Source organism: Mycobacterium sp. E136 (genome assembly GCF_001666865.1).
In the GTDB taxonomy this organism is placed as follows: domain Bacteria; phylum Actinomycetota; class Actinomycetes; order Mycobacteriales; family Mycobacteriaceae; genus Mycobacterium.
Genome location: NZ_LZJE01000212.1, coordinates 1 through 41,108, shown reverse-complemented (window position 1 = coordinate 41,108; position 41,108 = coordinate 1). Strand labels below are relative to the sequence as shown.

The 41,108-nt window shown below is 68.5% G+C and carries 38 protein-coding genes and 1 pseudogene; 15 read left to right on the top strand and 24 right to left on the bottom strand.

What is annotated here, in order from left to right; genetic code table 11:
- A pseudogene (locus A5698_RS27990) lies at nt 1–153 on the bottom strand (ribonuclease P protein component); the annotation flags it as partial.
- Nucleotides 154–243: 90 nt separating this feature from the next.
- On the opposite strand from A5698_RS27990, the gene yidD reads away from it, so the two are divergent.
- From yidD to A5698_RS13855, 7 genes are all read left to right on the top strand, one after another.
- Nucleotides 244–612 carry a membrane protein insertion efficiency factor YidD gene (gene yidD / locus A5698_RS13885; protein ID WP_068297661.1) on the top strand — a complete coding sequence of 123 codons (369 nt, stop codon included), beginning with the start codon at nt 244–246 and terminating at the stop codon, nt 610–612.
- Nucleotides 613–655: 43 nt separating this feature from the next.
- A complete protein-coding gene (gene yidC, locus A5698_RS13880) occupies nt 656–1,717 on the top strand; it encodes a membrane protein insertase YidC (RefSeq protein WP_231967402.1) in 1,062 nt (353 codons plus the stop codon).
- Nucleotides 1,718–1,751: 34 nt separating this feature from the next.
- Complete coding sequence (locus A5698_RS13875; RefSeq protein ID WP_068297654.1) at nt 1,752–2,285, top strand: Jag family protein; 534 nt, start codon at nt 1,752–1,754, stop codon at nt 2,283–2,285.
- Nucleotides 2,286–2,344: 59 nt separating this feature from the next.
- The gene (gene rsmG, locus A5698_RS13870) at nt 2,345–3,034 is read left to right on the top strand and encodes a 16S rRNA (guanine(527)-N(7))-methyltransferase RsmG (protein ID WP_068297651.1); all 690 of its coding nucleotides are present in this window, start codon (nt 2,345–2,347) and stop codon (nt 3,032–3,034) included.
- Complete coding sequence (locus tag A5698_RS13865; RefSeq protein WP_068297645.1) at nt 3,031–4,065, top strand: ParA family protein; 1,035 nt, start codon at nt 3,031–3,033, stop codon at nt 4,063–4,065. The genes rsmG and A5698_RS13865 overlap by 4 nt, the downstream gene beginning before the upstream one ends.
- Nucleotides 4,066–4,138: 73 nt before the next feature.
- Nucleotides 4,139–5,125, top strand: coding sequence for a ParB/RepB/Spo0J family partition protein (locus tag A5698_RS13860; protein WP_068297643.1), 987 nt, complete (start codon nt 4,139–4,141; stop codon nt 5,123–5,125).
- Between the two features lie 207 nt (nt 5,126–5,332).
- On the top strand, nt 5,333–6,130 hold the full coding sequence (locus A5698_RS13855; protein ID WP_068297641.1) for an acetyltransferase: 798 nt from the start codon (nt 5,333–5,335) through the stop codon (nt 6,128–6,130).
- On the opposite strand, the gene A5698_RS13850 is transcribed toward A5698_RS13855, so the two are convergent.
- The 8 genes from A5698_RS13850 to A5698_RS13815 all read right to left on the bottom strand — a co-directional run bounded on the left by A5698_RS13850 (nt 6,127) and on the right by A5698_RS13815 (nt 17,164).
- On the bottom strand, nt 6,127–7,326 hold the full coding sequence (locus A5698_RS13850) for an N-acetylmuramoyl-L-alanine amidase (protein ID WP_067087574.1): 1,200 nt from the start codon (nt 7,324–7,326) through the stop codon (nt 6,127–6,129). The two genes, A5698_RS13855 and A5698_RS13850, sit on opposite strands and share 4 nt — an antisense overlap.
- Nucleotides 7,327–7,469: 143 nt before the next feature.
- Nucleotides 7,470–7,805: a thioredoxin gene (trxA, locus tag A5698_RS13845; protein WP_068297637.1), complete on the bottom strand. Its 336-nt coding sequence runs from the start codon at nt 7,803–7,805 to the stop codon at nt 7,470–7,472.
- A 14-nt stretch (nt 7,806–7,819) separates the two neighbouring features.
- Nucleotides 7,820–8,791, bottom strand: a complete 972-nt coding sequence (gene trxB, locus A5698_RS13840) for a thioredoxin-disulfide reductase (protein ID WP_068297633.1) — start codon at nt 8,789–8,791, stop codon at nt 7,820–7,822.
- A 93-nt stretch (nt 8,792–8,884) separates the two neighbouring features.
- The gene (locus A5698_RS13835) at nt 8,885–9,493 is read right to left on the bottom strand and encodes an RsmA family anti-sigma factor (RefSeq protein ID WP_084792433.1); all 609 of its coding nucleotides are present in this window, start codon (nt 9,491–9,493) and stop codon (nt 8,885–8,887) included.
- A 56-nt stretch (nt 9,494–9,549) separates the two neighbouring features.
- On the bottom strand, nt 9,550–10,125 hold the full coding sequence (gene sigM, locus A5698_RS13830) for an RNA polymerase sigma factor SigM (protein ID WP_068297630.1): 576 nt from the start codon (nt 10,123–10,125) through the stop codon (nt 9,550–9,552).
- Nucleotides 10,126–10,191: 66 nt separating this feature from the next.
- Entirely contained in the window at nt 10,192–13,908 is a 3,717-nt protein-coding gene (gene murJ, locus A5698_RS13825) for a murein biosynthesis integral membrane protein MurJ (RefSeq protein WP_084792432.1), read from the bottom strand.
- Entirely contained in the window at nt 13,905–16,313 is a 2,409-nt protein-coding gene (locus tag A5698_RS13820; RefSeq protein ID WP_231967400.1) for a hypothetical protein, read from the bottom strand. Before A5698_RS13820 ends, murJ begins: the two co-directional genes overlap by 4 nt.
- Complete coding sequence (locus A5698_RS13815; RefSeq protein WP_068297627.1) at nt 16,310–17,164, bottom strand: NUDIX hydrolase; 855 nt, start codon at nt 17,162–17,164, stop codon at nt 16,310–16,312. The genes A5698_RS13820 and A5698_RS13815 overlap by 4 nt, the downstream gene beginning before the upstream one ends.
- A 245-nt stretch (nt 17,165–17,409) precedes the next feature.
- Between A5698_RS13815 and A5698_RS13810 the strand changes: the two genes are divergently transcribed.
- Both A5698_RS13810 and A5698_RS13805 read left to right on the top strand, forming a co-directional pair.
- The gene (locus A5698_RS13810; RefSeq protein WP_068297621.1) at nt 17,410–18,849 is read left to right on the top strand and encodes a CCA tRNA nucleotidyltransferase; all 1,440 of its coding nucleotides are present in this window, start codon (nt 17,410–17,412) and stop codon (nt 18,847–18,849) included.
- 42 nt (nt 18,850–18,891) lie between these two features.
- Nucleotides 18,892–19,374, top strand: a complete 483-nt coding sequence (locus A5698_RS13805; RefSeq protein WP_068297616.1) for a pullulanase — start codon at nt 18,892–18,894, stop codon at nt 19,372–19,374.
- 6 nt (nt 19,375–19,380) lie between these two features.
- Here the strand turns inward: A5698_RS13805 and A5698_RS13800 are convergent, their stop codons facing one another.
- Complete coding sequence (locus tag A5698_RS13800) at nt 19,381–20,157, bottom strand: TIGR03084 family metal-binding protein (protein WP_068297666.1); 777 nt, start codon at nt 20,155–20,157, stop codon at nt 19,381–19,383.
- Between the two features lie 10 nt (nt 20,158–20,167).
- Nucleotides 20,168–21,451, bottom strand: a complete 1,284-nt coding sequence (locus A5698_RS13795) for an MFS transporter (RefSeq protein WP_068297613.1) — start codon at nt 21,449–21,451, stop codon at nt 20,168–20,170.
- Nucleotides 21,452–21,564: 113 nt separating this feature from the next.
- Here A5698_RS13795 and A5698_RS13790 point away from each other — a divergent pair, with 113 nt between their 5' ends.
- Complete coding sequence (locus A5698_RS13790) at nt 21,565–22,170, top strand: YqgE/AlgH family protein (RefSeq protein ID WP_067084826.1); 606 nt, start codon at nt 21,565–21,567, stop codon at nt 22,168–22,170.
- 3 nt (nt 22,171–22,173) lie between these two features.
- On the opposite strand, the gene A5698_RS13785 is transcribed toward A5698_RS13790, so the two are convergent.
- On the bottom strand, nt 22,174–22,524 hold the full coding sequence (locus tag A5698_RS13785) for a hypothetical protein (RefSeq protein WP_068297610.1): 351 nt from the start codon (nt 22,522–22,524) through the stop codon (nt 22,174–22,176).
- Between the two features lie 81 nt (nt 22,525–22,605).
- Nucleotides 22,606–23,694, bottom strand: coding sequence for an LpqN/LpqT family lipoprotein (locus A5698_RS13780; RefSeq protein WP_068297607.1), 1,089 nt, complete (start codon nt 23,692–23,694; stop codon nt 22,606–22,608).
- Nucleotides 23,695–23,870: 176 nt separating this feature from the next.
- Here A5698_RS13780 and leuS point away from each other — a divergent pair, with 176 nt between their 5' ends.
- Together leuS and A5698_RS13770 are read left to right on the top strand one after the other, a co-directional pair.
- Nucleotides 23,871–26,714, top strand: coding sequence for a leucine--tRNA ligase (leuS, locus tag A5698_RS13775; RefSeq protein WP_068297604.1), 2,844 nt, complete (start codon nt 23,871–23,873; stop codon nt 26,712–26,714).
- Nucleotides 26,715–26,812: 98 nt separating this feature from the next.
- Nucleotides 26,813–27,682, top strand: coding sequence for a type IV toxin-antitoxin system AbiEi family antitoxin domain-containing protein (locus A5698_RS13770; RefSeq protein WP_068297599.1), 870 nt, complete (start codon nt 26,813–26,815; stop codon nt 27,680–27,682).
- A gap of 24 nt (nt 27,683–27,706) precedes the next feature.
- On the opposite strand, the gene A5698_RS13765 is transcribed toward A5698_RS13770, so the two are convergent.
- Nucleotides 27,707–28,375 (bottom strand): SDR family oxidoreductase, encoded by a 669-nt coding sequence (locus tag A5698_RS13765; protein WP_068297596.1) that lies wholly within the window; start codon nt 28,373–28,375, stop codon nt 27,707–27,709.
- A gap of 53 nt (nt 28,376–28,428) precedes the next feature.
- Between A5698_RS13765 and ggh the strand changes: the two genes are divergently transcribed.
- Nucleotides 28,429–29,769 (top strand): glucosylglycerate hydrolase, encoded by a 1,341-nt coding sequence (gene ggh, locus A5698_RS13760; RefSeq protein WP_068297665.1) that lies wholly within the window; start codon nt 28,429–28,431, stop codon nt 29,767–29,769.
- Nucleotides 29,770–29,774: 5 nt separating this feature from the next.
- On the opposite strand, the gene A5698_RS13755 is transcribed toward ggh, so the two are convergent.
- The 10 genes from A5698_RS13755 to A5698_RS13710 form a co-directional block, all read right to left on the bottom strand.
- Nucleotides 29,775–30,221, bottom strand: coding sequence for a MarR family winged helix-turn-helix transcriptional regulator (locus tag A5698_RS13755; protein ID WP_068297594.1), 447 nt, complete (start codon nt 30,219–30,221; stop codon nt 29,775–29,777).
- Nucleotides 30,222–30,291: 70 nt separating this feature from the next.
- Nucleotides 30,292–31,035 carry an amino acid ABC transporter ATP-binding protein gene (locus A5698_RS13750; RefSeq protein WP_068297592.1) on the bottom strand — a complete coding sequence of 248 codons (744 nt, stop codon included), beginning with the start codon at nt 31,033–31,035 and terminating at the stop codon, nt 30,292–30,294.
- Nucleotides 31,035–32,759: an ABC transporter substrate-binding protein/permease gene (locus A5698_RS13745; RefSeq protein WP_502688923.1), complete on the bottom strand. Its 1,725-nt coding sequence runs from the start codon at nt 32,757–32,759 to the stop codon at nt 31,035–31,037. The genes A5698_RS13750 and A5698_RS13745 overlap by 1 nt, the downstream gene beginning before the upstream one ends.
- A gap of 105 nt (nt 32,760–32,864) precedes the next feature.
- Entirely contained in the window at nt 32,865–33,542 is a 678-nt protein-coding gene (locus A5698_RS13740) for a GntR family transcriptional regulator (RefSeq protein ID WP_068297589.1), read from the bottom strand.
- Between the two features lie 52 nt (nt 33,543–33,594).
- Nucleotides 33,595–34,413 (bottom strand): LLM class F420-dependent oxidoreductase, encoded by an 819-nt coding sequence (locus A5698_RS13735; protein ID WP_502688922.1) that lies wholly within the window; start codon nt 34,411–34,413, stop codon nt 33,595–33,597.
- Between the two features lie 45 nt (nt 34,414–34,458).
- Nucleotides 34,459–35,358 carry an Rv0045c family esterase gene (locus A5698_RS13730; protein ID WP_068297578.1) on the bottom strand — a complete coding sequence of 300 codons (900 nt, stop codon included), beginning with the start codon at nt 35,356–35,358 and terminating at the stop codon, nt 34,459–34,461.
- 69 nt (nt 35,359–35,427) lie between these two features.
- A complete protein-coding gene (locus A5698_RS13725; RefSeq protein ID WP_067293161.1) occupies nt 35,428–36,504 on the bottom strand; it encodes an inositol-3-phosphate synthase in 1,077 nt (358 codons plus the stop codon).
- A gap of 47 nt (nt 36,505–36,551) precedes the next feature.
- A complete protein-coding gene (locus tag A5698_RS13720; RefSeq protein ID WP_064346166.1) occupies nt 36,552–37,106 on the bottom strand; it encodes a PadR family transcriptional regulator in 555 nt (184 codons plus the stop codon).
- 121 nt (nt 37,107–37,227) lie between these two features.
- Nucleotides 37,228–38,082, bottom strand: coding sequence for a DUF1707 SHOCT-like domain-containing protein (locus tag A5698_RS13715; RefSeq protein WP_068297571.1), 855 nt, complete (start codon nt 38,080–38,082; stop codon nt 37,228–37,230).
- A gap of 34 nt (nt 38,083–38,116) precedes the next feature.
- Nucleotides 38,117–38,953 (bottom strand): thioesterase family protein, encoded by an 837-nt coding sequence (locus A5698_RS13710; RefSeq protein WP_068297568.1) that lies wholly within the window; start codon nt 38,951–38,953, stop codon nt 38,117–38,119.
- 126 nt (nt 38,954–39,079) lie between these two features.
- On the opposite strand from A5698_RS13710, the gene A5698_RS13705 reads away from it, so the two are divergent.
- Together A5698_RS13705 and A5698_RS13700 are read left to right on the top strand one after the other, a co-directional pair.
- The gene (locus A5698_RS13705) at nt 39,080–39,505 is read left to right on the top strand and encodes a DUF5318 domain-containing protein (RefSeq protein WP_064421324.1); all 426 of its coding nucleotides are present in this window, start codon (nt 39,080–39,082) and stop codon (nt 39,503–39,505) included.
- 58 nt (nt 39,506–39,563) lie between these two features.
- Nucleotides 39,564–41,108 (top strand): transglycosylase domain-containing protein (locus A5698_RS13700; RefSeq protein WP_197506765.1); only part of this gene is annotated, 1,545 nt, incomplete at its 3' end.

Here is a 41,108-nt window from a genome sequence, read left to right as displayed (position 1 = left end):
CGCGACTTTGGGCTTGGCCCGGCGCAGCGCGGTCCGCAATTCTTGTTCGAGTCGTGCCGAGATGGCGTGACGGCTGCTGGGCAGAGCACGGATCACCACGCGGTCGGCGGGATCGAGTTCGTGGAGAAGATTGCGTGCGACATGGCGCAGCCGTCACGCCATCTCGGCACGACTCGAACAAGAATTGCGGACCGCGCTGCGCCGGGCCAAGCCCAAAGTCGAGGCCTCGCGGTGAGAGCGTCGATGCGTGCGGCCGGGGCGTGGACGGCCCGCGCCGTGATCTATGCGATCCAGCTGTACCGGCACACGATTTCGCCGCTGCGGCTGCCGACTTGCCGATTCACCCCGACCTGCAGCCAGTACGCGGTCGACGCGCTGACCGAGTACGGGTTGGTGCGCGGCGGCTGGCTCGCGACGGTACGGCTGCTGAAGTGCGGACCGTGGCATAAGGGAGGATGGGACCCGATACCGGATCGTCCCGCACCCGACGGGCAAGACGACGCGCATGCGTCGGGTGCTCCCGCGGGCGAGTCCTCGGAGGATCGGGGCACCGCTGCCGACGTCAGTGGTGGCCACCGAGCATTGCGAGCAGGAAGCGAGACGCGTGTTTAACTGGTTCAGCCTGGACATCATCTACTACCCGGTGTCGGCGATCATGTGGGTCTGGTACAAGCTGTTCGCCTTCCTGCTGGGGCCCTCCAACTTCTTCGCGTGGGCGCTTTCGGTGATGTTCCTCGTGTTCACCCTCCGCGCGATCCTCTACAAGCCGTTCGTCAAGCAGATCCGGACGACGCGCCAGATGCAGGAGCTGCAGCCGCAGATCAAGGCGCTGCAGAAGAAGTACGGCAAGGACCGCCAGCGGATGGCGCTCGAGATGCAGAAGCTCCAGCGCGAGCACGGGTTCAACCCAATCCTCGGCTGTCTGCCGATGCTGGCCCAGGTGCCGGTGTTCCTCGGGCTGTTCCATGTGCTGCGCTCGTTCAACCGGACGCAGGGCGGGTTCGGCCAGATCCATCTGTCGGTCGAGCAGAACCGGGCCACCGGCAACTACGTGTTCAGCCCGTCGGATGTGGCCAACTTTCTCGACGCCCACCTGTTCGGAGCGCCGTTGGGCGCGACCATGATTCAGAAGACCGGTCTCGACGCCTTCACCGAGTTCAACCGGGCGTCGGTGATCGCGGTCGGTGTGCCGATCATGATCTTGGCCGGCGTCGCGACCTACTTCAACAGCCGTGCGTCGGTGGCACGGCAGAGTCCCGAGGCCGCCGCCAATCCGCAGACGGCGATGATGAACAAGCTGGCGCTCTACGTCTTCCCGCTCGGCGTCGTCGTCGGCGGACCGTTCCTGCCGCTGGCGATCATCATGTACTGGCTGGCGAACAACATCTGGACCTTCGGCCAGCAGCACTACGTGTTCGGCAAGATCGAGAAGGAAGAAGAGGCCAAGAAGCTCGAGGCTCAGGAGCGGCAGTCCAAGAACGCACCGCCGCCGGGGGCCAAGCCGAAACGTGACCGCAAGACTCAGGCGACGAAGACCGCCGAGGCAGCCCCGAGCGACGAAAGCGACGACGGCGAGGTGCCGTCGGACAACGGCGCGGCGGGGAAGAAGCCGACGGGCAGCAGCCCCCGCAAGGCCGCCAGCGCAGCGGCCAATCGCACACCGCGGCCCGGCGCGAGCCCGCGCCCCGGGGCGCGGCCCAAGAAACGTAAACGGTGACCGGGCGACCCCCGGCGGGATGAGGAGAGACGACATGACTGACGCCGATACGACCGAACGCGACGAACTGCTCGAGGGCTCCGCGCCGGCAGCGGAGGACGACCTCGAGGAGAAGTTGGTCGCCGAGGGCGAGATCGCGGGCGACTACCTCGAAGAGCTTCTGGACCTGCTCGACTTCGACGGCGACATCGATCTCGACGTCGAGGGTGACCGCGCGGTGGTGAGCATCGACGGCGGCGCCGATCTGAACAAGTTGGTCGGGCGCAAGGGCGAGGTGCTCGACGCGCTGCAGGAGCTGACGCGGCTGGCCGTGCATCAGAAGACCGGTGAGCGCAGCCGCCTGATGCTCGACATCGCGCGCTGGCGCCGCCGGCGGCGTGACGAGTTGGCCGCCCTCGGTGACAAGGTGGCCCGGCGAGTGCTGGAGACGGGGGAGCGCGAGGAGCTGGCCCCGATGACTCCGTTCGAACGCAAGATCGTGCACGACGCGGTGGCCGCCATCGACGGCGTGCACAGCGAGAGCGAGGGCGTCGAGCCGTCGCGCCGCGTGGTCGTTCTCGCCGACTGACCCAGAGTTACAGCCGTGTAGTTCATAGGCGTCGTCGGTCCGACGCGACGATCCGGAGGATGTTTCACGTGAAACATGGGGAGGTGTCGGCGCCGCCGGAAGCGGCCGCCTCCTTGTTCGGGGTGCGGCTCGAGCGGACGGAGCGATACGCCGGGGTGCTCGCCGGCGCGGGCGTCGAGCGCGGGCTGATCGGACCCCGTGAGGTCGATCGACTGTGGGAACGCCACATTCTCAACAGCGCCGCTCTGGCTGAGCTGATCGAACCGCGGCGTCACATCGCCGACATCGGCAGCGGCGCGGGTCTGCCCGGGATACCGTTGGCGTTGGCCCGACCGGATGTCCGGGTGACGCTCATCGAACCGCTTCTACGCCGCAGCGAGTTCCTGCGCGAGGTGGTCGATGAACTCGGCATCGACGTGACGGTCATTCGGGGGCGGGCCGAGGAGCCGGGGGTGAGGAAGCTAGTGGGGGAGACCGACGTGGTGGTGTCCAGGGCGGTGGCCTCCTTGGACAAGCTGACCCGATGGAGCATGCCGCTCCTTCGCGTGGATGGCCACATGCTCGCCCTCAAGGGGGAGCGTGCCGAAGAGGAGATCCGTGACCACCGGCGTGTGATGGCGTCGCTCGGTGCGGCCGATGTAAAGGTGATGAGGTGTGGCGCGAACTACTTGGATCCACCCGCGACCGTCGTCGTGGCACGGCGGGAGAAGACGGTAGCGCACCGGTCGACGGGCAGGAGACGAGGATGACGTCACCGCGGAACGGGGCGGGTTCCCCGTCGGACGGGTCGGGCAGGGAACGCCCGGATGTTTCACGTGAAACCGAAGCACCCGTTGTTTCACGTGAAACGAAGCCCGAAACCGGCGGCGCGCCCAGTGAGGCATGGACCCAGAAGAGCGATCCGGGCGCGTGGAACGACCCCGCCGGGATCGACACTCCGATCGGGGCCGAGGCCGAACGCGCGGTGCGCTTGCTTCACGCCGCATCGAAGGGCAGCCTGCCGCGCCCGGACCGCCAGCGGGTGTTCACGATCGCCAATCAGAAGGGCGGCGTCGGCAAGACGACGACGGCCGTCAACGTCGCGGCGGCGCTCGCGCTGCAGGGGTTGCAGACGCTCGTCATCGACCTCGATCCCCAGGGCAATGCAAGCACCGCGCTGGGCATCGAACACCGCCCGGGCACCCCGTCGTCATACGAAGTGTTGATCGGCGAGATCCCGCTGCGCGACGCGCTGCAACGCAGCCCGCACAACGACCGTCTTTACTGCGTACCCGCGACCATCGACCTGGCCGGCGCCGAGATCGAGTTGGTCAGCATGGTCGCGCGTGAGGGACGGCTGCGCACCGCGCTGGCGTCGCTCACGGACTTCAACTTCGACTACGTGTTCATCGACTGCCCGCCGTCGCTGGGGCTGCTGACGATCAACGCGTTCGTCGCGGCACCCGAAGTGCTGATCCCGATCCAGTGCGAGTACTACGCGCTCGAAGGTGTCGGCCAGTTGATGCGAACCATCGAGATGGTCAAGGCGCACCTCAATCCTCAACTCGATGTCACAACGGTGATCCTGACGATGTACGACGGACGGACGAAGCTCGCGGACCAGGTGGCCTCCGATGTGCGGGCCCACTTCGGCGACAAGGTCCTTCGCACCGTCATCCCGCGCAGCGTCAAGGTGTCCGAGGCCCCCGGTTACGGGATGACGATCCTCGGATATGACCCGGGGTCGCGGGGGGCGATGAGCTATCTGGATGCGAGCCGTGAGATCGCGGAGCGCCGATGAGCGCTTGCGCGAAGAGCATCGAACCCGGTCAGAATCGAAACAACCGATAAGCGTTTGCGCTAAGGAGAAGAACATGAGTCAACCCACCCGCAAGCGCAGCGGCCTCGGCCGGGGCCTGGCGTCGCTGATCCCGACGGGGCCCGCCGACGGGGAGAACACCGGGTTCGGTCCGCGGATGGGAGACGCGGCGGCCGACGTCGTGATCGGCGGCCCCTCCAACGGCAGCCCGACCAACGAGGTCGGCGCGGTGTACCGCGAGATCGACCCGTCGGCGATCGAGCCGAATCCCCGCCAGCCGCGCCAGGTGTTCGACGAAGAGGCGCTCGGCGAGCTCGTTCACTCCATCCGTGAGTTCGGCCTCATGCAGCCGATCGTCGTGCGCGAATTGCCGGCGGCCGAAGCGGGCGCCCCGCGCTTCCAACTCGTGATGGGGGAGCGGCGCTGGCGAGCCGCGCAGGAGGCCGGTCTCGCCACCATCCCCGCGATCGTCCGCGAGACCACCGACGACAGCATGCTGCGCGACGCGCTGTTGGAGAACATCCACCGCGTGCAGCTGAACCCGTTGGAAGAGGCCGCCGCCTACCAACAGCTGCTGGACGAGTTCGAGGTCACCCACGATGAACTCGCGTCCCGGATCGGGCGGTCCCGGCCGGTGATCACCAACATGATCCGGCTGCTGCGCCTGCCGATCGCCGTGCAGCGCCGCGTCGCCGCCGGCGTGCTGTCGGCCGGCCATGCGCGCGCGCTCCTGTCGCTCGAAGGGGGACCGGAGAAGCAGGAGGAGCTCGCCGCGCGGATCGTGGCCGAGGGCCTGTCGGTGCGAGCCACCGAGGAAGCGGTCACCCTCGCCAACAGCGCGGGCGCACCGCCGCCGGCCGCGCCGAAGCGCAAGCCGATCAACATGCCGGGGCTTCAGGACGTTGCTGAACGGCTGTCGACGGCGTTCGATACGCGGGTGACGGTCAGCTTGGGCAAACGTAAGGGCAAGATCGTGGTCGAATTCGGCTCGGTGGACGACCTGCAACGCATAGTCGAACTGATGAGCGCATCAGAGCGGTGACCCACCACACCGGGTAATTACGTCACTGTGACACAACCCGGGCCGATTCGGCGTGAATGCCGTCCTTCGAAGGAAACCACCTGTGACACAACACGTTTCGTCCCCCGCCCCGAGAGGCCCCCAAAACGGAGCGTCGACCCGGCCATGGGCTTCTATCCTGGACTGGAAGCTGTACAACGCGGCATCGCGTAGGACTCGGGAAGTTTAGTGTCGGCACGCATCACGCCTCTTCGGCTCGAAGCCTTCGAGCAGTTGCCGAAGCATGCCCGCCGCTGTGTGTACTGGGAGGTCGATCCCCTCACCCTCGGGCGCGACGCCGCGGGCGCCGCGGTGCCGGGGGTCGACGATCACCTGTCGGACCCCGAGTTCGAGAAGGAAGCGTGGCTGTCGATGGTCATGCTCGAGTGGGGGTCGTGCGGTCAGGTCGCGGTGCAGTGCACGGACGAACAATCCGACGACGGCCTGCCCCCATTGCGCGGAGACGAGGCCTGCCTCGGCTACGCCTTCTACGCGCCGCCCGGATCCGTTCCGCGGGCACGACGATTTCCGACCGCGCCCGTGAGCGCCGACGCGGTTCTGCTCACGTCGCTCGGCATCGAGTCGGGGGAGGACACCGAGGGAATCTCGCGAGCGCTGATCGCCGCGGTCGTCGGCGACCTGGTTCGCCGCGGTGCCCGCGCGCTCGAGGCCTTCGCACACACCGCCGCGGTCAGCGAGCTCGCCGAACCGGGCGCTGTGACGCCGGCGCTGCGCCCGGTCGTCGAGGTTCTCGGTGACTGCTCGGTCGAACAGTGTGTGCTCGACTCCGACGTCCTCCTCGATGCGGGTTTCGTCGTCGTATCCCAACACCGGTATTTCCCGCGGCTGCGGCTCGAGCTGGAGCAGGGGTTGGGCTGGAAGGCCGATGTGGAGGCGGCACTGGAGCGATTGTTCGAGTTCGCCCAGATTCGGCAACCGGTCGGGGCAGGCGTTGGCTCGGTCGGATTGACCGCGGCCGAACGCTAGGAGGGGCTGACGCGCCCTGCGGCCTGCTCGACCGAGAGCTCATGGGCCAGCAGCTCGGCGAAGGTGAAAGTGCCTGTGGGACGGTCGTTCTTGCCGAGCAGGTAGAGCCGCTTGACGGCGGCGAGCATACCCTCGGCGATCGCGTCGCGGGCCTGGGTGGACACCAGCGTGGCCCGGTCGTGCGGGTTGGTGATGTAACCGACGTCGACCTGCACGGTGGGCATCCGCGTCAGACGCAACAGGTCCCACGTCCGCCCATGGGTACGGCAGTCACGTAATCCAGTGCGGGCCACCACTTCTCGCTGAATGAAATCGGCGAGGTTGCGTCCGATGGTCGACACCGAGCCGTGCGAATTACCGAAGTGGAACGAGGCGACGCCGTTGGCGGACGGGGTGGGCTGCGTGGCGCAGCGCAGGCTGATCATCAGGTCGGCGCCGACGGCGTTGGCGGTCGCGGCGCGTTCGGCATCCGACGGGGCGCGGTTGGCCGGCCGCGACAGGAAGGTCTCCATGCCGATGGCGGTCATCCGGCCTTCGAGACGACTTGCCAAGTCCCACAGGATGTCCGACTCGCTGATCGGGCCGTTCGGGCCCTGCATGATCTGACCATGGTCGTCGCCGCCACGGCCCGGGTCGATGATGATCCGCTTGCCGGACAGGCGCGGACCGGAGCTGCGGACCAGCTCCTCCTCGCGGATCGCGTGCGGAGAGCCGCCGGTGACGCGGGATCCCAGAAAGTACAAGGACCGCAACGTTTCCGGGCCGCAGATGCCGTCGGGGTACAGCCCGTACTCGCGCTGGTAAGACATCAGCGCGTTGTGTGTTGTCAGCCCGAAATGCCCGTCGACCAGCCCGGTGTAGAAGCCGAGATCCTGAAGGCGCGCTTGGAGTGTCGCGACGTCGTCACCGAACATCGGCGCGCCGAACTGGTGACTGAGCGTGCGCGCACCGAGCCGGTACGACGCCTCCTTCAGCGCGCGGTACGTCGCCTCGCCGACGATCCCGTCGACCAGAAGTCCGCGATGCTGTTGGAAGGCCCGCACGGCCTGGTCGAGTTCGCCGTCGAAAACGTCGAGTGCGACATGTCTACCGGTGGTGATCTCCTCGTCGGAGTTCTCGAGCATGCCCAGCGCCGTCAACGCAGCCCGGATCTCGGTGACCGCGGACCCGCGGTCACCGCGACGCAGACTGGACATATGCGGCCTTTCAGTCACGGTTGTCAGCTGCGCAAAGGCGCCGACCAAGTTGACGGGCTAGGCACGATTGTCGCAGACACACCGCCGATTCAAGAAAACCCCAGGCCGGTGTCCGCGTCCCGGATTACCGATCCAGCCGGGTATCAGAGCACGTCAGCGAGCTCGCGCAGCAGCGCAGCCTTACCTTTTGCGCCGACGATCCGCTTCACCGGGGCGCCGTCCTTGAAAACTATGAGCGTCGGAATCGACACCACCTGAAAATTGCGGGCCGTGGCCGGGTTCGCGTCGACATCGAGTTTCGCGACCGTCAGCGCGCCGGCCTTCTCGGTGGCGATCTCCTCCAGCACCGGGGCGATCATCTTGCACGGACCGCACCAGGTCGCCCAGAAGTCCACCAGCACCGGTGTGCTGCTGGACAACACGTCCGCAGAGAACGTGTCGTCGGTCACCGCAACGGTGGTTCCAGTGGTCTCGGCCATCAGTGATGCTCCTATCAAACGGGGGTTTCGGTGGTCTCATCGCTTGGGCCAGAACCGATTTCGGCGAGCCAGCGTTCTGCGTCGATGGACGCCGAACAGCCGGTGCCCGCGGCGGTGATGGCCTGGCGGTAAGTGCGGTCGACGAGATCGCCTGCGGCGAAGACGCCTTCGACCGAGGTGCTGGTCGAACCACGTTGCGTCACCACGTAACCGTCCTCGTCGAGGTCGACCTGGCCGCGGACCAGATCCGAACGGGGATCGTGGCCGATCGCGACGAACACACCGGTGACGGCGAGTTTGGACTCTTCGCCGGTCGCGGTGTTACGCAACCGGACTCCGCTGACCTTCGGGCTGCCTTCGATCTCGACGACCTCGGTGTTGGTCAGGAACGTGATCTTCTCATTCGCGCGGGCGCGGTCCTGCATGATCCGCGAGGCGCGGAACTCGTCGCGGCGGTGCACCAGCGTGACGTTGCGGGCGAACTTGGTCAGGAAGATGGCCTCCTCCATCGCCGAGTCGCCGCCGCCGACCACGATGATGTCCTCGTCGCGGAAGAAGAACCCGTCGCACGTCGCGCACGTGCTCACGCCCATGCCGAGCAGGGCCTCTTCACCGGGGACGCCGAGGTGCCGCGCGGCGGCGCCCATCGCGAGGATGACCGCACGTGCCTGGTACGTGTCGTCACCGACGGTCACGGTCTTGACCGGGCCGTCGAGTGAGACCTCGTCGACGTCCTCCATGCGCAGGTCCGCACCGAAGCGCAGCGCCTGTTCACGCATCTCGTCCATCAGTTCGGGACCGGTGATTCCGTTGCGGAAACCGGGATAGTTCTCCACCTCGGTGGTGGTCATCAAAGCGCCGCCGAATTGGACGCCTTCGAACACCAAGGGCTTGACCTGCGCGCGCGCCGCGTAGATGGCGGCGGTGTAACCGGCCGGGCCGGATCCGATGATGATCAGCTCGTGGACCGTGGATGTGGTGGTCATTTGCGCCTTTCTGCCGCATTCCTGCGACACCGGTGTAAACACCAGCGTAGGCGGTGGTGTTCCCCGGACTTTCCGAACAACCTCGGGGACAGACTACGGTCGTTTGACCACTGTTTCGGCCAGCAGCCCACTGTGAGCCGCGTGGCACCCCGCGTCGACGACCACCGCCACCACCTCGGTCGCGGCGTGCGCGGGTAGGAGCAACACGACCGCCGGCCGCCCGCCCACGTCGACGGTCCGGGCTCCGAGGACGGGCGTGTTCGCCGGGCGGCCGAGTCCTTCGAGACAGGCCGCGCGGCGCCCGGGGTCCGCCAGCGGGCCGTATTCGGCAGGCGCCGACAGCAGACCGGCGAGCTGGGGGGCGGTCAGCGGCACGGTCGGCGGCGGGCGCGACACCGTGATGCGCTCGGCGGTCGGTCCGGGCTGGGAGAACCGGGGCGCGGGGTCGCGGACCAGCATCGACGTCCCGATGACGACGCCTGTCACAACGGCGGCGAGGCCGATGACGAGCCCGAAAACGTGGATTGGGCGCAGCCGGGGCCGTTCGACGGCGTGCGTGGGCTCACCCGCGGCCCGCAGTGCCGCGCAGACGCGTTCGGCGACACCGGCAGGCACGTCGGGCGCGGAGGCCTCGTCGTGCGCCAACCGGGCCAGGCCGCGGCGCACCCGCTCGGCCGCCGGATCCGAGCCGTCGTCCTGCATCTCAGCCAGTCTCCACCACGACAGGTAAGACGCGGCGGATATGCCGACGGTTCCGCTCAGTCGGTGCGCGCGGTGGCCTGCGCGTCGAAGCAGTCGAGCGCCTCGGCCAGCTTGGACCTGGCGCGGGCACACCGGCTCTTGACGGTGCCCTCGGGGACACCGAGCATGCGAGCGGTCTCGGCCACCGAATACCCCTGCATGTCGACGGCGACCACGGCGGCACGCTGTTCGACGGGCAACCGCATCAGGGCCCGCTCGACGACGATCGCGGTGTCGACGTGCGAGGTCGGGTCGCCGACGTGTGCGATGTCGTCGGACAACGTTTCGGCCGCTCGGATCTTGTTGCGCCGCAATCGGTCCAGGCAGGCGTTGACCACGATGCGGTGCAACCAGCTGTTGACTGCGGAGTCGTACCGGAAGGCGGGGGCCCGCCGGTGCGCCTTGAGCATGGCGTCCTGCAGTGCGTCGGCGGCGTCGTCGGGGTTGCGGCTGGTGATGCGTGCGATCCGGTACAGCTGGCGGTGGTGTCGGTAGAACAACTCCTCGAACGCATACCGGTCGCCTGCAACGTGTGCGGCGAGCAGTTCCGCGTCACTGCGTTGCCGACCGGACTGCCCCCCGAACGTCCCCACAGCCGAACACTAAACGGGCCGGCGGGTGCCTCCCGACACATCTTTGCCGGGCTGGGGATGAACGGGTCAGGAGGCGGACTTGACGGTGATCTCGGCGATGTTGGAACGGCTCTGGCCGTTGACCTGACCGAGGGTCGACACCCAGACCAGCAGGTTCGACGTCGGCGACGCGTCCTCCACCTTGATGGTGTTGGACCCCGGCTTGAGCTGGGTGGCCGGCGTCAGCACCGTGGTGTCGGACAGCGACGACGGATTCGGCGACGGCGCGGAGCGGATCTCCACGGCAGTGCCGGTGCTGTCGAGGTCGATGTCGACCTCGCCCACCTTGGTGGCCTGCGGCAGCTGCAACATCAGCCCGACGCCGTTCTTGAAGTTGGGGAAGGGCACCGGGTCGGTGTAGGTGTCGATCGGCCACGCCGTGGACTTGTCGCCGTCGATCGCCTTACCCGCCTCGGACGGCGCGTCGGCTTCGCCCTCCGGCGAAAAGACCGTCACTGCAGTGGGTTTGACGACATTACCGCTACCGCCACCGCCTCCATCGGCCGACTCGGAGGTGGTCGGGTCGTTGAGGCCGAGCCGGTCGCCCCCGAGGCCGTCGCCGACGTCGCCGAAGATCCGGCTCAGCACCGTCGCCAACACCACGAGCGCGACCACGACGATCGCGCCGCCCACACCCAGCCCGATCATCAGGGCCTTGCGTCGCCGCGCCTCGGTCGCCGGATCGGTGGCGGCCCCGACTCCCGGTGCGCCGGAGCGGTCGGGTTCGTCGACGGGGGAGATCAGCTCGGTGCGATCGGCGATCGCCGTCGCCTGCTGCAGCAGGTTCAACAGGGTGGGCGCGCTGCGGATGCCGCCGCCCTCCTGGACGGCACGTGCCGCCGCCGCGGAGATCTGGAACGGGATCTGGCGGTCGATGGCGCGCGGTTCGATCGGCTGCCCGGCCGAGTCGAGGTCGGCGGGGGACAGGCCGCTGCGGACGCCGTGCTCGGGCAGCGGCCACCGGTTGACCAGCAGCGCGTACAGCGCCGCCCCGATTCCGCGGATGTCGTCCTCGGGTGTCGCGTCGGGCAGCGTCGCGGGGAAGGCCAGCGCGACGTCGCCCTCGATGCTGACGCGGACGCGGCCCGGGTGGTCGATCGACAGGGCGACCCCGGCGCGGTGCGCGGCCTCGGCGGCCGCGGCGAGCGACTGCATGGCCCTGGCCCCGCCGATCGGGGAGGGAGAGGTGTCGGCCACCTCGACCAGCGAGCCGCCCCGGATCCACTCCGCGACCACCAGACCGCCGGACCCGGTGTTGACGACGTCGAGCACCCGGGCCACGCCGGGCATGTCGAGGCTGCTCAGCTTGCGGGTGCGGGTCAGGATCTCGCGCAGCGTCTCGTCTGACAGCGTGTTGTCCGGATCGACGAACGTGAGCGCCACCTGGCGGTCGAGCGCGGTGTCGAGCGCCTGCCAGAACTGCAGCGTGGGCGGGCCACCGTGAAACACCAGCAGCCGGTATCGGCCGCCGCCGACCATGGCCCCGGGGATGAGATGGACATCCTCGTCGGAGGTCGCGGCTTCGATAGCCGGTTCGCGCGGCGCGTCGAAGGCGAGGGGCTCCCGAGAGGGGTCGCCGCCGTAATCGGACGGCGGCCGGCCCGACACGGGAAGTCGCGTCGTGCCGTTCTCGGTGGCCAACTCGGTGGTCTCGCCGGGGTCGGGCACGTCGGGCCGCAGGTCGTCGGCGACGACGTCGGGCTGACCGCTCGGAAGCTTGGCGGTGGCGGTGCTGTCGGGTGTGGGCGCGGAGCCGCCTGCGGATTCGTCGCTCACCGCTGGTCCTTTCCGCATCCGGTCCCTGGCAACTAGGTCGGGTGGTCCGCGCCGGACCGCCGGCGGGCTGTGCCGACGCCCCGACAGGGACGAATTCCTCTGATCAGAGTACGTGAGTGAGGTGCGCGTCCGTGGCCTGTCGGCGGCTGCGGTGGCCGACGCGGCTACTGACCCGCCCGCCGGGACGGGGCGGGACCGAGCGCCGAGGCGGCGGCGGACGGCCTCGAGTGCGGCCTGGGCTTCCGGAACACGTGCACCCAGCAGAACCCCGACGATGACCGGCACCATGATCAGACCGAGCGCGAGCAGCCGCAGCAGCGAGCCGCCACCGCCCCAATTTCGGGTCAGCGCCTCCAGCCCGAACAACTGGTCGGCGACCTGGCCGACCATTGCGGCCAGCAGTGAGGCGGCGATGGTGACCAGCACCGTGCGCACCACCTGCAGGTCGAGCAGGCGGCCGCCGGGCGGGTCGAGGTTGGCCCGCAACAGGAAGTAGCCGACCACCGCGCCGGCCAGGAAGCCCAGCCCGTTGGCCGTACCGAGATAACCGGCGACGAGATCGGGGTCGTTGGTGAGGTGCGGCGCGATCAGCGAAGCGATGATCTTCATGGTCGTTATGACGACGATCAGCAGGATCGGCGTCCACGCCTGCTGGCGGGCGTAGAACACCCGAAGTTGAAGCAGCACAAGCGCGTAGGGGATCAGCGTGAACGCCGACAGGGTGATCGCCATACCGAGGTAGTTGGCGTCGACCTCGCCGAAGTTGCCGTAGGCGAACAGCGCGCTGCCGATCGCTGGGCCGCCGACCGTCATCAGCGCCACGATCGGGATGAGCGTCACCATCGTCAGCCGCGTCGCCAGCGAGAGGTCGTTGAGCACCGCGCGCTGGTCGTTGGAAGCGGCGTTACGGCTCAGCCGCGGCATGACGACCGTCAGCACCGTCACGCCGATCATGCCGAACGGCAGCTGGAGCACCAGCCAGGTGTAGTTGTAGATCGCGGGGCCGGAAGCCGCGGCGCCGCTGGCGATTCGGTTTCCGACGATCAGGCCGACCTGGCTGATCAGGACGTACAGCACCATCGCCGACGCCATGGCGCCGAACTGCTTCATCCGGTCGTCGACACCCCACATCGGGCGCAGGCTTATGCGTTCGCGGCGGATCGCCACCAGCAGAACCAGGACCTGGGTGACCGTGCCGAGCGTCATGCCGATGCCCAGCACGAGCAGTTTGGCGTTGCCCATCTTCACCGGGTCGACCGAGAGTTCGCCGGGGACAATCAGATACACGCCGAGCGTCACGATGGCGACGACGTTGTTGCACACCGGTGCCCACGCGGGAGGCCCGAACACGTTGCGGGTGTTGAGGATCGCCATGAACACTGACGACAAGCCGTAGAACAGCACCTGGGGCAGCAGCAGGTAGGCGAACGCGGTGGTGAGATCGCGGTTGACCTCCGGATCGCCGCCGAGCATGAGGTTGACGAGCATCGGCGCCGATGCGATCGACAACGCGGTGATGATCAACAGCAAGGTCGTCGCAAGCGTCACCAAGCGGCGGATGAAGGCCGTGCCGTTGTCAGGGTCGTCGCGCTCGGCGCGCGCCAGCACCGGCACGAAGATCGCGGTGAAGGTCGCCTCGAGGACGAGCGCCGCGATCAGGTTCGGCAACTGGTAGGCGACCGAGAAGGCGCTGGTGAGCGCGGCGCCCAGGATGGTCGCGAGCAGGACGATGCGGGCGAACCCGGTGAGCCGGCTGACCAGCGTCGCCACCGCCATGCCCCACGACCGCGACACCACCGCCGCGTCGGACAGCTCTTCGCGGCCGGCACGGCGCCGGGGCGCGGGGCCGCGGCTCAGGCGGGGCGGAGGCTCGCGCCGCGGGCGGCGCGGCGGGGGAGCGACATGTCCGACCGGTGGTGGCCGCCGCGGTGGCGGCGCCGCTGGGTGTGGCGGCCCGGGGGCGTTCATCCGCCACCGTCCCGGTCACCGGTGCTCCTGCGTCCGGTCCGGCTCAGGGGTGCGTCGGCAGGGTCGTCGTCGTAGTGCAGGGCGACTTCGAGCGGATCGGGCCGGTCGAGGTCGGCGGGATCCGGTTGACCGCGGAACCGGTGCCACAGCCGACGGCCGGCGAGCAGAACCAGGACCGCACCCGCCGAGAGCGTGATGAAGAACAGCACCTTGCCGTAGGCGTTGGAGTGCACGGACAACCGAACGGGTTCGCCGAGCGGCAGGCCGTCGGCGGTGCGTAGCGCGACGTCCACGGCGAACCGCTGGGTGAAGTGCACCTCGATCGGCACCCGCAACGGGAGGTAGCCCGGCGGGAGGACGATCTCGCCCATGTCGGTGACCGTCATCCCCGGTGGCGCGTCGACGTCGAGGCGGACCCGGATCGGCACCGGCAGGTCGTTGCGCAGGGCGAGCGGCAGCGGGCTGCGCTCGGTCGCCAGCGTGTAGGCGCCGCCGGGGTTGACGATGGTGACCGCCCCGAAGATGTCGTCGACGGTGTGGCCGACCGTCGTAAGCCGTTGTTGCGCAGAGCCGTTGCGGGTGTCGGGGGGTACCGACTGGCTCAGCGCGCGCAGCATGTCCTCGCGAAGCGGCGCGGTGTAGCCGTATCCGGTCAGCCCGGTGCGTTCGTCGGTGGTCAGCGCCGCGGTCAGTCCCCACAGCCGACCGGTGACCCCGGCGATACCGGTGACGACGGCGTCGTCGAACCGGGCGTCCGGATCGCCGAGCTCGTCGTCGGGCATCGGGGCCATGTCGTCGGGCGGGACCGCGCTGGCCTCGCCGATCACCGCGGGGAGCGGACGTGGCTGCGCCAGCCCGGCGTTGATCGCGGTGGACACGGCGCGGAACACGGCGCCGGCGTCGTCGGGTCCGAGGCTCCACGCCAGCGGCGGCATCAGGATCTGGGTCCGCGGCGCGACGTCGGGGTTGAGGCCGCGCCACAGCACGGCACCGAGCGCGTCCTGGCGGCGGGCCACCGCCGAATCGTGCTGTAGCGGGATGTCGAGCGACGGGTCCAGGTATCCGGGGGTCACGGGCTCGGTGCCCGCGCCGGCGAGCGCGGCGCCGACGGACGGGTCGAAGGGTGCCGCGACGACTTGCGGTGTGAACCGCACCGGTGCGGTGTCCGGGCCTCCGGTGCCGGTGCCGTCGTCCGACCCGGATTCGGCGGGTGCGATAGCGATGGTCTGCCCGCCTTGATCGGACAGCAGGCTCACCGCGGGACCGGTCAGCGGGCCGTCCCCGACCAGGCTGGCACCGCGAACCGAGGTGATCCCGAGTATCTGGTCGACGATGTCGCCCGCGGAGGTGGTCGCGATCCGGCTGAGCCCGGCGTCGCCGACGCGGCGCAGAGCGTCGAGGTCGGCCTGCGCGTAGGTGGTGGAGGCGACGCACATGCCCTTCGCCAGTTCCCTGAGCCGGGTCAGCCACGCCACCGCGGCGTCCTGCCCGGCGCCGGGCCGGGTGGGGGTGCCGGGTCCGGCGTCGGGACCGGTGTTGACGACGTATCCGCCCGTCATCGCGTTGACGGTGACCAGGAGGTCTGGGTCGATCGCGAGGCAGGTCGCCGCGCGGACCCGCCCGTCGGGATCGACCTGCGGGCTGGTGGCGAATTCGACGGCCGACAACAGCGTGTCCAGGCGGCCGCCCGCGGCCAGCGAGGTGGCCAGGTCGTCGTCGATCAGGCGGACCGGAGTGGTGCCGCCCGGTGCGCCGGCGGCCAGACGCGGCCGGTCGGCGATCGGCCACAGCAGGGTCGTCTGGACCGGTTTGGACGTGTCGGGTGCGGCGACCGCCGTCACCGCGTCGCCCGCGGATTCGGCGCCCGGATCGGGTGGCACGCCGAGGACCGGCAGCAGGAAGCGGGCGCCGTCGAGGCGGGCGGGCTCGCCGTAGTCGGGTGTGCCGTTGACGTTGACCATCACCGGGTAGACGCCGGGTTGGTCGATGCTCAGCGATGGTCGGTCGGTCGACCGCAACGGATAGGACAACGTGAACGGAACATCTTGTCCGCGAGGGAGTTCCGGCGAGAGCTGGACGAAATCACCCACCGGCTCGAACTGGTCGACGTCGCCGGTGAGGTTGGTCCGCAGGCCGGTGGACGTGGTCACCGCGGCGGCGTCCTCCAGCCGCACGACCACATCGCGCACCGCCCGGTCGCCGACGTTCTGGACGACACCGGTCACGGTGACCATGGGTTCGCTGGTGGTGGTCACCACGTCGGGGCTGACGTGGTCGACGCGCACCCGCAGGAACGGTGTCGACTCGGTCTGGCCCGACGCGGGCCCGGCCACGATGACGGGCAGGGCGCTCAGCGCGAGCACGATGAGCGCGGCCAGCGCGCGCGGCAGCGCTGCGGCGGTCACGAGCCCTGTCCGCAACCGTTCGTCCGTCGGCCGGGCTGCGTGCCCCACTCGTCCCGGTCGGCTCCCGGGGTGCGTTCATCGGGACGGCGGTTGCGGGTGTGCGAATGCGTCTGAGGGCGGCGTCGCGGTGACGACCGCGGGATCGGTGGCAGCGCGGAGGGGCCGTGGGCGTGCAGCTTGTCGATCAGCTCGCCGGCGACCTCGGCGAGGCGGCGTTCGTCGGCGTAGGCCAGCCGCGACGGCAGCTCCTTGAGCGGCACCCACGCGACCTCGGTGACCTCGACGTCCTCGTCGGAGAGTTCGCCGCCGAGAAAACGCATCAGGTAGTGGTGCACGGTCTTGTGCACACGGCGGCCCTCGGTGACGAACCAGTAGTCGATGCTGCCCAACGCGGCGAGCACGCTGCCCTGCACGCCTGTCTCCTCGGCGACCTCACGGACCGCGGTCTGCTCGGCCGTCTCGCCCATCTCGATGTGGCCCTTGGGCAGCGACCACAACATGCGGCCACGCCGGTCGATACGGCCGATCAGCGCCGCGACCTGACTCTCCTTGGGGCCGTCGATACCGTCGATGACCAGGCCGCCCGCCGACGTCTCGTGCACGGTGCGCAGGCGATCCGGCGGCCGGCGGGGGCGCGACTTCTTGGACTGGCCGCCCTTGTTTCCGTTGACGGCGGTGGCGTCGTTCTTAACGGTGGAGTTGTTGGCGTGGCCGCCCGGACGGGGCTGTGGAACGGGGCGGTTGAGCGGTTGCGCCGATTGCTCGGGTGCGGTCTCTGGAGGACCTGCCGCGCGTCGGCCGCGACGTCGCCCCCGGCGCCGTCGTGGTTTGGCCTGTTCGCCGTCCGACACCCAAGCGATAGTAGCTGCCACGCATTTTCGTCCCGGCCGCACTCACCGGTCGTGATAGAGCCGTTGCACATTTGTGTGAGTCCGCGGCCCGGGGGCCGCTTGATCGTCGCCTGACTAGGCTGAATCGTCAGCCTCCTCATCGCGGCCTGGGGGCCGCTTGATCGTCGCCTGACTAGGTTGAATCGTCAGCCTCCTCATCGCGGCCTGGGGGCCGCTTGATTGTCGCCTGACTAGGCTGTCCGAACGTGCCGCCCTCCACCGACGCCGAACTGCTTGCCACCGCGCAAGTGGAACTGAACCGCCACGGCGAGGTGCTGCGCGAACTCGGCCGGCTGTTCGCCGACGCCGGCCACGAGTTGTATCTCGTCGGCGGCAGTGTCCGCGACGCGCTCCTTGGTCGTGCGCTGACCGATCTCGACTTCACCACCGACGCCCGCCCCGAGCAGATGCAGAAGTTGCTGCGGCCGTGGGCCGACGCGCTGTGGGACACCGGCATCGAGTTCGGCACCCTCGGCGTCGGCAAGAGCGACGAGCGCCTGGAGATCACCACCTACCGCGCCGACACCTACGACCAGGTGTCTCGCAACCCCGAAGTGCGCTTCGGCGACAACCTCGACGACGACCTGGTGCGCCGCGACTTCACCGCCAACGCGATGGCCGTGCGCATTACCGCCGACGGCCCCGCCGAATTCCACGACCCGCTGAACGGGCTCGCGGCGCTGCGCGCGAAAGTGCTCGACACCCCCGCCGAACCCGAGGTGTCCTTCGGCGACGACCCGCTGCGCATGCTGCGTGCCGCGCGCTTCGTCTCGCAGCTGGAGTTCACCGTGGCGCCGCGCGTAATCACCGCGCTGGTGGCGATGGCCCCGCAGTTGGCCCGCATCACGGCCGAGCGGGTGGCCGCCGAACTCGACAAACTGCTGCTCGGGGCCGACCCGGTCGCAGGCGTCGACCTGATGGTGCAGTCCGGCATGGGCGACGTGGTGCTGCCCGAGGTCGGCGCCATGCGCATGGCGATCGACGAACACCATCAGCACAAGGACGTCTACTGGCATTCGCTGACCGTGCTGCGCCAGGCGATCGCGCTCGAGGACGACGGACCCGATCTGGTGCTGCGCTGGGCGGCGCTTCTGCACGACATCGGCAAGCCCGCGACCCGCAAGCACGAACCCAACGGCGGTGTCAGCTTCCACCACCACGAGGTCGTCGGCGCGAAGATGGCGCGCAAGCGGCTGCGCGCGCTTAAGTACTCCAAGCAGATGATCGACGACGTATCGCAGCTGGTCTACCTGCATCTGCGATTCCACGGCTACGGCGGCGGCAAGTGGACCGATTCGGCGGTGCGTCGCTACGTGACCGACGCCGGGCCGCTGCTGTCGCGGTTACACAAGCTCGTGCGCGCCGACTGCACCACCCGCAACAAGCGCCGCGCCGCCCGGCTCCAGGCCAACTACGACGACCTCGAGAACCGGATCGCCGAACTCGCCGAGAAAGAGGATCTCGCGCGGGTGCGGCCGGACCTCAACGGCAACGAGATCATGGAGATCCTCGGCATCCCCGCCGGCCCCCAGGTCGGCCAGGCATGGCAGTACCTCAAGGAGCTGCGCCTCGACCGCGGCCCGCTGTCGCGCGAGGAGGCGGTCGAAGAACTGCTGGCGTGGTGGAACGCCAGGGGCGGACAGTAACCCGCACGGAACCGACCGGCGGGCTGGTGCGTCCGATCAGGCATGGACTACTGCCTGGGTGACGGCGACGGCTCCGCGACGATCTGGTCCGCGACGCCCGATCTGGACGTCGACGGCAACGGCGCGTTCGACGCGGTCGGGCTCGACTTCGACGGTGACGGTCTGCTCGACGACGCGATGGCCGATCTCGACGCCGACGGTGTGGCCGACCATCTGGTGCGCGACCATGCCGACGCCGCAACCTATTTCACCGACGACGGCACCGGAACGTGGGCGGTCAGCGCGGAGCGCGGCCTGCGGTGGTTCGGGCTCGACGGTGTCGAGCAGTTCGGCGGGCCGCTGGTCGACCTCGACGCCGACGGCCAGGTCGACGACCGGCTGACCGACAGCGACGGCGACGGGCAAGCCGACCGCGCGCTTGCAGGCGAGGACGCCTATGTCGACGCCGACGCCGACGGTGCATGGGACATCAAGCTGACCGATAGCGACGGCGACGGTCGGGCCGACTCGGCCACCCAGCTGTGAACCCGGCTAGCCGCGGCCGCTCCCGGGCGGGCCCGCGAACGCCTGCGCGATGCCCAACCACTCGCCGGCGTCCGCACCGTCGGCGTGCACATCGAGTCGCGACCGCGGTCGTCGCTGGGTCACCAGCATGCAGAAGTCCTCCGCCGAACCCGTTACGCGCTGGGTCGCGTCCTCGGGACCCCACGACCACGTCGAGCCGTCGGGTGCGCGCAACTCGACGCGGAACGGTTCGGCCGGCGGCCGTCGACCGTTGATCACGAACGAGAAGTCGCGGGTGCGCACGCCGATGTGGGCGATCGAGCGCAACCGCGCGGTGGGCGGCCGGTGTACACCGAGCGCATCGGCGACGTCGAGGCCGTGCGCCCAGGTCTCCATCAGCCGGGCCGTCGCCATCGACGCGGCGCTCATCGGCGGGCCGAACCACGGCAGCTTGCGTCCGTCGGCGACGGTCAGCAGTTCGTCGTGCAGCCGGGTCCGGGTGGTGCGCCAATCGGCGAGCAGTTCGGGTGGCGGCGTGGCCGCCAACTCCTCGGCCGCCGCGTCGACGAAGCCGGTCGGGTTCCTGCCCGCCTCCTCGAGGAGGTCGCCGAACGCGGCCTCGTCGGTGACCGCTGTGAGCGCGACGCGGTCGGTCCACAGCAGATGCGCGATCTGATGGGCGATCGTCCAACCCTGCGCGGGTGTGGACTCTGCCCACCGCGCAGCCGGAAGCTCGGCGACGATGGCGTCGAGGTCGTCGCTCTCGGCGCGCAGATCGGCCACCATCGGCGCGGCACCTGCCATGCCGGTCACCTTAACCCGGAGTCGTCGCCCGTCCGGCGATTGTCGCGTGCGCGGCCAAACCCGCGAGATACACGGCGACGCCGGCAAGGGCGAGCGCCGGTTGGCGTCCATCCGGCGGAATCACGCTCGCGGCCAACGCGATTGCACCGATGAACGTCATCCAGAACAGCGAGTCCTGGACGGTGAACACGTGCCCGCGCAACGCGTCGTCGACGTCGACCTGCATGACGTTGTCGGCACACAGCTTGACCACCTGACCGGCCATGCCGAGGAAGAACCCGCACGCCACCATCATCGCCAGCTGCAGCCCGGAACCGATGAGCTGGACCAGAGCCGCAAAGACCAACGAGCCGTTGGCCGTGGCGTAGCGTCCCCAGCGCCGCACCGCGACCGGCATGACGGCGGCGGCGACGAACGATCCCGCACCGGTCGACGCGACGAACAACACCGCGGTGCCCAACCCGGCGACCTCGTGAGCGTCGTTGTGCCGCACCATCACCAGCACCAACAGGCTGTTGATGCCGAACACCACCCGGTGGGCGGCCAGCCCCGTCAGCGTCGCCGCGACGGCCGGCACAGCCAACACGGTCCGGATGCCGTGCACCCAACCGAGGGCGACGGCGTAGACCACGGAGCCGTGCACCGCACGCGCGCTGTCGTCGGGACCGAGCAGGTGCGGCGGGAAGCGCCACGCCAGCCACAGCGCCAGCGCCACCGGAACGGCCGCGATCAAAATGATCGCTGCGGCACCGGCGTCGTCGGCGCCGAACAGCCACCGCGGAAGCAGCATGAAGTTCGCGCCGAGGAACGCCGCGGCCGCGCCGGTCGCGATCGCGACGGAGTTCATCGCCACCACTTGATCTCTCGGCACGACGTGTGGCAGCGCCGCCGACAACCCGGACGAGACGAAGCGGGTGAACCCGTTGACGATCAGCGCGCAGCACAGGATCGCCAGATCGCCCGCGCCCGATTCGAGCAGCTGTGCGACGGCGAGCACCAGCACCAGCCGGCCCGCATTCGCGGCGACGAGCACCAGCCGCCGATCCCAGCGGTCGAGCAGCGCCCCGGCGAACGGGCCGAGCAGCGAGTAGGGAAGGAACAACACCGCGAACGCGCCGGCGATCGCCCACGGCTCGGCGGCGCGCTGCGGATTGAACAGGATCGCGCCGGCCAACCCCGCCGAGAACAGCCCGTCGCCGAACTGGCTCACCAGCCGTAGTTCCAGCAGTCGCCGGAACTCGGGCAGGCCGCGCACCGACCGCCAGACGGCGACGGGCGCGCGGAAATCGGGCATGGGGGATCACGTTCCTCGAAAAGCGGGGGATCGGACCGCATCCACAGTACAAATATCGCGGCGGCGTCGCGCTTGTCCGCCATGACGGGGGCGGCCGGTGCCATGATGGACGCGTGGCGCAGTCAGAAGACCCGGAGGATTTCATCGCTCCTGCCGCGCCGCGTGTGCGGGCGGGAACGCTGCTGCTGGCCAACACCGACCTGCTGGAGCCGACGTTCCGGCGCAGCGTCATCTACATCGTCGAGCACAACGACGGCGGCACGCTCGGCGTGGTGCTGAACCGGGCGAGCGAGACGGCGGTCTACAACGTGTTGCCGCAGTGGGCGAAGCTGGCCGCCAAACCGAAGACGATGTTCATCGGCGGACCCGTCAAACGGGATGCGGCGCTGTGCCTGGCGACCCTGCGGGTGGGTATGGAGGCCGCCGACGCCCCCGGCCTGCGCCATGTCCAGGGCCGGATGGTGATGGTCGATCTGGACGCCGATCCCGACTCGATCGCGCCCGTGGTCGAAGGTATCCGGATCTTCGCCGGCTATTCGGGTTGGACGATCGGCCAGCTCGAGGGCGAGATCGAACGCGATGACTGGATCGTGTTGTCGGCGTTACCGTCCGACGTCCTGGTCGAACCGCGGGTCGATCTGTGGTCGCGGGTGCTGCGCAGGCAACCGCTGCCGCTGTCGCTGCTCGCGACGCATCCGATCGACGTCAGCCGCAACTAGCCGTCAGCTGCACGACAGCGTGCAGGTGGCGCACGCGCCGCCGCATCCGCCCGACGTGGCGGTGGCCGCTTCTTGCCTGGCGACCAGCTTGGCGCTCTGCCAGCATCCGGCTCCGACGGTCCCCAGCGCCCCGATCACGCACACCACCAGTGCGACGACGGCGGTGCCGGAGTCGGCGACCAGCGCCACCGCACCGCCTGCCGCGAGCATCGCGGCCGCCGCGAGTTGAGTGGGTGCCACCGAACGCAACACGGCCCGTACCGGATCGTCCGAATGCGGGCGGCGCAGCAGCCAGGCACCGATCGCGGCGGTGGCGCCGGCAGCGCACAGGCAGAGAACCGCGGCGATGAGCATGGCGCTCAGGATAACGAGAGCCGTGCCGTGGCGAGAGTTTGGGACGTCCCCCGGGCGCCAGGCTTCGCCCGGGGGACGGGCCTAACCCGGCAGGCCCGGCTGGGTTCCCAGCGCGGTCGCGCTCGGGAACTGCGGGGCGGCCGGAGCCGTCGCTGTGGACGGCGGGGTGGACACCGGCGATGCCGCGCCGGGAACGGCCGGGGGAGTGGCACCGGGGGCGGGTGCGGCGGGAGGAGCCGCACTGGGTGCCCCGGGCACGGTGACCCGGAAACCGTTGACGATCGCGTCGGTGGCCTCGGCGGCGGGAACCACCTGGTCGACGCTGGTGGTGACGGCCAGTGACACCAGGTACTTGTCCGGCCCTGCGGTCGCGATGACGTGGCGCCGCGAGGTGTTCAGCGTCATGTTGTTCTCGCGGTAGGTGCCCTCGATCAGCGCCGACGGCATACCGCCGAAGTCGGCGAGCGATGCGTCGGTGCTGCGCCAGGCGGGCAGCTTCTGGCTGTCGATGAAGCCGTGGCTGATCGCCTCTTTGGGATCGAAATCCCCGACGAGCTTGTAGACCACGACCTGGGCGTTGGAGGTGTACAGCCCGTTGCCGCCGACCCGGTCCGCGATGACGGCGAACGCGTCGGGCACGTTCGGGTCGGGGACGTGCGCCCAGCCGCGCGGCATCGGCAGCACGATGTTGAGCGCCTTGAAGTCGCGGCTGTTCTGCGGCTCGAGCTGCACGCCCTTGTCGGCGAAGAACTCGGTGAGGGTGCCCGAGGTGGCGGGCGTGATCGTCGCGACCGGCGGCGCGGGGACGGGTTGGGCGACCAGACCAGGCGATGCGGCTGCGGGCGCCCCCGCAACGGTGCCGGCAGGAGCCCCGGCGGCGGTGCCGGCCGGTACTCCTGCGGCGGCGGCCGGTGCGGGCGCTGCGACACCCGCCTGCGCCGGCGCCGCGATACCGGCCGGAGCGGTGGCGGAACTCACACCCTGCTGGGTGAGGGCCTGTGCATTCGGCGCGACGGTGACGGTCTGCGTGACCGTGGCGGGCGCGGGCTGCGGCGGTTGCGGAGCGAGAGGTTCGGCCGATGCGGTCGTGCCCGCGAAGCCGAGGACGCCGGCGGTGGCGGCGGCCACACCTGCGGCCAGAATCCGCCAGCGAGGGGCGATCTCGATCATCTGCGTCGGTCCTTCCGAACAGCACGGGGAGGGTCAGGCGCTGACTGTATCCACCGGCGAACCACGGCCACCACCGTCGGAATCGACCTGCAACCGTGTTCTGACTTCCCCGCAATGGAACCGAGACCGACCCGTGGCCGAAGAACCGCGGATAGGCGTGCTTATACCCTGTTCACGTGACAGAAGCGCCGACCACAGACACCCCGCAGCACCGTTACACCGCGGAGCTGGCCGGGCAGATCGAGCGCACCTGGCAGCAGCGGTGGGCCGACGCGGGGACCTTCAACGTGCCGAACCCTGTGGGGTCGCTGGCGCCGACCGACGGTTCGCCGGTGCCCGCCGACAAGATGTTCGTCCAGGACATGTTCCCGTACCCCTCGGGCGAGGGCCTGCACGTCGGGCACCCGCTGGGTTACATCGCTACCGACGTCTACGCCAGGTACTTCCGGATGACCGGGCGCAACGTGTTGCACGCCTTGGGATTTGACGCGTTCGGGCTGCCCGCGGAACAGTACGCCATCCAGACCGGGACGCATCCGCGCATCCGGACAGAGGCCAACATCGTCAACTTCAAGCGTCAGCTGGGGCGGCTGGGCTTCGGGCACGACCCTCGACGCAGCTTCGCCACCACCGACGTCGATTACTACAAGTGGACGCAGTGGATCTTTCTGCAGATCTACAACGCGTGGTTCGACCGGGACGCGCAGAAGGCCCGGCCGATCGCGGAGTTGATCGAGCAGTTCGAAGCCGGGACCCGAGCACTCGACGACGGCCGGGCCTGGTCGGAGCTCTCGACGTCCGAGCGCGCCGACGTCATCGACACCTACCGGTTGGTCTACCGGGCCGACTCGCTGGTGAACTGGTGCCCGGGGCTGGGCACAGTGCTGGCCAACGAGGAGGTCACCTCCGACGGCCGCAGCGAACGAGGCAATTTCCCGGTGTTCCGGAAACGGTTGCGGCAGTGGATGATGCGCATCACCGAATACTCCGACCGCCTGCTCGACGATCTCGAACTGCTGGACTGGCCGGAGAAGGTCAAGACCATGCAGCGCAACTGGATCGGCCGCTCGACCGGCGCGGCGGTCCTGTTCGACACCGACGCCGGCGACATCGAGGTGTTCACCACCCGGCCGGACACGCTGTTCGGCGCGACGTACATGGTGCTGGCGCCCGAGCACGAACTCGTCGACAGGCTGGTGGCCGATGCGTGGCCCGCCGATGTCGACGAGCGCTGGACGTACGGCGCGGCGACGCCGGCCGAGGCAGTGGCCGCCTACCGCTCGGCGATCGCGGCGAAGTCGGACCTGGAGCGCCAGGAGAACAAGACCAAGACCGGCGTGTTCGTCGGCGCGTACGCGACGAATCCCGCGAACGGACAACGGGTCCCGGTGTTCATTGCCGACTATGTGCTGCTTGGGTACGGCACCGGGGCCATCATGGCGGTGCCAGGACACGACCAGCGTGACTGGGAGTTCGCCAACGAGTTCGGCCTGCCCATCGTGGAAGTAGTTGCCGGCGGCGACATCTCGGAAGCCGCGTACACCGGCGACGGCGAGATCGTGAACTCCGACTACCTCAACGGGTTGAGCATCGCGTCGGCCAAGGAGGCGATCACGACGCGCCTGGCCGAAGCGGGCCGCGCCCAGCCGCGCGTCGAGTACAAGCTGCGGGACTGGCTTTTCGCGCGGCAACGGTATTGGGGCGAACCGTTCCCCATCGTCTATGACGCCGATGGCCGCGCGCATCCGCTGCCGGAGTCCGCGCTGCCGGTCGAGCTGCCCGACGTTCCCGACTACTCGCCGGTGCTGTTCGACCCCGACGACGCCGACAGTGAACCGTCACCGCCGCTGGGCAAGGCCACGTCATGGGTGAACGTCGAGCTGGACCTCGGCGACGGGCTCAAGCCCTACACCCGCGACACCAACGTCATGCCGCAGTGGGCCGCGAGCTCGTGGTACGAGCTGCGCTACACCGACCCGCACAACCCGAACGAGATGTGCGCCAAGGAGAACGAGGCCTATTGGATGGGGCCGCGTCCGGACGAACACGGCGCGCAGGACCCCGGCGGTGTCGACCTCTACGTCGGCGGCGTCGAACACGCGGTGTTGCACCTGCTGTACTGCCGGTTCTGGCACAAGGTGCTGCACGACCTCGGGCACGTCACCTCACTCGAGCCGTACCGCAGGCTGGTGAACCAGGGCTACATCCAGGCGTTCGCGTACACCGACTCGCGCGGCGCGTACGTCCCCGCCGCGGAAGTCGTTGAGCGCGAGGGGAAGTTCTACTGGGACGGTCCCGACGGTGAGATCGAGGTGTTCCAGGAGTTCGGAAAGATCGGCAAGAGCCTGAAGAACTCCGTGTCGCCGGACGAGATCTGCGACAACTACGGCGCCGACACCCTGCGGGTGTACGAGATGTCGATGGGCCCGCTGGAGGCGTCGCGGCCGTGGGCCACCAAGGACGTCGTCGGCGCACACCGGTTCCTGCAGCGGGTATGGCGGCTGGTGGTCGACGAGGAGACCGGCGACACTCGCGTCGTCGAACACGAGGCCATCGACGACCAGACGCTGAAGTTGTTGCACCGCACCATCGCCGGCGTGTCCGACGATTACACGAACCTGCGCAACAACACCGCGGCGGCTAAACTCATCGAGTACACGAACCACCTGACCAAACAGGGCGTGACCGCGCGTGCGGCGTTGGAGCCGCTGGTGTTGATGGTCGCGCCGCTCGCCCCGCATCTGGCGGAGGAGCTGTGGCGACGACTGGGCCACGACCAGCCGCTGGCGCACGGACCGTTCCCCGTGGCCGACCCGCAGTACCTCGTCGAGGACACCGTCGAATACCCCGTGCAGGTGAACGGGAAGGTGCGCGGACGGGTGACGGTCGCGGCGGACGCGGACGCCGACACGCTCGAAGCGGCCGCGTTGGCCGACGAGAAGGTGCAGGCGTTCATCAACGGTGCGACACCGAAGAAGGTCATCGTGGTGGCGGGCCGCCTGGTCAACATCGTCGTGTGACTTGTGATTTCGGTGCGCTACCCGTCGCTGAGCGATCGATTGCGCACCCAAATCGCTCGGCGGGGAACCGGTACGAGTCTCGCGTGCGTCCAACATGCGTGCTTCCGGAGTATTTGCGCGTCCAGGACGGTGTCGTGACGTCCGCTCAGGCTAGACAGGCGGGTCTCAGCGATCAGTCGGTACAGCGCCGGGTGCGGGCCGGCCAATGGAGGCGGTGCGCGAAAGGTGTGTACTTCGCGGACAACCGCGAGTTCACCGATGCTGCGCGGGTGCGCGCGGGAGTCTGGGGCTACGGCGAGAATGCGGTCGCCAGTGGCCTTACCGCGGCGTGGTGGCACGGGCTGACGCACTTCGCGCCGGACATCGTCGAGGTCACCATGGGGCGGACCGCCACCGGGCGCTGCCACAGCGGTACTCGGCTACGGCGGCGCAACCTCGACCCGAGAGATGTCGTCGAAGTGCGTCGCCTGCGCGCCACTGCGAAGCCGTTGACGGTGCTCGAAGCGGCGACGCAGCGCCGGGACGGGGCCAAGCTGATGGACAGTGCTCTGCAGCGACACGTTGACCTGCGCGCTCTGTGGCGTACTCAACTTCGGAACAAGGGTCGCTACGGATCACCTGCCGCGCGAATCCTGTTGCAAGCAGCCGCCGATGACGCGCGCTCCGCCGCCGAACGGCTGCTCATCAAACTATTGCGGGAGGCGGGGATTACTGGATGGAAGGCGAACTTTCCCCTCGGCGGCTATAAGGTCGACGTGGCTTTCCCGGGCGCCAAGATCGCGCTGGAGACCGACGGCTGGGCCTTTCACTCAGACGCCGACGCCTTCCAGATCGACCGAAAGCGGCAGAATGCGATAGCGCTGCTCGGCTGGCAGGTGCTGCGCTTCACTTGGCTGGACCTGACCGTCTATCCCGAGCGAGTGATCACCACGATCTGCGAGGCATTTCGGTGCGCTACGAGTCGCTGAGCGATCGGTAGTGCACCGAAATCGCTACTTGCGGGGGCGGACGACGACCTCGTGCACGTGAGCGTCCTGCGGTGTGTGCACCGCATCGGCGATGACCTTCGCCACGCTCTCCGGGCTCAGGAACCGCGACGGGTCGTACTCGCCGCCTTCGTAGGCGACCAGCCCCTCCTGCATCTCGGTGGCGATCCGCCCCGGATGCACGGACGTCACCCGCAGCGACGCTTCGTCGTTGCGCAGCGAGTCGGCGAACGACCGCAGCGCGAACTTGCTCGCCGAATACGACGCCAGCCCCGGCGAGGCGTTGATACCCGACCCCGAGTTAACGAACAGCACGTGTCCGCGCGGAGCCCGCAACGCAGGCAGCAGCGCGAGCGTAAGCGCCACCGCCCCAATGACATTGACGTCCATGGTGGTGCGCCATTCGTCGACGGTCGACTCGGCGACCCGCCCCGGAAAGGCCACACCCGCGTTGTGGATCAACACATCCAGCTCGACGATCGGCTCGACCGCGGCCTCGATGCCCGACACATCGGACAGGTCGATCGGCCACGTCGTCGCGCCGAACTCGGCGGCCACCTCGTCGAGCGCGGCCGACGGTCGCCCCGCCAGGAACAACGTGTGACTGTCGGCGAGCGCACGCGCAATCGCCGTACCGAGCCCTCGCGAGGCGCCCGTGATCATCGCGGTCGGCATGTCGAAACCCTACCGACCTGCGTATCGCGGCGAACCGTCGCATCATGGACACGATGCCCATCGACCACAGCTTCGCCCCGACCCAGCTCGCGGCCCGCGCCGCATATCTGCTGCGGGGCAATGACCTGGGCACAATGACCACCGCCGCCCCGCTGCTGTACCCGCACATGTGGAGCTGGGACGCGGCGTTCGTGGCGATCGGGTTGGCCCCGCTGAGCGTCGAGCGCTCCGTCGTCGAACTCGACACGCTGCTCTCGGCGCAGTGGACCAACGGGATGATCCCGCACATCGTGTTCGCCAACGGTGTCGACGGCTACTTCCCCGGCCCGGCGCGCTGGGCGACGTCCGCGCTCGCCGCGCACGCACCGCGCAACCGCCACACCTCCGGCATCACCCAGCCGCCGGTGCACGCGATCGCCGTGCAGCGCATCCTCGATCACGCCCGTACCCGCGGCCGGTCCACCCGCGCAGTCGCCGAGGCGTTCCTCGACCGGCGCTGGTCCGACCTGGTCCGCTGGCACCGCTGGCTCGCCGAGGCCCGCGACCCCAAGGAGCGCGGCCGGGTCACGCTGTATCACGGCTGGGAGTCCGGCATGGACAACTCGCCGCGTTGGGACAGCGCCTACGCCAACGTGATTCCGGGCAATGTCCCTGAATACCAGCGCGAGGACAACACGATCGTCACCGACGCCACCCAACGCCCCTCCGACCTCGAGTACGACCGTTACCTGTGGTTGCTCGAGGAGATGAAGTCGGCGCGATACGACGACGAATTGCTGCCCAAGGTCATGAGTTTCGCGGTCGAGGACGTATTCGTATCGGCGATCCTCGCGGTGGCCTGCGACGTGCTGGCCGAGATCGGCGAAGACTACGGCCGACCGCGCGCCGACGTCCGCGACCTCTACGCATGGGGTAAGCGGTTCCGCGAGGGAGTCATCGATGCCACCGACGGGAGATCAGGCGCCGCAAGAGATTTCGATCTCAGGACCGGCAAGTGGGTGGCCACCGAGACGGTCGCGCAGTTCGCCCCGCTGCTGTGCGGCGGGCTGCCGCACGACAGGGAACGCGCCCTGGTAAAACTTCTCGAGGGCCCGCGGTTCTGCGCGCACCCGGACCTGAAGTACGCCAGCATCCCGTCGACGTCACCGGTGTCGCGGGACTTCCGGCCGCGCGAGTACTGGCGCGGACCGGTCTGGCCGGTGATGACGTGGCTGTTCTCCTGGTGCTTCGCGCGCCGCGGCTGGGCCGAACGCGCCCGGCTGCTGCGCCAGGAAGGTCTGCGCCAGGTCAGCGACGGCACCTTCGCCGAGTACTACGAACCGTTCACCGGCGAGCCGCTGGGCAGCATGCAGCAGTCGTGGACCGCGGCCGCGGTTTTGGACTGGCTGGGGTGAAGCCGCTACTCGGCCAACCGCTCGAGCGGGTCGATGGCCCTGGTCAGCGTCTCAAGATCTTCCGGGCTCAACTTGGCCAACAGGCTGGCCAGATGCGCGCGCCGCACCTCGAGCGCATCCTGGTGTTGGGCGCGTCCCTCCGGAGTGATATCGACGAGCACCGCACGCAGGTCAGAGGGGTCCCGGGAGCGTTTGACGAGGCCCAGCTTCTCCAGCCGGCGGATCGCGACGGTCGTCGTGGGCGTGCGCACGCGTTCGTGGGCGGCCAGATCCGTCATCCGCATCGGGCCCTGCTCGAGGAGGGTCAGCAGGATCGACAGCTGGGCCAGCGTGAGGTCACCGGCGTCATTGCGGCTGGTGTCGCTGCGCCGCAGGACGGAGAAAACCCGCGAGAGAACCCGCTGCAGCTCTCCTGACAGCTCCGCGACCTGCGGTTCGACGACTTCCGCCATAATTTCGGCAGTCTAACCTGTCATGCGGTGCCAGGATGCGTGACGGACGCGTTAGTTGAAAACCGCCGGATCAGAGCACCTGCGACAGGAAGCGCTGCAGTCGTTCGGTCTCGGCCGCCTCGAAGACCTTCTCCGGCGGACCGGCCTCGACCACCTTGCCGTAGTCCATGAACACCACCGCGTCCGACGTCGACCGGGCGAAGCCCATCTCGTGGGTAACCACGACCATCGTCATCCCGTCGGCCCCGAGGTCGGCGATCAGAGCGAGGATGCCCTTGACCAACTCGGGGTCCAGCGCCGACGTCGCCTCATCGAAGAACATCACCTGCGGTGCCATCGCCAACGCTCGCGCGATCGCCACCCGCTGCTGCTGACCCCCGGACAGCGTCGTCGGCCGCACGTCGGCCTTGTTGCGCAGGCCGACGCGGTCCAGTTGCGCCAGCCCCAGCTCGCGGGCCTCGTCGGCGTTGAGCCGCTTGAGCTTGCGTGGCGCGAGCGTCACGTTGTCCAGCACGCTGCGGTGCGGGAACAGGTTGAAACTCTGGAAGACCATCCCGATGCGCTGGCGCAATTGGTCGGGATTGTCGCCGAGCACCGAACGACCGTCGAGCAGGATGTCGCCGCGACCGGGTTCGTAGAGCCGGTTCAGCGTGCGCAACAGCGTGGACTTCCCCGACCCCGACGGCCCGATCACCGCCGTCGTGGTGCCCGCGGGCACGTCGATGTCCACTCCCTGCAACACGGCGTTCGGGCCGAACGCGAGATGAATATCGTTGGCGCTCAGCGACACCGGATCGAAACTCGTCGCGCTCATCAGATCATCTCCTGGGACGCGGCCACGGGAAGCGGGTCCTCCTCGGAGGGCTTTCGCCCGCGGCGCAACCGGTTGTCGATGTAGTTGACCAGATGCGTCAGCGGCACCGTCAACAGAAGGTAGAACAAGCCCGCGGCCACCAGCGGTGACAGGTTGCCGGTCTGGGCGTTGAGGTCGCGCCCCACCTGGAACAGCTCACGCTGGTTGGCCACCAGACCCAGGAAGTACACCAGCGACGAGGCCTTCAGCAGCGAGATGAACTGGTTCATCAGCGCCGGCAGCACCCGCCGCACACCCTGCGGCACCACCACCAGCCGCATCGACGAGGTGTACGAGAAGCCCAGTGCGCGTGAGGCTTCCAGCTGACCCGGTTCGACGCTCTGGATGCCGGACCGGAAGATCTCACCGACGTACGCCGCGGCCATCAACCCGAGCGCCGCAATGCCCAGCGGGTAGGGGTTGTTTCCGGTCAGCCCACCCACGACCGGGCCCACCCCGAGGCCGATCAGGAGGATGATGACCACCTCGGGCAGGCCGCGGAAGATATCGGTGTACACGCGTGCGGGCCAGCGCAGCCAGCGGTGCCGGGAGATCCCCGCGACCGCCAGCAGCATTCCCAGCACCAGTCCGATGACGGCGGCGCTGACGGTCAGGATCAGGGTGTTCGGCAGGCCGGTCTTGAGCAGATCCGGAATGGCCTGGCGGTACAGGTCCCAGTTGAGGAACGCGTCCTTCAGTTGCGACAGCGCTGATTTCGGTGCTGCGGGTCCGGACGGTGCCTGTTGATTCTCGGCGGCGATCGCGTTGAAGTCCGGCAGCTGCGGCGGGGGAGCGGCCTTCGAGCCCGGCTTCCATCCCGGCGGCAGCGCGCGGGGTACCCACTCCGAGTACAGCCGCGCCCAGGTGCCGTCTGCGATCACCGCGTCCAGCCCGGAGTTCAACGCGTCGATCAGCGGCCGGTTCTCCTTGGCCACCGCCCATGCGACGAAATTGTCCAAGCTGAAGGTGTTTTCGATGATCTCGGCCGGATCGCCGGGCTGCACGGTGCCCGACGCCTGTTGCGACGGTGCCACCCACGCGTCGATCTGCCGCGTTTTCAGGCTCGCGTAGACGGTGTTGTAATCGGGGTACTTGACCGGCTGCAGACCTAAGGTGTCGATGACGTAGGACTCCTGCACGGTGCCCTGCACCACGCCGATGCGCTGTACCGGGCCCAGCTTGTCGAAGCCGGTGATCGGCGATCCGGTGGGCACGACGAGCGAAAAGTAGCCGAAGTCATAGCCGTTGGTGAAACCGACCGTGCGCCGACGAGGCTCGGTGGTGGTGATCGACGAAGACCCCACGTCGAAGCGTCGCGCCGCGACCTGGGCGAGCAGGCCGGAGAATTCGGTGCCGACGAAGTTGATCCGCAGGCCCAGTTTGTCGGCGACGGCGCGCAGCACCTCGTTGTCGAAGCCGGTGAACTGCCCGGCGGAGTCGATGCAGATGCTCGGCGGCGCATCCGACAGGGTGCCGACGGTCAGGGTGCCGGGCTGGATCAACCCCAGTGCGTCGACGTTGATCGCAGACAGAGGTTCGACGCCCGGGGTGGTGTAGCGGTCTTGCTCGGTGCCGGTCGCAGCTGCGGCAAGATTGGTCGGCAGCGCGCTGGCGCTTTCGACACCGGGTGGTGCGCACTGGTCGACATTGGCGTGCGCGGGTCCGGCCAGGCTGACGCCGATCATCAGCACCGCCACGAGCGCAACGGCGGAGGTTCTGCAGAGCCGCATGAACGGGGTCATCTGTGCAACGTAACCGGCAATGGCGCGGTCACGCCGACTTGGGCTCGGTCAGAACGCCACCGATGAGGCGCCCGCGCCGCGCAGCACTCCCCGTCGCACCAGCTCGTTGACCATGATGCGGCCCATCGTCTCGCTGCGGGACACACACGCGGTGCGTGCGGCCTCTTCGTCGCCGCGGCCGATCGCGGCGGTCTCGTCCTCGTAGTACGGCAGCATCTCGTCGTGGTCGCTGAGGTACTGAACCCAGAACGCCCGAGGTGTGAACGCCTGCACCGACCGGATCAGCGCCGTCAGCCGCGGGCCCGCGTACTCGTCGGTGATCACGGTGCGGTACTGCCAGGCCGCGTCATAGAAGGCGCGTGAGTCACGGGTGCTGCGCAAGGTGTCGGTCAACGCGCCCAGTCGGCCCACGGCGCGGTGCTCCGGATCGGCGGCGGCGCGCGCGGACGCAATGCCGGTCAGGAAGCCGTGCAGTTCGTGGTGTTCGCGCACGAAGGCTTCGTCAAAGCGTTCGACGAAGGCGCCACGGTGGTACCGGGTGGACAAGATGCCGTCGTGTTCCATCTGCACGACGGCCTCTTGAATCGGCACGCGTGACAACCCGAGTTCCTGCGCGATCTCGTTGCGGTCGATTCGATCGCCCGACCGCAGTTTGCCGGTCAGGACCAGGTTCACGACGTGCGCGACCACAAGGTCTTTTTCCTTGACCCCATACTTCTTGGGCATGGCGGCGACAGTCTCTCACTAACCACGCCCCGCCGGGAGGGGTTACGCCGCTTCAGCCGCCTTCATTTCGGCGGCGGTCGCGCCACCGCACCAACGCCTCGGCTTCGGACAGGTCGTAGTCGGGTCCGTTGACACCGACGGTCAGCATGGTGACCCCGAGTGAGGCCAGTGCATCGGCCTCGGCGATCAGCGCCTCGGCCGTCTTGCCCGAAACGCCGGCGGAGCGTTCGATGGCCTGCGGGTCGCGACCCACGTCGGCGCAGTGTCCGGCCAAAACCTCGGCCTTGCGCGGATATTCGCTGCTGTCGGAAAAGCTGTGCCAGATGTCGCCGTACTCCGCGACCAGGCGCAGGGTCTTCTTCTCGCCGCCGCCGCCGATCAGGACGGGGATGTCGCGGGTGGGTTGCGGATTGAGCTTGGCAAACCGCGACGTGATGCGGGGCATGGCCGCGGCCAGGTCATCGAGCCGGCTGCCGGCGGTGCCGAACTCGTAACCGTACTCGTCGTAATCCTTCTGCTTCCAACCCGAACCGATGCCCAGGATCAGGCGGCCGTCGCTGATGTGGTCGACGGTGCGCGCCATGTCGGCCAGCAGTTCGGGATTGCGGTACGAGTTGCAGGTCACCAGCGCGCCGATCTCGATGCGCGACGTCTGCTCGGCCCAGGCGCCGAGCATGGTCCAGCATTCGTAGTGGGCGCCGTCGGGGTCGCCGTACAGCGGGAAGAAGTGGTCCCAGTTGAAGGCGACGTCGACGCCGAGGTCTTCACACCGTCGGACCGCGTCGCGGATATGGCTGTATTTCGGGGAATGTTGCGGCTGCAGCTGCACGCCGATGCGGATTGGGTAGCTCACGACGTATCTGTAACCCAGATCACGCCGGGATATTCCCGTTCGCCAAACGTCGGGCGGATTCGCCTACTCCGCGAGCACCGACCGCAGGATCTCGATCAACTTGCGCGGCTGATCGCTCTGCACCGAGTGTCCGGAGTCCTCGACGATCTGCACATCTTTGAATCCCGGTGCGCGACGGGCGAACTCGGCCGCGTCGTCGTCGTTGACGAAGAACGAGTTGGCGCCGCGCACCAACGTCGTCGTCACCTCCAGCCGGGGGACGTCGTCCCACAGCCCCTCGAACCCCTCACCCTTGCGCATCTCGTCGTACCGCCAGGTCCACGTGCCGTCCTCGAGCCGGCGGGCGTTGTGGAACACCCCGCGCCGCAACGACTCCCGGTCACGGTGCGGCGCCGCGGCGACCGTCTTCTGCAGCATCGCGTCGAACGAGGGGAAGATGCGATCGCCCTGCACCAGGGCGACGGTGCCCTTCTGGGCGTCGGTCATCTCGGTGTGCCGCTCGGGCGCCGACGGCGTCACGTCGACGAGCACCAGGCGGCGCACCAGATCCGGCGACTCCACGGCCAGGCGCAACGCGGTCAGCCCGCCCAACGACATCCCGACGACGAGATCGGCCTGCGGAGCCAGTGAACGTACGACGGGTTCGATCGCGACGGCATTGCTCTTCGGCCCGTAGTCGCCGTCCTCCCGCCAGGCCGAACGGCCGTGTCCGGGCAGATCGACGGCGAGCGCCGGCTCACCGAGGCCGACGATAACGGTGTCCCAGGTGTGTGCGTTCTGACCGCCGCCGTGCAGGAACACCACCCGCGGCGACGCCTCGCCGAACTTGAGCGCGCTGATGGATCCGGAGTCGATGCGTTGGGCGCGCGGCACCGTCTCGATACCGGCCTGCCGCGCGTTCTCCTCGAGGAAGATGAACTCGTCGAGCGCTGCCAGTTCGTCGTCTGCGGATATCTCGCTCACGGGAAAAACCCTACAAAACGCGAAATGTGGAGCCCCAGCGGCGGGACTCCACAATTCGCGGTTAGAGAGTTAGCCCTCGATGAAGGTCTCGAGCTGCGCCCGGGCGATGTCGTCCGGAAGCTGCTTGGGCGGGCTCTTCATCAGATACGCCGAGGCCGCCTCGACCGGGCCGCCGATGCCGCGGTCCTTGGCGATCTTCGCCGCGCGCACGGCGTCGATGATGACGCCGGCCGAGTTCGGCGAATCCCACACCTCGAGCTTGTACTCCAGGTTCAACGGCACGTCGCCGAACGCACGGCCCTCGAGCCGGACGTAGGCCCACTTGCGGTCGTCGAGCCAGCCGACGTGATCGGACGGGCCGATGTGGACGTCCTTGGTCTTGAACTCGCGCTGCAGGTTGCTCGTCACGGCCTGGGTCTTGGAGATCTTCTTCGACTCCAGCCGCTCACGCTCGAGCATGTTGAGGAAGTCCATGTTGCCGCCGACGTTGAGCTGCATGGTGCGATCGAGTTGCACGCCGCGGTCCTCGAACAGCTTGGCCATCACGCGGTGCGTGATCGTCGCGCCGATCTGGCTCTTGATGTCGTCGCCGACGATCGGAACCCCGGCGTCGGTGAACTTCTTCGCCCACTCCGGGTCGGATGCGATGAACACCGGCAGCGCGTTCACGAACGCCACCCCGGCGTCGATCGCGCACTGGGCGTAGAACTTGTCGGCCTCCTCCGAGCCCACCGGGAGGTAGGACACCAGGACGTCGACCTCGGCCTCCTTGAGGGCCTTGACGACGTCGACCGGATCGGAGTCGGAGACCTCGATGGTGTCGGCGTAGTACTTGCCGATCCCGTCGAGCGTCGGGCCGCGCTGCACGGTGACGTTCAGCGGCGGCACATCGGCGATCTTGATGGTGTTGTTCTCCGACGCGAAGATCGCCTCGGACAGGTCGAAGCCGACCTTCTTGGCGTCGACGTCGAAGGCGGCGACGAACTTGACGTCGCGCACGTGGTACGGGCCGAGGCGCACATGCATCAGGCCGGGCACGGTCGCCGTCTCGTCGGCATCGTGGTAGTACTGAACGCCCTGTACGAGCGACGATGCGCAGTTGCCCACGCCGACAATCGCGACCCGCACCTCTCCGTTGGATGACATGACGACTCTTCCCTTCGTAATCCCTGTCGTACTTGGTTCGGTTCTGCCTAGGGCTGCACTGTGTTGTCTGAGCGCCCTTGGCTCAGACGCTCCGCCGCTATCAACTCGTTGAGCCATTTCACTTCGCGCTCGCTCGACTCCAACCCGAGCTGATGGAGCTGCCGGGTGTAGCGGTCGATCGAGCTGCTAGCCCGCGCGACGGCTTCACGCAGACCCTCGCGGCGTTCCTCCACCTGACGACGACGCCCCTCCAAGATCCGCATCCGGGCCTCGGCCGGGGTGCGGTTGAAGAAGGCGAGATGGACACCAAATCCGTCGTCGGAGAAGTTCTGTGGGCCCGTGTCGGCCACCAGCTCGGAGAAGCGCTGCTTGCCCTTCTCGGTCAGCTGGTAGACGCGCCTGGCCCGACGCATCTTCGGGGTGCCGTCCGGCGCCGCGTCCTCGACGATCAGGCCGTCGTTCTGCATGCGCCGCAAGGCCGGATACAGCGATCCGTACGAAAATGCGCGGAAGGCGCCGAGCAACCCCGTCAATCGCTTGCGAAGTTCGTAGCCGTGCATCGGCGATTCCAGCAGGAGTCCCAGGATGGCGAGTTCCAGCACCGTGGGCACCCCCTCCAAAATCGCAGATCGTCCGTTACGGCGGTCCGACACCTCGCACCATAGTATCGCGCCGATATATTCGGCGCGAACTTCGGGTGACCGTCGGGCGAACGCCAGGGCGTCAGCCGGGGTAGTGGATCTGCTTGACCCGGCCGTCGCCGGCAAGCTCGATGTAGCCGCTGCCGTAGTCGCTGGAGACGTAAATGTCGACCGCCACGGCCGCGGGCGTTGTGGGGTCGGTGCTCGGATCGATGGTCAGGTAGGTGCTGGTGACATCGTCGGGTTTGATGCCGAGCGTCTCGGGCGCCCCGCGCAGCACGCCCACGACGGCCTTGGCGTCGAACTTGCTCAGGTCGACCTCGACGGCGTCGCTGGTCTTGGAGCTCGACGAGGGATCGTCCCAGCCGCCGCGGTAGGTGTAGTTCAGCTCGCGGCGCTCCTCGGTGGGATCGGGCCGGGTCAGCGACGCGTAGTCCGGGTAAACGGTCAGGCGGTAGCCGTTGGTGTCGCCGAACCGCTGCTTCATCTGCTCGATGAGGCCCGTCAGCCCGCCGAGTGAGTGCAACTGCTTGGGCGGCGTGAGCACCACGGGCGTGATGCCGTCGGATTTGGCGCCCGGATCGGAGGTGAAGTTCAGCGGCGACGGGGTGTTGCCGTACAGACCCCAGCCGATCGCGATGCCGAACACCACCAGGACTCCGGCCACCGCGAGGCGCAGCCCCCAGCCGTTGCCCGCCATCGGCAGTGATCGCGGCTTCTTCAGCGTGGGCAACTGGACCGGGGCGTTGTCGGTCTGGAGGTCGGCCACCAGCGCCTGCAACTCCCCGAGCGTGGTGGCGGTGGTCGCCGCCTTGACGCGTTCACCGTGCTCGGTCATCGACAGCTGGCCTTCGCTCAGCGCGCTGTCGAGAATTTGGCAGGTGTCGTTGCGGTCGCTGTCCTTCGCCCGCGTCCCCGATGTTTGCCGTGTCGCCACGTCGATGATCGTAGAAGTATTGATCAGCGAGCACTCAGCGGATGAGACCCTGCGAAGTCATCACGGCCAGTAGCGATCCATCACGGCCGCGCAGCGAGCCGTACGCCGATACACCTCCGCTGGCGACCGAGCCGCGGGCCTCGAGCAGCCGCCACGAGGTGGACGGCACCAGGTGCGCGCCGGGCTGCCAGACCAGGCTGAGGTCGAGGCTCAGCAGCCATGCGTCGACGAATCCGCTGACCTTGCCCGGTGCGTCGAAGAGGTGGGCGTCGGCGTGCAGGACGTCGGCGATCTGCGGGTGGGGCAGTGGGTCCGCGGCGGTGTCGCCGTCGTCGGCGCTCACCCACAACGCGACCTCCGGGCGGCGGTCGGCGAAGCGGGTGAGGTCGGCCGGATAGTCCACGCCACGGCGGTGGGCGAACCGCAGCGACGGGTACTCCTCGCCGATCCAGTCCAGCGCGGGCGCCTCGTCGGGCGTCGGCAGTGGGTTCGTGTAGCGCTCGAACGGGACGGGTGCATCGACCGACGGCGGTCCCAACCAGCCGTCCGCGAACCAGCTGCTCGCAATGAGGATCGTGCGTTCGCGCTGGCGGATGGTTGCCTCGACGGCCGCGGCGGTGCGGCCGCCGCGGATGCTGCGGACCTCGAGCTCAAGCGGCCCGGGTGCACCGGCGTCGACGAATGTCACCGACAGCGACGCCGCCGCCGGCCGGCCGCTGTGCGCGAACATCGCCGCGAGCGCGAGCGCAGAGGTGTACCCGCCGAAGGCCCGGCCATCGAAGCACCATCGTTCGGGAAGCTCGCGGGTGAATCGGCTCGAGCCTTCACCGTCCGGCCCTCCGTCGAGGGCGAAGTCGCGCCCGTCCAGCATCGGAGTCTCCTGAGGTTTGCGTAGGGCCGATCGCCACTGCCGTCGGTCCAGATCAAACACCTTAGAGAGGGGCGTGACCGTGCCGTCGCGCTCCGGTAGTCGCATCGCCGACGTACTCTGGTCTTCGTGCGATTGCAGCGACAGGTGGTGGACTACGCACTTCGGCGGCGGTCCCTGCTGGCCGAGGTCTATTCGGGACGCACCGGTGTCTCGGAGGTCTGCGACGCCAATCCGTACCTGCTGCGCGCCGCCAAATTCCACGGCAAACCCAGTTCGGTTACGTGCCCGATCTGCCGCAAGGAACAGCTCACCTTGGTGTCGTGGGTATTCGGTGACCATCTTGGCCCGGTATCGGGTTCCGCGCGAACGGCCGAGGAGTTGGTTCTGCTGGCGTCCCGATACGACGAGTTCTCAGTACACGTGGTGGAGGTATGCCGCACCTGCAGCTGGAATCATCTGGTGAAGTCATACGTGCTCGGCGCGGTCCCACCCCCCAAGGGATCACCCGGCACTCGGACCGCGCGCTCCCGTGCGCGCACGGCCAGTGAATAGCGAAGGGCGCCACGACCGGTCAGTCAACGATGTCCGATCCGGACACGGGGCTGATGGCGTGAGCGCGCCGAAACCCAAGCAATCCCAGGGCGGGGACGCGCACCGCCCGGCTCCCGACGCGCCGCAGCGCCGCCCGCAGCCGGATTCGCGGACCCGCCCGCTTCCGCCCGACGATCGGCACACCTCGATCCTGCCGCCGGTGCGCGAGGCCCGGCCGCCACACCTGCGCGACCCCGTCGACGTCGTCAAGGCGGCGTTGGACGGCACGCCGGCACGCAAACCACCGTCGCCCCCGCCACCGCCGCCCCGACCACCCGGCGGCGGCGGACCGCCGAGCGGTCCGTCGGGACCACGGCGCGGGCTGCCCGACCAGATCAACTGGAAGTGGGTACGACGCGGCGGCCTCATCGCGGCCGCGGTGTTCATCGTGCTGCCGATCATCACGTTCGCGATGGCGTACATGATCGTCGACGTCCCCAAACCCGGAGACATCCGCACCAACCAGGTGTCGACGATCTTGGCCAGCGACGGCAGTGAGTTGGCGAAAATCGTTCCGCCCGAGGGCAATCGCGTCGACGTCAACATCGACCAGATTCCGGTGCAGGTGCGCAACGCGGTGATGGCCGCAGAAGACCGCGACTTCTACTCGAACCCGGGCTTCTCGTTCACCGGTTTCGCACGCGCCATCAAGAACAACCTGTTCGGCGGCGACCTCCAGGGTGGCTCGACGATCACCCAGCAGTACGTCAAGAACGCGCTCGTCGGTTCGGAGCGCTCGGGCGTCGGCGGCCTGATCCGAAAAGCCAAGGAGCTGGTCATCTCGACGAAGATGTCCGGCGAATGGTCCAAAGACCAAGTGATGCAGTCGTATCTGAACATCATCTATTTCGGTCGCGGGTCGTACGGCGTCGCCGCGGCGTCGAAGGCCTACTTCAACAAGCCGGTCGAAGACCTCACCGTCGCCGAGGGTGCGCTTCTGGCCGCGCTGATCCAGCGGCCGTCCGGGCTGGACCCGGCGGTCAACCTCGAAGGCGCCACCGCACGGTGGAACTGGGTGCTCGACGGCATGGTCGAGATCGGCGCCTTGTCGCCGCAGGAGCGTGCGGCGCAGGTGTTCCCGGCGACCGTACCGCCAGACCTGGCGCGCTCGCAGAACCAGACGACGGGACCGAACGGGCTCATCGAACGGCAGGTGCAGAAGGAACTGCTCGAACTGTTCGACATCACCGAGCAGACGCTGAACACCGAGGGCCTGCAGATCACCACGACCATCGACCCGAAGGCGCAGAAGGCCGCCGAGGAGGCCGCGCAGGATTACCTCGAGGGCCAAGACCCCGACATGCGCACCGCGATCGTGTCGATCGACCCGCGCACCGGCGGGGTGAAGGCCTACTACGGCGGCAGCGACGCCAACGGATTCGACTTCGCCCAGGCCGGTCTGCCGACAGGGTCGTCGTTCAAGGTGTTCGCGTTGGTCGCCGCCTTGCAGCAGGGGATGGGCCTGGGCACCCAGGTCGACAGTTCGCCGCTGGAGGTCGACGGCATCAAAATCACCAACGTCGAGGGCGCCGGCTGCGGCACGTGCAACATCGCCGAGGCGCTC

What these genes read in the sequence shown, in the direction of transcription:
- A5698_RS13800 (WP_068297666.1), bottom strand. Translation starts at nt 20,157, where the DNA reads ATGGCAGGTGCCGCGCCGATGGTGGCCGATCTGCGCGCCGAGAGCGAC.
- A5698_RS13740 (WP_068297589.1), bottom strand. Translation starts at nt 33,542, where the DNA reads ATGCCCAAGAAGTATGGGGTCAAGGAAAAAGACCTTGTGGTCGCGCAC.
- trxA (WP_068297637.1), bottom strand. Translation starts at nt 7,805, where the DNA reads ATGGCCGAGACCACTGGAACCACCGTTGCGGTGACCGACGACACGTTC.
- A5698_RS13710 (WP_068297568.1), bottom strand. Translation starts at nt 38,953, where the DNA reads ATGCTGGACGGGCGCGACTTCGCCCTCGACGGAGGGCCGGACGGTGAA.
- A5698_RS13755 (WP_068297594.1), bottom strand. Translation starts at nt 30,221, where the DNA reads ATGGCGGAAGTCGTCGAACCGCAGGTCGCGGAGCTGTCAGGAGAGCTG.
- rsmG (WP_068297651.1), top strand. Translation starts at nt 2,345, where the DNA reads ATGTTTCACGTGAAACATGGGGAGGTGTCGGCGCCGCCGGAAGCGGCC.
- yidD (WP_068297661.1), top strand. Translation starts at nt 244, where the DNA reads ATGCGTGCGGCCGGGGCGTGGACGGCCCGCGCCGTGATCTATGCGATC.
- yidC (WP_231967402.1), top strand. Translation starts at nt 656, where the DNA reads ATGTGGGTCTGGTACAAGCTGTTCGCCTTCCTGCTGGGGCCCTCCAAC.
- A5698_RS13745 (WP_502688923.1), bottom strand. Translation starts at nt 32,759, where the DNA reads ATGATCGGCGTCAGCCTGGCCGGACCCGCGCACGCCAATGTCGACCAG.
- A5698_RS13875 (WP_068297654.1), top strand. Translation starts at nt 1,752, where the DNA reads ATGACTGACGCCGATACGACCGAACGCGACGAACTGCTCGAGGGCTCC.
- ggh (WP_068297665.1), top strand. Translation starts at nt 28,429, where the DNA reads ATGCCCATCGACCACAGCTTCGCCCCGACCCAGCTCGCGGCCCGCGCC.
- murJ (WP_084792432.1), bottom strand. Translation starts at nt 13,908, where the DNA reads ATGAACGCCCCCGGGCCGCCACACCCAGCGGCGCCGCCACCGCGGCGG.
- A5698_RS13750 (WP_068297592.1), bottom strand. Translation starts at nt 31,035, where the DNA reads ATGAGCGCGACGAGTTTCGATCCGGTGTCGCTGAGCGCCAACGATATT.
- A5698_RS13780 (WP_068297607.1), bottom strand. Translation starts at nt 23,694, where the DNA reads ATGATCGAGATCGCCCCTCGCTGGCGGATTCTGGCCGCAGGTGTGGCC.
- A5698_RS13835 (WP_084792433.1), bottom strand. Translation starts at nt 9,493, where the DNA reads ATGCAGGACGACGGCTCGGATCCGGCGGCCGAGCGGGTGCGCCGCGGC.
- trxB (WP_068297633.1), bottom strand. Translation starts at nt 8,791, where the DNA reads ATGACCACCACATCCACGGTCCACGAGCTGATCATCATCGGATCCGGC.
- A5698_RS13860 (WP_068297643.1), top strand. Translation starts at nt 4,139, where the DNA reads ATGAGTCAACCCACCCGCAAGCGCAGCGGCCTCGGCCGGGGCCTGGCG.
- A5698_RS13785 (WP_068297610.1), bottom strand. Translation starts at nt 22,524, where the DNA reads ATGCTCATCGCCGCGGTTCTCTGCCTGTGCGCTGCCGGCGCCACCGCC.
- A5698_RS13795 (WP_068297613.1), bottom strand. Translation starts at nt 21,451, where the DNA reads ATGCCCGATTTCCGCGCGCCCGTCGCCGTCTGGCGGTCGGTGCGCGGC.
- A5698_RS13725 (WP_067293161.1), bottom strand. Translation starts at nt 36,504, where the DNA reads ATGTCATCCAACGGAGAGGTGCGGGTCGCGATTGTCGGCGTGGGCAAC.
- A5698_RS13850 (WP_067087574.1), bottom strand. Translation starts at nt 7,326, where the DNA reads ATGTCCAGTCTGCGTCGCGGTGACCGCGGGTCCGCGGTCACCGAGATC.
- A5698_RS13805 (WP_068297616.1), top strand. Translation starts at nt 18,892, where the DNA reads ATGGACTACTGCCTGGGTGACGGCGACGGCTCCGCGACGATCTGGTCC.
- A5698_RS13865 (WP_068297645.1), top strand. Translation starts at nt 3,031, where the DNA reads ATGACGTCACCGCGGAACGGGGCGGGTTCCCCGTCGGACGGGTCGGGC.
- A5698_RS13765 (WP_068297596.1), bottom strand. Translation starts at nt 28,375, where the DNA reads ATGCCGACCGCGATGATCACGGGCGCCTCGCGAGGGCTCGGTACGGCG.